Source organism: Achromobacter sp., from assembly GCF_057314935.1.
On record NZ_DBHKZA010000009.1, the window covers coordinates 23,013 to 78,166 of the forward strand.

The window sequence follows — 55,154 nt, forward strand, 5'->3', positions numbered from 1 at the left end:
CTTACCCCGCCCGTTTCGTATCTGCTTTCAGTGGTTTCGATCTGCACGGCGAAAGCGCTGTGGCAAAACACAAGCAGGAACAGCAATAAGGCGGCCTTGGGGATGTCGAGGTGTTTGAGCATGCGCTTCCGTAACCCAATAAATGCCCACAGCGTATTGGGTTTGCTGTCCTCGACATATCGGATGGCGCATCAGGCTTTGTAGGATTTTTCTGAAAATTGCCGCCTGCGAGATGCCGTCAGGCCAGCGCCGGCACGTACGGCGCCAGCAGCGATCTGCCGTAGGGCGAAGCCAGAAACACAAAGGCCGCGATGTTGACCGCCACCGTGATCCAGAACACGGCGCGGAAGGCCGGTTTCACCGACTTGTGCCTCAGCCATTCCTGCGCGATCAACGCACCGGGCCAGCCTCCGGCCAGCGCCAGCAGATGCAATGTCTTCTCGGAAACCCGCCACCGGTTGGCGCGGGCGGCCGCCTTGTCGACGGCGTAGACCGTGAACGTGAGCGCGCTCAGCACGAGATAGCCAAGTCCTACCGCGATCGGCACCCGCCACAGCAAGGCCGCCAGTCCATAGGCGAATACGAACGCCGCCGCGAATAGCAATCGCGGGGCGTTTTTTCGCCCTTTGGGACGCCCTGATGCGCGCCGGGCTGGCGCCTGATTCAACTGCCTGGGATGCGCGTTTGTCATGCACGGACGCGTCGTTCAACACGGCGCGCATTGGCGGCTTCGCGTTCAAGGGGCTTCAAGAGACTGGCAGGCAGCGAGCGTTCCATGGTTTCCCGGATTTCCATATCTGGCGACCGGGCCAATGTTAACCGTCAGCCTCAGGCTGCAAGGCGGCGTGGCCCCGCGCGCGTTGAAATTGCAGTCTGACACGGCAATCTGCCTTGGCCGGCGCTACGCGTCGGAATGGATTTCCACCACCGCTTTGCCGATCTGCACGCGTTGCTCGATGCGCTCGTGCGCTTGCGCGACCGTCTCCAGCGTGTAGCGTCCGGCGATCTCCACGGTCAACGCGCCGGAGGCCAGGGCGGCCCACACCGCGTCGGCCCGGCGCTGCACCGTTTGCGCATCCTGCATGTGATCGGCCAGCCTGGGCCGGGTGAGGAACAGCGATCCGCTTTCGCCGAGTTCGATGGGGTCCAGGTCCTGCAATGATCCCGACACGGATCCGTAATTGACGACCAGTCCGCGCGTGCGCGTCGCGCGGAAGCTGTCGCGCAGCGTCTTGCGGCCCACGGAATCGAACACCACGTCCACGCCCCGGCCCGCCGTCGCTTGCCGGACATCGTCGGCGAACTGACCGTCGCCATAGAGGAAGGCGGCGTCCGCGCCGCGCGCCATGGCGACGCCGCATTTTTCCGCAGTGCTGGCGGTGGCATAGACGGTCGCGCCCAGATGCCTGGCCCATTGGACCAGGAGCTGCCCGATGCTGCCGGACGCCGCGTGGACCAGGCACGTCGCGCCGGCCTGCAGTTGCGCGACGTCCTGGACCAGATAGTGGGCGGTGCTTCCCTGGAAGATCGCCGCCGCCGCGACATCGTACGCAACGGTGTCGGGCAGGCGCGCGCATCGGGCCGCCGGGATGCACGCATAGTCCGCGTAGCTGCCCCAGGCGATGCACCAGGCCACGCGATCCCCGGCCTTCACCGTCGTCACGTTGGCGCCGACGGCGATGACGCGGCCCGCGCCCTCCATGCCCAGCGTGCAAGGCAAGCGCACGGGGTAGGTGCGCGATGCCGCGTACTTGCCTTGACGCGTGTGGATGTCCATGAAGTTGATGCCGGCATACGCGACGCGCACCAGGACGTCGTCGGGCCCGGGGTGGGGGACGGGGGCGTCCTGCCGCCATTGAAGGACGTCGGGGCCGCCGTATTGTTCGATTGAAATGGCTTTCATGAGGGTTTCTGCTGCTGGGTGTCGAGTCTTGCTGGGTTCGGAGGTGGAGCGCTGTCTGCGTTGCATGGATGTCTCCGGGTCTTGGGCTCTGCGTTCAGCGTCAGCCAAACCTTGCAAAACCCGTGCCAGGGTTCCGGCGCGGCAAGGGGCCTTGATAAGAAAGGCTTTTTCAAGCGCCGGGCGTTTGCGGGGCGGCGGCTTGCTCTATATTTGAAACGCAAGCGTTCAAAAATGAGACATTGCCATGCCCATCGACCCGCCTTACCCGGCGCCTGCCCCTAGTCCGATTTCGATTTGGGCCGTCAGCGCGTATGAGCTGCTGCCCCTGGTGCAGCGCTGCGCGCCGGAGTACGCGGACCGCGCGCGCCTGCAGGTCCTGCAGGCGCATTTCGACGATGCCGTGGACAGGATCCGTGCCAAGCTGCGCGTGGAATCTTGCGATGTGATCCTGACGGCAGGCGCGAACGCCGACTATCTGCGGTCGCAGCTGGACGTTCCGGTTGTCGCCGTGCGCGTGGGCGGTTACGACGTCATGGCGGCCTTGGCGCGTGCGCGCCAGGTTTCAGACCGCATTGCATTGATGTTGTACCGGCGCGTGCCCGAGGAGATACGGCAGTTCATCCGGGAATTCGGCCTGCAGCTGGACGTGCGCGCCTACGACACCGAGAACGACGCGCGCAATACGGTGGCGGCGTTGCAGGCCGAGGGCGTGCAGGTGGTGATCGGCGCAGGCCTGGCGGTGCACCTTGCGCAGCAGCAAGGCATGACGGGCGTGTTCCTGTATTCGCGCAATTCCGTCAACGCGGCGCTGGAAGACGCGATCCACCTCGGGGTGGCGCAGCAGGCCGAGAAGTCGCGCCGCATTACCTTGGCGAACGTGCTGGAGCACTTGCACGAAGGGGTCGTCGCGGTCGATGCCCGTGGCCGTGTCGTGGCGGCCAATCCGGCTGCGCAGAGGCTGACGGGCAGTTCGCCGTCATTGGCGGTCGGCGCGCCGTTGAATGCCGGCGTGCCTGAACTGGATCCCGGCCCCGTGTTGCGCAACGCGTCGCAAGGCGGTTCGGGCGTGTTCACCTTCCAGGGGCGGCAGGTCGTGGTGGACAGCACGGCGCTGCACGAAGGCGGCGTCGTGGCTGGCGCGCTCTACACCTTGCGGGAGTCCAACGACGTGCGGCAGGCGTTCCACAAACTGCGCCGCCACGAACGCCGCAAGGGCGCCGGCACAAGCTATACGCTGGACCAGATCGTGCAGGCGTCGCCGCCGATGCAGGCCGTGATCCGGCGCTGCCGCATCTATGCCACGCGCGGCGAGGCGACGGTGCTGATCTCCGGGCCAAGCGGGGTCGGCAAGGCGTTGCTGGCGCAGGGCATGCACCACGCCAGTCCGCGCCGTCACCATGCGTTCGTAGCGGTCAATTGCGGCGCATTGACGGAAAGCCTGCTGGAAAGCGAGCTGTTCGGCTATGAGGAAGGGGCCTTTACCGGCGCGCGCCGGTCCGGCAAAGCGGGCCTGGTTGAAGCCGCGCATCAGGGCACCTTGTTCCTGGACGAGATCGCGGAGTTGCCGTTCGCGCTGCAGACCCGCTTGCTGCGCGTGCTGCAGGAACGTGAAATCACGCGCGTGGGCGCCGTCACCGCCACGCCCGTGGATGTGCGTGTCATCGTGGCGACGCACCGCGATCTGAGGGCGATGGTCCGCGCCGGCACGTTTCGCGAAGACCTGTACTACCGCATTGCGGTGTTGTGCGTGGCCGTGCCTGCCCTGAAGTCGCGGCCGGCCGATGTGGACGCGTTGTCGCGGCGATTCGTGTCGCAGGCGATGCGCGACGCGGGCCTGGACCCGTTCGAACAGGCGGTGTTGGACGCTTTACCGGCGGGCCTGGCCGACCATGACTGGCCAGGCAACGGGCGCGAGCTGGAAAACGTGGCGCAGCGGATTGCGATGGCGTGTGCGGAGCAGGATGCGCCGCTGGACGCGGCCGGAATCCGGGCGTTGCTGGACAGGCCGGACGTGCGGGACGCGGAAGATGCCGCCACGTTGACGTCCGTACGGCGATCGGGGGAACGGGAGTACGCGCAAGCGGTGCTTGCCGAGTGCGGGGGCAATCACGCCGCCGCGGCGCTGAAATTGGGCGTCAGCCGCAGCACGCTATGGCGCAAGTTGCGCGGCTCGGGCGGCTAGCCGCCGTAACGTCTTGGCGCGGCCCGCCCGGCGGTGGGCGGGCCGCGCCAAGACGTCAATCATCCAGCGACGGCACCGTGCCGATCTGCATCAGGATGCGCGGCGATTCCATGTCGCCGGTTTCTTTGTCGATCAACACTTCATAGGCGGCGACCCCCGCGAATTTGGAGGCCATGGAATTGGCGATTCGGATGGCTCCGAATTCGCTGCTGGCCGGACGGATTTCCCCGGGCGCGACACCGTTGGCGGCGGCGCGGTAGGGAACGACGATGTACTGAACAAGATGAGCGGCTTCGGACACAGGATTCTCCTGGACGACAGTTTTTCGGGCGAGCGAAATGTATCACGTCGCACTGTGTTTTTGTACAGTATTTATTGACGCGGCACCAACTAAATCTGGCGCAGCGGGAAAACCCCTAGCGCGCAAAGATTGCCCGATTTCAGCCTCGCCTCTATTATTTTCGAAAATCTTCTGATTTTTATAAAAAGAGGGCAAGGGATGGAATCCAACCGGTACGACGCCTACCGCGAAGACACCGCAGGCCGCGCCAACGTGGCCGACTCGCCGGAGCGCATCGCCTATTACAAGGAATTGGCGCGCCTGGAGACGGGCGCGTTGTGGACGGTGGCGAACAAGATCGAGCCCTGGGCGCCGCGGTCCGCTTCGGTGCCGGTGGTGTGGCGCTATCAGGACTTGCGTGGCCATGTGCTGCGGTCGGCAGAGCTGGTGTCGCCCGAAGAGGCGGGCCGGCGCGTCATCTATCTGAATAATCCGGGCCGGCGCGACGTGGCCGCCGCCGTGGGCTGGCTGTATTCGGGCCTGCAGGTGATGCAGCCCGGGGAACTGGCGTCCGCGCACAAGCATTCGCATTCGGCGCTGCGCTTCATCATGGAAGGCCAGGGCGCCTACACCGTGGTCGACGGCCACAAGATGACACTCGGCGCGAACGATTTCGTGCTGACGCCCAACGGCACCTGGCACGAGCACGGCGTGTCCGAAGACGGCACCACCTGCATCTGGCAGGACGGCCTGGACATTCCGCTGGTCAACGCGCTGGAGGCCGGCTTCTACGCGGTGCACCCCGACCTGAACCAGACGGTGACGTACCCGGTGGACGACACCAGCGCGGCCTGGGGCCACGCGGCGTTGCGCCCGCAGGTGTCGGGCTGGACCAAACCCTATTCGCCCTTGTTCAAGTACGAATGGGAACCCACTTACGAGGCCCTGCGCCGCTACGCGCGCACCACCGCCGGCAGCCCCTATGACGGCATCCTGCTGGAATACGTGAACCCGGCGACCGGCGGCCCCGTCATGCCCACCATCGGCGCCAGCATGCAACTGCTGCGCCCGGGCGAGCACACCAAGGCGCACCGCCATACCGGCAGCTTCATCTATCAGGTGGCCAAGGGCAGCGGCTTTTCCATCATCGACGGCAAACGCTACGACTGGACCGAGCGCGACATCTTCTGCGTGCCCTCCTGGGCGATCCACGAACACGCCAACCTGTCGGCCAACGACGACGCCTGCCTGTTCTGCTTCAACGACCTGCCCGTGATGCGTTCGCTGGCGCTCTACCGCGAAGAAGCGGTCAAGGAAAACGACGGCCATCAAGTGCTGATCTAGCGCCGCCCGACCCCTTCTTGAATTTTTCATCCGCCGCGCGGGCCCGAGTCCGCGCGCCTGACTCAACTCGTCCTGAATCTATGGAGTTCCTATGCGCTTGGTGACTTTTCGCGCTCATCCCACCGCCGCCGCACGCCTTGGCGCGCTGGCCGAAGGCTACGTGGTGGACCTGGCCCTCTTGGGCCGCGCCGGCGGCGTGGACTTGCCCGACGACATGCTGGCGTTCATCGACCTGGGCCCCGTGGCCGTCGCGCAGGCCAGCCGGCTGATGGAGTCCTACCGGGGCAACTGGCCGGTGGGCACGGCGTTGCCGCAGGAAAACGTGAAGTTGCTGGCGCCCATTCCCCGGCCCCGCAAGAACATCTTCGGCATCGGCCTGAACTACGTCGAGCACGTGGCGGAATCCAGCCGCACGCTGGACACCTCGGCCGACTTGCCGAAGCAGCCGGTGATCTTTTCCAAGCCGCCCACCACCGTCATCGGACCGGGCGACGCCATCGAACACAACGCCAAGATCACGCAGCAGCTGGACTGGGAAGTGGAGCTGGCCGTGATCATGGGCCGGCGCGCACAGCGCGTGGCCGAGGCCGACGCCCTGTCCTACGTGTTCGGCTACAGCGTGATGCTGGACATGAGCGCGCGCGACTGCCGCCGCGCGGGCCAGTGGATCTATTCGAAAGGCCAGGACACCTACGCGCCGTTCGGCCCGTGCATCGTGACCGCCGACGAGATCCCTGATCCGCAGGTGCTGGACCTGTGGCTGACGGTCAACGGCGAAAAGAAGCAGGGTTCCAACACGCGGCACATGCTGTTCAAGGTGCCGTTCCTGATCTCGGACATCAGCGCGGGCATCACGCTGGAGCCGGGCGACATCATCGCCACGGGCACGCCGGAAGGCGTGGGCGCGGGCCGCAAGCCGCAGGAATGGCTGTGGCCGGGCGACGTGGTGGTGGCGTGCGTGGAAGGCATTGGCACGCTGCGCCATCCGGTGGTGGCGGTTTAAGGCAAGCAGGCACTCGGCGCGCCCGCAAGGCGGGCGACGCCGTCTTCAAGGGGAAAAACATGATCATGAAACAAAAGACAGGCCGCCTGGCCGCCACGCTTTGCGCCGTGCTGGGCACGGTTGCCGCCATGGACGCGGCGCATGCCGCGGACCCCGTCAAGATCGGCTTCATTGCCACCTTGTCCACGCCGGCGGGTTATATCGGCGAAGACGAGCGCGACGCCTTCAATCTGGCCATCAAACAGGGCGACGGCAAGCTGGGCGGCGTGCCGGTGCAGCTGGTCATCGAAGACGACGGCCTGAAGCCCGCCAACGCGAAGCAGGCCGCCGACCGCCTGCTGCAGTCGGGCGTGAAGCTCTTTACCGGCGTGAATTTCTCGAACGTGCTGGCCGCCGTCGTGCCCAGCGTGGTGAAGTCGGGCGCCTTCTACGTGAGCCTGAACCCCGGCCCGTCGAACTTCGCCGGCGAAAAGTGCGATCCCAACTATTTCGTGGCGTCCTATCAGAACGACGCCTTCCACACGGCGGGCGGCGTGGCCGCCAACGAACTGGGATACAAGCGCGTGGTGCTGCTGGCCCCCAACTATCAGGCGGGCCGCGACGCGATCGAAGGCTTCAAGCGCACCTACAAGGGCGAGGTGGTGGCCGAGATCTACACCAAGCTGGACCAGTCGGACTTTTCGGTTGAGCTGGCGCGCCTGCGTTCGCTGGCGCCCGAGGCCATCTACCAGTTTCATCCGGGCGGCACCGGCATCAACTTCGTCAAGCAATATGCGGCGGCAGGGTTGAACAAGACCATTCCGATGCTGATGCCCAGCTTCTCGATGGATGCGCGCATGATCCAGGCAACGGGCGACGCGTCGGCGGGGTCCTACACCACCGGCATCTGGTCGCAGGACTTCGACAACCCGCAATCCAAGGCATTCGTGAAGGCCTTCAAGGAAGCTTACGGCCGCGTGCCGACGGACTATGCGATGCAGGCGTACGACACCGCCAACCTGATCGGCGCGGGCCTGAAGGCCACGGGCGGCGACTTGTCCAAGGCGGCGGAATTCCGCGCGGCGTTGCGCAAGCCGGAATTCACGTCGCTGCGCGGCAAGTTCAGCATGAATACCAACCAGCATCCCATCCAGGACCTCTATCTGATGCGCATCGGCAAAGACAGCGACGGCACGTTGTCGCCGCACCTGGTCCGCAAGCTGGTGTCCGACGATAAGGACGCCTACGCCCAATTCTGCAAGATGCCATCATGACGCTTCTGTTCGAACAGCTGCTCAACGGCCTGCAGTTCGGCGCCATGCTTTTCATGCTGGCGGCCGGACTGACGCTGATCTTCGGGATCATGGGCGTGGTGAACCTGACGCACGGGTCCTTCTACATGGTGGGCGCGTATTGCGCCGCCTACGCTATCGGCACCACGGGGTCGTTCCTGGCGGGCGTGCTGGCGGCTTTGCTGGGCGCCGGCCTGTACGGCGTGTCGGTCGAGGTGCTGGTGATCCGCAAGCTGTACAAGCGCGACCACCTGTACCAGGTGCTGGCCACGTTCGGCCTGCTGCTGTTTTCGAACGAAGCGGTCAGCCTGATCTTCGGGCGGCGCCCGCCGCTGGTGGGCATCCCGTCGTTCCTGGAAGGCGCGGTGACGCTGGCGCCGGGATTCCAGTATCCGGTGATCCGCCTGTCGTTCATCGCGATCGGCGCGGCGGTGGCGGTGGGCCTGTGGTGGCTCGTCAACCGCACGCGCATCGGCATGCTGATCCGCGCCGGCGCCGACGACCGCGAAATGGTGGATGCGCTGGGCGTCGACATCCGCAAGCTCTACACGCTGGTGTTCGGCCTGGGCGCCTTGCTGTGCGGGCTGGCCGGCGTGATGGCCGCGCCGCTGCTGGCCGTTGAGATCGGCATGGGCGAACGCATCCTCATCACCACCTTCGTGGTCATCGTGATCGGCGGGGTCGGCTCGGTGCGCGGCGCCCTGGCCGGCGCCTTGCTGGTCGGCATGGTGGACAGCCTGGGGCGGGCCTTCCTGCCGCAGATGCTGTCCACGGTGTTCTCGCCCGCCACGGCGGACCCGCTGGCGGCTGGCCTGGCGTCGGCCAGTATCTATGTGCTGATGGCGATCGTACTGATCGCCAAGCCGGGCGGCTTGTTCCCGGCGCGAGGATGATGGTGGCAAAGACACTTTCCAATCGCGCCCGCTGGGGCCTGGGCGGCCTGGCGGTGCTGATCCTGCTGCCGGCTGCGGCGCTGGCGTCGGGCTCGCCGTTCCTGATCGGCGTGGTGACGCGCTTTCTGATCTACGGACTGGCGGCGGTCAGCCTGGACCTGGTGATCGGTTACGGCGCCATGGTCAGCTTCGGCCATGCCATGTTCTTCGGGCTGGGCGGCTACGCGGTGGGCATCATCGCCTTTCATACTGCCGAAGCGGGGCCGATCTTCGGCTGGGCCGGCAGCAACGCGGCGCTGGTGGTGTGGCCGATCGCGCTGGCCGTGTGCGCGCTGGCAGGCTGGATCTTCGGCTACCTGGCGCTGCGCACGCGCGGCGTGCAGTTCATCATGATCACGCTGGCGTTCGGCCAGATGGTGTATTTCGTGCTGGTGTCGCTGCAGTTCTATGGCGGCGACGACGGGCTGATGATTCCGCAGCGCAACGTGCTGCCGGGCGTCAACCTGGAAAGCCCGACGGTGTTCTATTACGTGTGCCTGGCGCTGCTGACCGCCTGGACGCTGTTCTGCATCCGCGTCACCAACTCGCGTTTCGGCATGGTGCTGCAAGCGCTGCGCCAAAGCGAACGGCGCGCGGTGAACCTGGGCGTGGCGCCCACGCCTTACCGGCTGAGCGCCTTTGTGCTGTCCGCCGTGGGCACGGGCCTGGCCGGCGTGCTGTGGGCCAACTACGCGGGGCTGGTGACGCCCGACATGGCGGCGTGGACCAAGTCGGGCGAACTGATGGCCATCGTGATCCTGGGCGGCGTGGGCACGCTGCTGGGGCCGATCGCGGGCGCCGCGGTGTTCCTGGGGCTGGAGCAGATGCTGTCGTCCCTGACCGAACACTGGCTCTTGTACATGGGGCCGATCCTGGTGTTGGTGGTGCTGTGGGGGCAGAAGGGTCTGTTCGGAAAACTGCTGGAGACGCGCCATGCCGACTGACGCAAGCACAAGCCTGTTGCGTCTCACGCAACTGCGCAAGGCCTTTGACGCGGTGGTGACCACCAACGGCGTGGACCTGGATGTGCGGGGGGGCGAGATCCACGCGATCATCGGCCCCAACGGCGCCGGCAAGTCCACGCTGATCGCGCAGATCTGCGGCGAGATCCGGCCGGACTCCGGCAGCATCCATCTGGACGGCCAGGACGTGACGGCCCTGCGCGCTTTCGAGCGCGCGCGGCTGGGGCTGGGCCGGTCGTTCCAGATCACCGAGCTGTGCCACGAATACACCGCGCTGGAGAACGTGATCCTGTCGCGCATGCTCAAGGACGGCCCGGCCTTCGGCGCCTGGTCCAACCCGCGCCACGACGCGGCGTTGAAGGCCGAGGCCATGCAATGGCTGACGCACGTGGGCCTGGCGGACCGCCGCCACGTGCGCTCGGCGGACCTGGCGCACGGGGAAAAGCGGCAGCTTGAGCTGGCCGTGGCGCTGGCGCGATCGCCGCGCCTGTTGCTGTTGGACGAGCCGATGGCCGGCATGGGGCCCGAGGAATCGGCGCGCATGACGCGGCTGTTGCAAGGCATGAAAGGCGACTACGGCATCTTGCTGGTCGAACACGACATGGACGCCGTCTTCGCCCTGGCCGACCGCATCAGCGTGCTGGTCTATGGCCGCGTGGTGTTCAGCGGCACGCCCGACGAGGTGCGCCGCCATCCGGAGGTGCGCGCGGCCTATCTGGGAGAAGAACATGTTGAAGGTTGATGGGCTGACCGGCGGTTACGGGTCCAGCAAAGTGCTGTTCGGCATGTCGTTCGAGGCCAGCGAAGGCGAGGTGATTTCGCTGATCGGCCGCAATGGCATGGGCAAGACCACCACCATCAAGACGCTGATGGGGATGCTGCCCGCCACCGGCGGCGCGGTGCAGTTCCGGGGGCAGACCCTGGGCCGGTCCGCGCCCAGCACCGTGGCGCGGCTGGGCGTGGGGCTGGTGCCCGAAGGGCGGCGCGTGTTCGGATCGCTGTCCGTGCAGGAGAATCTGGTCGCCACCGCGCGGGCCGCGCCGGGCGGGTGGGACCTGGAACGCGTCTACGCGCTCTTTCCGCGCTTGAAGGAACGCCGCACGCAGTCGTCGCGCACCTTGTCCGGCGGCGAACAGCAGATGCTGGTGGTGGGCCGCGCGTTGATGACCAACCCCAAGCTGCTGATCCTGGACGAGGCCACCGAAGGGCTAGCGCCGCTGATCCGGCAAGAGATCTGGCGCTGCCTGCGGGCCTTGAAGGGCGAAGGGCAGACCATCCTGGTCATCGACAAGAATCTTCCCGAGATGGCCCTGCTGGTCGACCGCCACTACATCGTGGACAAGGGCCGCGTGGCCTGGTCGGGCAAGCCGGCGGAACTGTCCGCGCAGCCAGAGCTGGCGCAGCGGTATCTGGGGATATGAGGCGGGTAGAATGACCCGCCCGGACGCGGGCCGGCGGGCAAGCCGCTGACATCTGGAGAGCATCTTGAAGCCAAGAATCAAAGCTTCCCGCCAGGACGATGCTGGATCGGACGGGAACGCTGAAGTAGAGGAAATCACGCTGTCCGAGCAGGTCTACCGCCTGCTCCGGCGCGACATCATGAGCGGCGCCTTCGCGCCGGGCCAGTCCCTGCGGCTGGAACTGCTCAAGCAACGCTATGGCAGCAGCTTTTCCCCCATCCGCGAGGCGCTCAACCGCTTGCGCAGCGAGCGCATGGTCATCAACACCACGTCGCGCGGCTTCAGCATCGCGCCCTTGTCGGTCGAGGAAATGTGGGATGCCTGTGAAACCCGCATCCTGATCGACTGCGATGCGCTTCGCCGTTCGCTGGCCAACGCCGACGATGCCTGGGAAGCGCGGCTGGTCGGCGCCTATCACGCCTTGACGCTGGCCGCGCAGCGCGCAGGCGACGCGCAGCCGCCGTCGGAAGAGCTGGAAGAACTGCTCGAGGCGCGCCACCTGGATTTCCACCATGCGCTGATCGGCGCGTGCCGGTCGCACTGGCTGCTGGACCTGTCCACGCAGCTGTACGCCCAAACCGAGCGCTACCGCCGTCCGGCGCGCGCCGGCGCCACGGCCTACGGGCCGGAGCGCAATGTCGACGACGAGCACCGCCAGCTGCTGGACGCCGCGATCTCGCGCGACATCGAAGGCTCGGTCGCCATGCTGGCGGCCCATTACCGCAAGACCGCACAGTTCATCGAACGGATCATTTCTCAGCCCGACACGCAGGCCCGCCATGCATGACACGGATATCGACCTTTTCTTCTCCTCCATCCCCGAACGCGACATCCAATACAACGCGCGCGAATCGGTGCCGGATTTCGACGCCTGCGTGCGCCGCTACGCGGAGTCGTCGGCCCGGGTGCGCACGCGCCGCCCCGGCGTGCTGGACCTGCGCTACGGCATGGGCCAGGACGAACGGCTGGATCTGTTCCTGCCCGCCGCCTCGCAGGCGCCGGCGCCGTTGTTCGTATTCATCCACGGCGGCTACTGGCGCGCGCAGCGCAAGGAAGACGCGCCGGTGATGGCCGAAGCGTTCAACGCCGCCGGCGCCGCCGTCGCGACGCTGGAATACACGCTGGTGCCCGAAGCCACCCTGGGTGAAGTGGTGCGCGAAGTGCGCTCTGCCGTGGCCTGGCTGTACCGCAATGCGGCCGCCTACGGGATCGACCCGGACCGCCTGTATGTGGGCGGCAGCTCGGCGGGCGGGCATCTGGCCGGCATGCTGGCCGCGCCCGGCTGGCCCGCCCGGTATGGCGTGCCGGACGACGTGATCAAGGGGACGCTGGCGCTAAGCGGCCTGTTCGACCTGCGGCCGCTGTGCGACATCCTGCCGAACACCTGGCTGCGGCTGACGCCCGAACAGGCGGCGCACCAGAGCCCCATCTTCAACCTGCCGGAACGCGCCGGTCCGATGCTGCTGGCCGTGGGCGGCCTGGAGACGCAGGGTTTCAAGAACCAGACCGCGGCGTTTGAAGCGGCCTGGAATGGGGCGGGCCTGTCGTCCACGCGCATCCCCACGCCGCACTGCAACCACTTCGACCTGGTCAACGAACTGGAAGACCCGGACAGCGACCTGACCCGTGCCACGCTGGCCATGATGGGGCTGGCGGCGCGTTGATCTTGGCGGCCGGAGCGCCGGCAGCCGGCGTTCCGGCGGTCGGCCGATGGCGTAAGCTTGCGCCTCATGGCTGACCTGAAACTCCTTGAAGACCTGATCGCGCTGGCGCGCACCGGCAGCTTCGTGCGCGCGGCCGAACTGCGCCACGTGACGCATCCCGCGTTTGGGCGGCGGATCCGCGCGCTGGAAGCCTGGGCGGGCGCGCCGCTGGTCGAACGGCAGCATCTGCCGGTCACGCTGACCCAGGAGGGCGAGGCGCTGCTGAAGACCGCCACCCAGGTAGTCGAGCAGATGGGACTGGTGCGCCACCGCATCCGCAGTTCCGGCGCAGGCGGCGAGGCGGTGCTGCGCATCGCCACCGGCCGCAGCCTGGCCCGCACGCTGGTGGCGGACTGGATCGCGCGCCTGCGGCACCGCACGCCCAAGGTGCTGACCGAAGGCACGCAGGTGGAGTTGTCCACCGGCAAGGCGCAGGACCTGGTGGTGCGGCTGGAGCAGGGCAAGGTGGACCTGCTGTGCTGCTACGAGCACCCGGCGCTGTCGGTGCCGCTCAGCCCGGCGCGCTACCGCTACATGACCTTGGCGACGGACAAGCTGGTGCCCGTGAGCCAAGTGGACGCGCGCGGCCGCGCCCGCTACACGCTGCAAGACGGCGGCGCGCCGGTGCCGTTGATCACCTATACGGGCGGCCTGGCGATGGAGCGCATCGTCGGAGACCGGCTGGAAACCACGCCCTATGCGCTGACGCCGTTCGTGCGCAGCGATTCCCTGGATGCCGCGCACGGCGCGGTGGCCAAGGGCGTCGGCGTGGCCTGGCTGCCCTGGTCCATGGTGGCGGCCGATTGCCGCCGGGGCGCGCTGGCGGCGCTGGGCGGACGCAGCGAAGAGATCGCCTTCGAGGTGCGGCTGTACCGTCCACGCGCCCGGCTGACGGATCTGGCCGAAGCCGCCTGGGAAGCCACCGCCAACCGCAAGGCCTGAGCCCCAGGCGGGCCAAACCGGATATGCACGAAGATGTGCCGTTTTGGCACGGATGGCGCATGCGCCGCCCGTGAAAATGTGGCGCTAAACCTCAAACGAGACGGCAACGCCGTCCACCCCCAGCACCCCAAGGAAGAAAACATGAAGTCCATTCTGCATCCGCTGCGTGCAGCGCTTGTTGCGCTCTGTGCCGTCTCGGCCGTTGCCGCCGCACCCGCCGCCTTGGCGGCCGACTACCCCGCCCGCAGTGTGTCGCTGATCGTCGGCTACCCGGCCGGCGGCAGCCTGGACCTGACCGCCCGCCTGCTGGGCGAAGAACTGGGCAAGCGCCTGGGCCAGACCGTGATCGTGGAAAACGTGGGCGGCGCCGGCGGCACGATCGGCGCGCAACGCGTGGCGCGCGCCGCGCCCGACGGCTACACGATCTTCCTGGGCTCCACCAACGAAATGGTGATCGCCCGCATGATCAACACCGCGGTCAAGTACGACAGCGCGAAGGATTTCACCGCCCTTGGGTTGGTGGCCTCGCAGCCGATGCTGCTGGCGGCCAGCAAGAACTCCGGCGTGAAGACCGCCGCCGACTATCTGAAGAAGCTGCGCGGCGCCGAGCCCGGCACGTTCAACTACGGGTCGTCGGGCGTGGGCACCACGCTGCACCTGGCGGGCGAAATGATCAACCAGGCCACCGGCACCCGCGCCGAGCACGTGCCGTACCGCGGCGTGTCGCCGCTGGTGACGGACCTGATGAGCGGCCAGCTGGATTACGGCATGCTGGTGCTGTCCTCGGGCCTGCCGCAAGTGCGCAGCGGCAACATCGTGGCGCTGGGCCTGACCGAGAACAAGCGTTCGCCGGCCGCGCCCGAGATCGCGCCGCTGGCCGCGACGCCGGGCTTCGAGTCCGTCGACATCAACCTGTGGTTCGCGCTGTACGGCCCCGCCGGCTTGCCCGAGCCGGTCGTTGCCAAGCTGCGCGGCGTGCTCGATGAAACGCTGAAGTCCGAGGCGTTCCGCGCCAAGATGCAGGAGGCCGGCGGCGAAGTGGCCAAGCCGGGCGTCGACCTGGCCGCGTATCAGGCCGAAGAAACGAAGAAGTACGGCGCGCTGGTCAAGGCAGCGAAGATCGAAGCGCAGTAAATCGCACCCGGACATTTCAGGCTTTCATCAATCGCAAGACCAGGCAGACAAGCGGACATCATCATGGAATTCAAGCTCCCCGTTCCCGACCTGAGCGCCGAGCGCGCCGGCAACACCGATACGCCGGGCGTCTGGCATTTTGATTCGGGCGTGCCGGGCCGGGCGCTGATGGTGTCCGCACTGGTGCACGGCAACGAACTGTGCGGCGCCTGGGCGCTGAAGGACCTGCTGGCCGCCGGCGTGAAGCCGCGCCGCGGCAGCCTGACCCTGGCCTTCTGCAACCTGGAGGCGTTCGACCGCTTCGACCACGCCCGTCACGACGCTTCGCGTTTCGTGGTCGAAGACATGAACCGCGTCTGGAGCGCCGAGCGCCTGGACAACCCCACGACGCCGGACCGCCAGCGCGGCGCGGCGCTGCGCCCCTGGGTGCAGCGCGCGGACTGGCTGCTGGACCTGCATTCGATGCACGAGCCTGGTGCGCCCTTGCTGTTGACCGGCGTACTGCCGCGCAACATCGCGCTGGCGCGCCGCCTGAAGGCCCCGCAACACGTGATCGTGGATGCGGGCCACAAGGATGGCGTGCGCATGCGTGACTTCGGCCAGTTCGGCGACCCCGCACGCGAAGACGCCTGCGCCTTGCTGATCGAATGCGGATTCCATGGCGAGCTGGCCTCGCGCGATGTGGCGCGCGACATGGTGGCGCGCATGCTGGTGGAGTCCGGGGTGATCGATGCCGCCGACGTGCCGGCCGGCTGGCTGCTGCCGGATCCTGCCGCGCAACGCGTGCTGGAAGTAACGAATGCGGTCGTCGCGCCATCGATGGACCTGCGCTTCTCAGAGGCCTGGACAGGCCTGGAAACGCTGGCAAAGGCGGGGTCCGTGATCGGCTGGGCGGACGGCCAGCCGATCGTGACGCCCTACGACAACTGCACGCTGATCATGCCGTCGCTGCGCCAGCTGAAGCCCGGCGTGACGGTGGTGCGCCTGGCGCGCGATTACGCGGGCTGACCCGCAGGCGCGCTGCTTGCTTGGCGGCGCGGCTCGATGGGTCGCGCGCTATTTCTGCGGCGTGTAGCGCAGTTCGTCCAGCTGATAGCCTTGCGCCGTTGCGGCGGCCAGCGCCTTGTCCAGTTCTTCCTTGGGCAGCTGCGGCGAACGCGACAGGATCCACAGGTACTTGCGGTCGGGCGTGCCGACGACGGCCCAGCGGTATTCCGGGTCCAGGCCAATCACCCAGTAATCGCCTTTGAAGGGCTTGACGAACGTCACTTCAAGCTTGGCATTGTTGCTGCCTTCCACGACGGTCGCGGTGCCCGAGGCCGAATCGACATCCCCATCCTTGGTGCGGCAGCGGTTGTTCACGCCCACGGTGCCGTCGGCATGCGCGGTGTATTCGGCGGTCGTGTCCCCCACGCAGTTGCGCTGGAAGAACATGGGGAAATTCGCGATTTCGTACCACATGCCGGCGTAACGTTTCAGGTCCACCGATTCCACGGTCTGCATGGCTGGCGGCGCGGCATGGGCGATTCCCGCCATGCCGGCTGCCAGGGCCAGCAAGAATGTTGCAGTGCGGCGCATGGAAAAAACCTCCTGAGTGACGGACGCGGTCCGCGGCGCCGGTCATGCGGGCGCCGCAAACCAAAACCCTAACGATACGCCTTATTTGCGGGGGGCCTTCAGCGCCTCGTGGTAGCGCGCGACGTAGGTGGCGAAATCCACCGTGTCCGATTGCTCCAGGCGTTGCTGCTCCATCGCGGATTGCGCCGCCGCTTGTTCATAGGCGGCCGCCAGGTCCGAAGGCAGGGCTTGCGCGCGCAGGGCCTCGGCGTGCTTGCGGCTTTGCTGCAGCGAATAGTCATGGAACGACAGGCCGCTGCGCTTGAGCGAATCCAGCAGGCGGGCCGACGGCGTGGCCTCCGGCGCGTCCAGCTTGGCGCGTTGCGCGGCCAGGGCGTCGGCATAGGCGCTGCCGCCCAATGCGGAATCGAACAGCGCGGCGTACGGCGCGATCTGGTCCAGCAGTTCGTGGCCCCACTGGGCCAGCGCCACGGGCTGGCCTTCGCGGTCCAGCATCAGGCCCGGCTTGCGGCCTTCCTTGACGACGGTCGAGAAGTTGTCGGCGCTGCGTTGGCAGTAGCCGTTGGCGGGGAAGAAGGGGCTGTCGGACGCCGTGCAGTACAGCAGGAAGGCATCCACGAAGCGGCTGGTGCTGGCGTCGATGCCCACGGGCGAGTCCGGGTCGATGTCCAGGCAGCGCACTTCCACGTACTGCACGCCGCGTTCGGCCAGGGCCGTGATGGGCCGTTCGCAGCGGCCCGTGGCGCGCTTGGGGCGGATGCTGGAGTAGTACTCGTTTTCGATCTGCAGCACGTTGGTGTTCAGCTGGATCCATTCGCCGTTGCGATGCGTGCCAAGCTTCTGGTAGTCGGGCCAGGGCTGGGTCACGGCGTCGTACAGGCGGCCCAGGAAGGTGTCCAGGTCGTTGTAGCAAAGCTTCAACTGCGACTGCGCCTTGTTCTGGTACCCCAGGTCGCTCATGCGCAGGCTGGTGGCGTAGGGCAGGTACAGCGTGTGGTCGCCCAGGCGCTCGAGCGGATGCTCGCGGCCGCGCAGGAAGTCGCTGGCCAGCGCGGGCGCCGCGCCGAACAGGTACATCAGCAGCCAGGAGTAGCGCGTGAAGTTTCGGATCAGCCCGATATAGCCGCGCGAACGGCGGTCTTGCACCGAGCCCGGCTGCGTGTCCAGCACGGACCAGAGGTCTTCGGCCAGCGAGAAGTTGTAGTGCACGCCTGCGATGCATTGCATCGTCTTGCCGTAACGTTCCGCCAGGCCGCGGCGGTACACGTGCTTGAGCATGCCGGTGTTGGACTTGCCGTACCAGGCGATGGGGATGTCGGCTTCAGCCGGCAGGGTGGCGGGCATGGACTGGTTCCAGATCAGTTCATGGTCCAGCACGCTGTAGACGTGGCGGTGAGTATTGGTCAGTTCGGCCAGGAGCGCGTCCACATCGGTGTGCGTGCCCGTGATCAGTTCAAGCAGCGATTCGGAGTAGTCGGTCGTGACGTGTTCGTTGGTCAGCGCCGAGCCCAGGCCGGCCGGGTGCGGGGTGCGGGCCAGGATGCCCTGCTCGTCCACGCGCAGGCCTTCTTTTTCGATGCCTCGCAGCGTCTGGGTCAGCAGCGAGCGGTTGGCCTCTAGGCGGGAGAGGCGGTTGGCGGCGGTATCAGTCACGGATTCTTCTCGTTTGGGTCTGTCGCGGGATTTTACGGGGTGCCGGCCTCCTGTGCCGAGGGAGCCAGTACTGGGCGCAGGGACAATGCCTGGGCCGTGCGCGCCAGCCATTCGTCCAGATCAGCATAAACCGGATCGGAAATGGGGGCCGTTTCATTGAAAATCTCGTGCCAGGCGGTGTCGTACCAGCGCAGCGTCAGCAATTCGGCCGGGGCGCGCTGGGCGAACTGGCGGCTGCCTTCGGCGGCGACGATGGAATCGTCGCCCGCCACCATCAGCAGGGTGCGACAGGGCAGCAGCCCGGCTTCCCGCAGCGATTCCTGGCCGGCGTCGTCCACGAAGCGCGCCAGCCTGCCCGTCATGCGGCGCCGCACCAGCGGGTCGGACCGGTAGGCTTTCACCACCGCGCGGTCGTGCGAGATCCGGGCGGGCGCCAAGCCGTGGGGCACCCGCAGGTCGGGGGCATGCAACGACATCCAGGTGAGGGTGCGGCGCACCCACTGTGGCACGTGAACCACGAACGGCGGCGAACTCAGCACCAGGGCATCCAGTTCCGCCATGCGGCGCAGCGCAATCCGCACCGCCACCAGCGCGCCCAGGCTGTGGGCCAGCAGGATCGGCGGACGGCCCTGGACCTGGGTCCAGGCGCGCAGCCGGTCGACGGCGTCGGTGACGAGGTCTTCCTGGTGGCTCAGCGTGGCCGGCGGGCCGCCCGACCGGCCGTGGCCGCGGTGGTCGTGCGCACCCACGGCCCAGCCGCGGGCGGCCAGCCAGCGGGCCAGCCGGTCATAGCGCCCGGCGTGCTCGCTCAACCCGTGCATCAGATAGATGCTGGGCGTGCCTGGACCCGAGATCGGCAGGGGCACATTCGGGGCGGCAGGCCAGACATAATTCGCCAATGGGGTGCCGTCGGGCGCTGGGGTCATGGAAATCGGCGACAATTTCTGCATTCCTTGAAATGGATAGACCGTCCAGGTCCTCGGGTAATGACGATTTCATCGCTGTTTCGTTTCATGTTCAAGAAAGCCGGCCTCTTTGTGGGGTTGGCGCTGGTGCTGGCTGCCTGTTCGCCCCGTTACAACTGGCGTGAAGTCGACGTGGCCGATGGCCACGTGCGGGCGGCATTCCCGGACCGGGTCATGACGGACACCCGCGACCTGCGCCTGGATACCCATACCTTGCGTTTTACCCTGGCGACCGCCACCGTGGGGGAAGCCGTGTTCGCGATCGGGTCGGCCCCGTTGCCGCCGGAGATCGCGGCGGACCCCTCCGCCAAACAGGCGCTGGGCCGGGCGCTCATCGTTTCACTGCACGCCAACATGCAGGCGCCGCCGCCTACGGAGTGGCCGGCCTATGGGCAGGATATCGAGGTGCATGGCAAGGCCATGGGCAAGCCGGGGTGGCTGCAGGCCAAGGTCTGGGTGACCGATACCATGCTGATCGAGGCGGTGGCCGCAGGCACGCAGGAAAGCCTGCCGGCTGAACGGGCGCGCGAGTTCCTGCGGTCAGTGGTGATCAATCCCGCCAAGCCCATCAAGCCGTGACGGCGTCCAGCAGGCCCTGGCGCAACGCCGCGGCCACCGCGGCCCGCCGGCCGCGCACGCCCAGCTTGGCGCAGGCGTTGCGCAAGTGGAAGTTCACCGTGCTTTCGCTGACGCCCAAGATGCGGGCGGTCTCCCAGCTGGTCTTGCCCGCGGCTGACCAGTACAGGCAGGCGGCCTGGCGGTCGGACAGCATTTTTTCAGGCGGTGGCGCGGACAGCGAAGTCAGCGGCGAAACCGGCGGATTCAGGGCGGACAGGGGCGGGGACGGCACTTCCAGAGACGCCTCCAACAAAGGGCGGTACGCGGACAAGCGGCGGATGGCGGTCATGGCGGCTGGGGGCGAGGCGCCCGGTAGTTAACATGTCGTCCGCATGCTGCGGCTCGCGCCGCCGGCAGGCAAGCATTGATGCCGCAGCGCATCAAACTCTTTATCTCTGACGGAATAGTCGTATGTTGGCCATCACCCAGTTCTACCTCTCAGCCATCGTGCTGATGCTGCCCTTGCTGTTCTGCGTGGGCATCGGGGTGTTCTGGGGCAAGCGCGACATTCCGTTCGGCGGCGCGTTCATCACGACGCTGGTGACGTCGGTGACCACGCCGGCGCTGGTGTTCCATACCTTCGTCACCACCCACCTGGACGACCGCGCGCTGGCCGATGTGGCCGCGGCCACGTTGCTGGCGCTGCTGCTGTGCGCGCTGGTCGCCGCGCTGCTGCTGAAGGTGTGCAAGCTGCCCGTGCGCACGTTGCTGCCCACGGCTTTCCTGCCCAACGCCGGCAATCTGGGCCTGCCGATTTCGCAATTGGCCTTTGGCGACGCCGGCCTGTCGGTGGCGGTGGCGTTCTTTGCGGTGAACTCGTTCGTCATGCACACGATCGCCGTGCGGCTGCTGCCCGGCGTGAACACCAAGGGCAGCTGGAAAAGCCCCATCCTGTTGGCGTCCGTGGTGGCGGTGGGGCTGCGCATGCTGCACATCCCCGTGCCGGAATGGCTGATCGAGACGGCCCGGATGCTGGGCGCGGTGACGGTGCCGCTGATGCTGCTGAGCCTGGGCCACGCCCTGGCGCTGATTCCATCCAACGGCCTGCGCGACGGCGCCAAGGTGGGCGCGATCCGCTTGGGCGTCGGCCTGGCGGCCGGGCTGGCCGTGGTGTGGGCGCTGGACCTGGAACCCGTCCTGGCGGGCGCGCTGACCCTGCAGATGGCGATGCCCTGCGCGGTGGTCAGCTACATGTACGCCAAGCGCTACACCCCGTTGGGCGACACCGCGGCGGGCGCGGTGCTGGTGTCCACGGTGGTGTTCCTGCTGCTGGCGCCGCTGATGCTGTGGTTCACGCGCGCCGGGACGTAGCGCCTGGCGGTTGCCGCGAGGGGCGCGTCAGGCCACGCCCGCCATCGTCCGCAGTTGCGCCATGAGCGCATCCGGGATGTCCACGCCGTGCTTCACGGCTTCGTCGCGCAGCTTGCGGCGGCGTTCGCCGGGCAGGCGCACGCCGTCGTCCTCCAGCATGGCGTCGACCAGCGTCTCGACGCGTTCCAGATAGGTATCGCGTCCGGCCAGCGCGCCCGGGTCGATCGCCATGAAAGCCTGGCCCAGCCGGGCCGGGCCGCCCGCGTCGACGAAGAACGATTCCGTCTCGAAGCCGAAGTGCGCGCCGGTCAGCGCGCAGGCCAGCAGTTCGACGATCAGCGCCAGCATCGCGCCCTTGACGCCGCCGGCGGGCAGCATGCTGCCCGCCAAGCCCGCCTTGGGGTCGGTCGTGGGCTGGCCGTCCGCATCCAGCGCCCAACCTAGCGGAATGGGCTGGTTGTCGCGTGCGGCGATCATCAGTTTGCCGCGCGCCACTTGCGACAGCGACAGGTCGATGACCAGGCGCGCTCCGTTGCGGCGGGGGAAGGCCGCCGCGATGGGGTTGGTGCCGAAAAGCGGCCGCTTGCCGCCCCAGGCGGGCATGGCGGCCGGCGAATTGCTGAGCGCCAGCGCCACCAGTCCGGCATCGGCCAAGGCTTCCAGGTGGTAGCCGGCTTCGCCGAAATGGTGGCTGTTGGCTACCCCGATGAAGGCGATGCCGTGTTCGCGGGCGCGCGTGGCGGCCTGCTCCACGGCCAGGGCGCAGGCCGGGAACGCCAAGCCCGAGCCCGCGTCGATCAGCGCGGCGCCGCCGCGCTCGTGCACGATGCGCGGCACTGCTGAACCGATGGCGCGGCCCGCGCGCAGGTGGCCGGCGTAAAACGGCACGCGCGACAGGCCATGGGAGCTGAGACCCTGGCTTTCCGCGAAGACCAGCGCGCGGGCGGTGCTGTCGGCCATCGCCGGGTTGGCGCCGGCGGCGGCCAGGCCGGCCGCCGCCAGGTGTTGAAGTTCGTCCAGATAGATGTGAGCCATATCTTTCCTGTCAGGGGGGCGCGCCGCGTCCATTGGGCGCCGCCGCCGGTCAAGCTATTGTCCCACCGGCGGGCAGGCTGCGGCCGCGTCCGCAAGCAGTGCTAGAATTCTTTTCGCAGTACAGATTGCATCACCCATATTTCGGCGCCGATTTGCCTGATCCGCTTGCGGGCGCCTTCCAATAAATCCAGCTAAAGAGGTCCGTATGACCACTCCTGCCCAACATTTGGCCGGTGATTCGGCCAGCGGGTTCGTTCCCGCCACCGTCACGACTTCCGACTCCGTTGATCCCGGTTCCGTCGGTCTTGTCGCACCCACTTTCATCCGTTTCGATGAGCCGCTGCCGTTGTTGAGCGGCCAGTCGCTGGCCGCCTACGAACTTGCCGTGGAGACCTATGGCACGTTGAACGCCCAGCGCACCAACGCGGTCCTGATCTGCCATGCGCTCAATGCCTCGCACCACGTGGCGGGGCTGGCGGCGGACAATCCCAGCGACGTGGGGTGGTGGGACAACATGGTCGGCCCCGGCAAGCCGGTGGACACCAATATCTTCTTCGTGATCGGCGTCAACAACCTGGGCTCATGCTTCGGGTCGACGGGCCCGGCCAGCATCAATCCCGCCACCGGCAATCCCTGGGGCGCCGCGTTCCCGGTATTGACGGTGGAAGACTGGGTGCGCGCGCAGGCCCGCGTGGCCGACCACTTCGGCATTGAGCGCTTCGCGGCGGTGATGGGCGGATCCCTGGGCGGCATGCAGGCCCTCAGCTGGGCCATCACCTTGCCCGACCGCGTGGCCAATTGCGTGGTGATCGCCAGCACGCCGCGCCTGTCGGCGCAGAACATCGGCTTCAATGAAGTCGCGCGCCGCGCCATCATCACCGATCCGGACTTCCACGGCGGCGACTACTACGCGCAAGACACCGTGCCGCGGCGCGGCCTGTCGGTGGCGCGCATGATCGGCCACATCACCTACCTGTCGGACGACGACATGGCCGAGAAATTCGGCCGCGCGCAACGCGCGCCCGCCGAGAACGGCGCCTACCACTACGGCTACGATGTCGAGTTCGAGGTGGAGTCGTACCTGCGCTACCAGGGCGAAAAGTTCACCCGCTACTTCGATGCCAACACCTATCTGCTGATCACGCGCGCGCTGGATTATTTCGATCCGGCCCGCACGACCGGCGGCGATCTGGCGCGCGCGCTGGCACCGGCCAAGTCCGATTTCCTGCTGGTGTCGTTCTCGACCGATTGGCGCTTTCCGCCCGAGCGTTCGCGCGAGATCGTGCGCGCGCTGCTGAAGAACGCCAGCCCCGTGACCTACGCCGAAATCGACGCGCCGCATGGCCACGACGCCTTCCTGCTGGAAGATGCGCGCTACCATGCCGTGGTTCGCGGCTATTACGAACGCATCGCGCGCGAGCTTGGGCTTGGCGGCGCTGCCGCCCCGACCGAAGGACGCTCCGAATGACCCCTGTGACCCCCCGCTATGCCCACAGCGCGCTGCGGCCCGACCTGGCGCGCATCGCCGGCTGGATCGAGCCCGGCAGCCGCGTCCTGGACTTGGGCTGTGGCGACGGCGCGCTGCTGGCGCACCTGCGCGACCACCGCCAGGTGCGCGGCGCGGGCGTCGAACTGGACGATACCTGCGTGATCGCCTGCGTGCGCCGCGGGGTCGAGGTGATCCAGCAAAACCTGGAAGACGGCCTGGCGCTGTTCGACGACAAGCAGTTCGACACCGTGGTGTTGTCGCAGACCTTGCAGTCCATGCACCGCACCGAGCACATCCTGCGCGAGATGGCCCGCGTGGCGCGCTACGGCATCGTGTCCTTCCCCAACTTCGGTTATTGGCCGCACGGCTGGGCCATCCTGCGCGGCCGCATGCCGGTGACGGGCCAGATGCCCTACCAGTGGTACAACACGCCGAACATCCACCTGTGCACGCTGCGCGACTTTGAACAGCTGGCCGGCGTCGTGGACCTGCGCATCCTGGAACGCGCGACCTTCAACGAAGGCCGCGAGGTGAAGCTGTTCCCCAGCTGGCGCAGCACGCTGGCGGTGTACCGCTTCGCGTCCCCCTGACATTCCGACACCGATCGTCCTGACGGCGCGGGCCAACAGGCCCTAAAATGCCGGGAGCCCGCGGCGCGACGTCTGTTGCGCCACGCCGGCTGTGTTTCAGGAGACCGTCATTACCGCTGTATCCAACGTCTACACCAGCCCCCGCGTGGCCCCCTTGCTGGTCCTGGGCTTTGCCAGCGGACTGCCGTTGGCCCTGACCAGCGGAACCTTGCAGGCCTGGGCCACCGTTGAAGGCGTGCCGCTGCAGGAAATCGGTTTCCTCACCCTGGTAGGCACGGCCTACACCATCAAATTCCTTTGGGCCCCGCTCGTCGACCGGTTCGTGCCGCCCTTGCTGGGCCGGCGCCGCGGCTGGATGCTGGTGACGCAGTTGCTGCTGGCCGTGACCATCATGGCGATGGGCATGCTGTCGCCGTCGTCGGCGCTCATGCCGCTGGCCATGCTGGCGGTGCTGGTGGCCTTTCTTTCCGCCACGCAGGACATCGCGTTCGACGCCTATTGCACGGACGTGCTGCGCAAGGAGGAACGCGGCGCTGGGGCCGCCATCAAGGTGATGGGCTACCGGCTGGCCATGATCGCCTCCGGCGGGCTGGCGCTGATCCTGGCGGATCAGTGGATCGGCTGGGGCTACACCTATGTGCTGATGGGCGGCCTGATGCTGCTGTGCTCGGTCGCGACCTTGCTGGCGCCCGAACCCGAACACGTCGCCCGTGCGCCGCGCAGCCTGCGCGAGGCGGTCGGCGAACCGCTGCACGAATTTTTCACGCGGCGCGGCGCGCTGGCGGTGTTGCTGCTGATTGTGCTGTACAAGCTGGGCGACGCCTTCGCGGGCGCGTTGTCCACCACCTTCCTGATCCGCGGCGCGGGCTTCACGCCTACCGAAGTCGGGACGGTGAACAAGGTGCTGGGGCTGGCCGCCACTATCGTGGGCGCGTTGGCCGGCGGATCGCTGATGTCGCGCTGGGGGCTGTATCGGTCGCTGATGGTCTTCGGCCTGCTGCAGGCCGTGTCGAACCTGGCGTACTGGCTGATCGCCATCAGCCCGAAGAACCTGTGGCTGATGGCGACGGGCGTCGGCATCGAGAACCTGTGCGGCGGGCTGGGCACCGCGTCTTTCGTCGGCTTGCTGATGGCGCTGTGCCGCCAGCGGTTCTCCGCCACGCAGTTCGCGCTGCTGTCGGCGCTGTCGGCGGTGGGCCGCACCTATCTGGCCGGGCCGCTGACGCCGCCGCTCGTCGGGTACATGGGCTGGCCGGGCTTTTTCCTGCTGACCGTGTTGATCGCATTGCCCGGCCTGGTGTTGCTGAAGGTCCTGCGCGGCACCATCGAAACCATGGAACGGCAGGGCGACCAGGCATAAAGCAGAGAGGCGATGGGTTGCGCGCGCTGGGCGGCAATATTCTTGCTTAAGGACCCTCGCGCTCCACCCATCCTGCTCGGTCAAGCTTCTTGCCTAAGGACCCGCGCGGCTTCACCCATCCTGCGTCAACCGGACGATCAGCACGTCGCTGGGCAGGGATTCCAGCAGCCGTTCGGCCACGCTGCCGATGGCGGTGCGCAGGATGCCGGTGCGGCCGTGGGTGCCTGTCACGACCAGATCGGACCGGTGGTTGAACGAGTATTCCGACAGCACCGTTTCGGGCTGGCCGGGTTCCAGCACGACGTTCGGGGTCAGGCCGGCCAGCTCGGGCGTTTCGGCCGTGAATTCCCGCGCGCTTTGCTCGGCGCCCTTGTAGAAGCTGCGCGTGATGGCGTCGTCGGGCACCGTCTTGCCCTGGAACGGCACGTCATAGGCGTGGAACAGCGTCAGGTTGGCGTCGGGCACCAGTTGCAGCGCCGCGCGCAAGGCCTGGCGCGAACCGGGCGAGAAGTCGGTGGCGACCAGCACGTCGTGGTAGGGCTTGCGCGGGCGCGTCTTGACCACCAGCACCGGCTGGCGCGCCTGCCGGGCCAGCTTTTCGACGGTCGTGCCCAGCAGCAGCCGGCCCAGCGTTTCGTCGCGGGCGGTGCCGGTGACGATCAGCGAGCAGCCGAAGCTGTCCGCCGTTTCCATGATGTGCGACAGCGGATCGCCCGACACCACGACGACTTCAAACGGCACGTCGGCGGCGGCCAGGTCTTCGGCCAGCTCGCGTTCGGCCAGGGCCTTGTGGTCGGAGGACAGGCGCCGCCAGACCGGCGTGGTCAGGCGGGCCGACGTGGAATGGCTTTCCATGACGTGCAGGACGATCAGCTTGGTATTGAGCGCTTTGGTGAGCTGCAGCGCGCGATCCAGGGCGCGGTCGCCCCGCGCGCTCAGGTCCGTGGCCAACAGGATGGGACCAGTTTGCTGTGTCATACGTTATCTCCCGGTTGACGCCAGGGTGTCGGCTCCCGCGTCCGCGTCGCCTGGCTGTTACCGCCCGTCAGGGCATGTCCCCATTGTCCCGCCGCGACGCGGGCCGGGGATTGATTGATATCAACGCACGGTCCAGCGTACGGGATGGGGCGCCCGCAGGCAATGGCGGCTTGCGCAAGATCAGGATCAATACAATGGGGCCTGCCGTACCCTGAGCCCGGCCCCGTTCCGGCCCGATCACCGTCTTCTCCCGCCTTCCCCCATGTTCTCCGATATTTCACCCGCCTTGCTGCACACGCTGTACCTCGTCGCCATCGTGGCCGAAGCCATGACCGCGGCGCTGTCGGCGGGCCGGCGCGACATGGACTGGATGGGCGTGTGCATCATCGCCTGCGTGACGGCGCTGGGCGGCGGGTCGCTGCGCGACGTGCTGCTGGGGCACTACCCGCTGACCTGGGTCGTCCACCCGGAATACCTGTGGATGACGGGGGGCGCCGCGATCCTGACCGCGCTGATCGCACCCGTGATGCGGCGGCTGCGCAGCGTGTTCCTGCTGGCCGACGCGCTGGGACTGGTGGCGTTCACCGTCATCGGCTGCCAGGTGGCGCAGCTGATGCAGTTGCCGATCACGGTGGTGCTGATCAGCGGCATGATCACCGGTTGCGCAGGCGGGGTGCTGCGCGACGTGCTGTGCAACGAAGTGCCACTGCTGTTCCGCAAGGAGCTGTACGCCAGCGTGTCGGTCGTGACCGGCGCGCTGTACCTGGGCGGCCAGTCGCTGGGATTGTCGGCCAATGCCGCCGTGCCCCTGGCGCTGGCGGTCGGCCTCGCCTTGCGCCTCTTGGCCCTGCGCTTCAATTGGCAGATGCCGAAGTTCGTCTACCGCGACGATTGGCACTGAGCTGCCGGCTGGGGCGCCGTGGACGGGGTTTTCGCCTCTGCAACAATATTCTTATTTGTGTTTCAATAGATTTCTAGTATCTTCTCCCTGTCTCATACATGCATCACGCAGTACAAGGGGAGCCGATTGGACGTCAAAGCGCCCGCCACGATTCCGTATTTCCTTCAGGAACAGATTCGTGAGTTGATAGTGGATGGCACTATCCGGCCCGGGCAGCCCTTGCGGGAGCAAGAACTAGAGCAGCGTTTCGGCACCAGCCGCAGCCCGATCCGGGAAGCGCTGCGCCTGCTGGAACTGAGCGGCCTGGTCACGCATATCCAACGCAAGGGCTTCAGGGTCACCCTCTATACCGAAACGCAGATCCGCCACCTTTACATGTTGCGCGCGGAGCTGGAGGCGTATTGCATCCGCCAGTTGGCGGACATGCGCGACCTGGCGCCGCTGGTGGCTGAATTGCGCAGCTATGACGACGCTATCGCGGCGGCGGTGGCCAAGCGCGACATCCGCGCCTGCATCGCGGCCTCGCGCGAGTTCTATCTGGCCGGTGCCCGCTACACGGGCAACACGCCGCTCACCAGCATGCTGAGCAAGCTCTACGAACAGGTGGAGCCGCTGCGTTACCTGCTGGCCAGGCGCTCGATGGAAACCAACACGCTGCAGGTGTACACGCAGGGCATCACGCAAGCCCTGGCCGGCCGCGATTTCGAGCGCGCGGCGGACCTGACGCGCAGCTACGTGGTGGAAGTGCTGCCGGGCATCCTGCAGTCGTACCGCGACGCGGCCGACCAGGCTGCCGAAGACCTGGCGCCGCGCTATGGCCGGGCCTGATCCGGGCCTGATCCGGCCCGAGCCCGCGCGCCCGGCCGGCAGGATTCAAACCCGGGCCGGCGTGCGGACCTCGATGCCCGCTTGTTCCAGCGCCCGGCGGATGCCGTTGGCAAACAGCAGCGCGTTGGGCTGGTCGCCATGGATGCAGAGCGTGTCGGCCTGGACCGGCACGTCGCGCCCGTCGATCGAACGCACCTTGCCCTCGCGCACCATGCCCAGCACCTGCTCCACGGCGAGGTCCAGGTCTTCGATCATGGCGCCGGCGCGCGTGCGCGGCGTCAGCGAACCATCGTCCTGGTAGGAGCGGTCGGCGAACACCTCGCTGGCGGCCGCAAGGCCGATGGCGCGCGCCGCGTCGATGAGCTTGCTGCCCGCCAGGCCGTACAGGATCAGCGAGGCGTCCACATCCTTGACCGCTTGGCAGATCGCGCGCGACAGGCCCTCGTCGCGGGCGGCCATGTTGTACAGCGCGCCGTGCGCCTTCACATGATGCAGCCGCGCGCCTTGGGAAGCCGCCACGCCGGCCAGCGCGCCGATCTGGTAGACCACGATGTCATAGGCTTCGTCCGGCGTGATCTGGATGACGCGGCGGCCAAAGCCCGCCAGGTCCTGCAGACTGGGATGCGCGCCCAGCGCCACGCCTTGCTTCACCGCCGCCGCCACCGTTTTGCGCATGGTGGCGGGATCGCCGCCGTGAAAGCCACAGGCGATGTTTGCGGAGCTGACGTATTGCAGCACCGCGGCGTCGTTGCCCATGGTCCAGGCGCCATAGCTTTCGCCCATGTCGCAGTTCATATCGATGCGGGAGGTCATTGCGGTTTCCTTGTTGCCGGGGCAAGCAGCGCGCGCAGGGGTTCCAGCGCCGCTTGCAGTTGGAGGAATGCGTATTCGCGCTCGCCGTCCAGGCGTTGCGCCTCGTCCAGTCCGATCGGCTGGAAGCGCAGGGTCTGGCCGGGCGCGCATTGCGCCAGGGCGGGCAGGTCCACCGTGGCGATCTGCGCGATCTTGGGATAGCCGCCCGTGGTTTGCCGGTCGGCCATGAGGATGATGGCTTCGCCGCCCGCGGGCACCTGCACGGTGCCGAAACTGGCGGCTTCCGACAGCATCTGGCGGGGCGTGTCCATCGGCAGCGCCGGACCCAGCAGGCGGTAGCCCATGCGGTCGGATTGCGGGCTCACGCGGAATTCCGCGTCCGTGAAGGCTTGGCGCGCAGCAGCCGAAAAGGCGTCCCAGTGCCGGCCGGGCAGGAAGCGGATGGCGCCGCGGCGCTGGCCGCGCAGCGTACCGGGCAGATAGGCCCCGATGTCCCACAGGGCCGACTGCAGCGCGTCCAAGTCCTGGTCGGCCAGCGGCGCGCGCAACGGAATCTGGTCGCCCTTGGCCAGCGCGCGGCCCTGGAATCCGCCGAAACCGCTGCGCAGGTAGGTGGTTTCGCTGCCCATGACCGCAGGCAGCGCAAAGCCGCCGTGCACCGCCAGGTAGCCGCGCACGCCCGCGGCCGGCCGAGCGCCGAAGGCAAGGGTATCGCCCGCGCGCGCCACCAGCGGGCGGTGCATCGGGATGTCCTGGCCATTGAGGGTTGCGCCCAGGTCCGCGCCGGCCAGCGCGAAGCAGGTGGGCGCGTCAAAGCGTAGCGTGGGGCCGAGCAGGGTCATTTCCAGCGTGGCCGGGTCGCCGGCGTTGCCCGCCAGGGCGTTGGCCAGGCGGTGCGCGCGTTCGTCCATGGCGCCTGCGGCCGGAATGCCTTCATGCTGGTAGCCGTCGCGGCCGCGGTCCTGGAAGCTGGACAGCATGCCGGGCTTGATCACGGTCACGCTCATGGCCGGGCTTCCCGGATGCGGTCGAACTCCTGCGGGCTGATCGGCACAAATCGGACCGAATCACCGGGTTGAAGCAGGGAGGCGGGCTCGCGGGCGGGATCGAACAGCGTCAACGGCGTGGCGCCGATGATGTTCCAGCCGCCGGGCAGCCGGTTGGGGTAGATCACGGTCTGCCGGTTGGCCACCGCCACGGCGCCCGCGGGCACCGCGGTGCGCGGCGAGGGCCGGCGCGGGATATTCAGCTTTTCATCGTGCACGCCCAGGTAGGCGTGGCCCGGCGCGAAGCCCAGCATGAAGACCATGCTGCGGGGCTGGCTGTGCAGGGCGATGATCTCGTCTTCCGTCACGCCGGCCGCCCGCGCCACGTCGGGCAGGTCGGGGCCGTGCGCGCCGCCATAGCAGACGGGGACGTCGATCTGGCGGCCGTCCAGGGCGTCGGCCGTGATGCCCTCGCCCAGCAAGGCGCCGATGCGGGCCGTCAGGCTGGTACAGGTGGGGCCGTTGCCCTGGCCGTCGGGCCGGTAATGCACCGCCACCGCCACGAACGACGGCACCACGTCGGTGACGCCGGGCAATCGCGCGTCGCGCAGCTTGCGCGCCGCGGCCAGACAGGTCCGGCCGATCGCGGCGTCGATCCGGTCACCAAAGGAAATGATCAGGCAGCGGTCGCCCTGGGGCTGGATGCGCCAGGGGGTTTCGGCCGGAGAAGGGGGTTCTGAAAGCGCGTTCAACGGCACGAAACCTCTGGCGGAGGATTACTTGGCGAACAAGGAATCCATGTTCTTGAAGGCCTTGAATTCCAGCGCATTGCCCGACGGGTCCAGGAAGAACATCGTGGCCTGTTCGCCCACTTCGCCCTTGAAGCGGATGTAGGGCTCGATGACGAATTCGGTGCCTGCGTCGATCAGGCGCTTGGACATGGCTTCCCATTGTTCCATGGAAAGCACGGCGCCGAAATGGCGGACCGGCACGTTGTGGGAATCCACGGCGCTGGTGGCCTTGTGGCCGCATTCGCTGGGCGCCAGATGGGCGACGATCTGGTGGCCGTAGAAGTTGAAGTCGATCCATTCGGGCGAGCTGCGGCCCTCCGGACAGCCCAGCTTTTCGCCGTAGAAGGCGCGGGCTTCGGCCAGGTCGCGGACCGGGAAGGCCAGGTGGAACGGCGGCAGGTTGGTTTGGGCGGTCATGAAAAACTCCGGGGTGTTCAAAAAAGATGATGGCTTACCGGCTGCCGCGCTTGCGGGCGGCCTTTAGCACCAGGGCATAGTTTAGGTATTGTTTTTTTGATTGAAAAACGATATTTTTTGTGTCTTAGCATCAAAATTATTGATCGTGATCAAAGAGTTCAAAACCTTCATCGCCGTGGCGCGCGACGGGACGTTCACGGGCGCGGGCGCCCACCTGGGCCTGACGCAGTCGGCCGTCAGCGCCCAGATCAAGCGCCTGGAGGAATACCTCGGCATCGAGCTTTTCGACCGCGGGGCGCGGGCCGCCGTGCTGAACGCCCACGGCCGCGAGATGCTGCCGCAGGCCGAAGAACTGGTCGCCATGGCCGAACGCATGGTCACGACGGCGGGGGCGGGCCAGGTCAGCGGATCCTTGCGTATCGGGGCGATCGCCTCGGTGCAGCAGGACCTGCTGGTGGACGCGCTGGGGCGTTTCCGGGCGGTCTACCCGGATGTGCGGGTGCGCATCGTGCCCGGCGTGTCGCTATCGCTGTTGGGGCAAGTCGATGCCGGCGAGGTGGATATGGCGGTGCTGATCCGTCCGCCGTTCACGCTGCCGCCCGAGCTGGGCTGGCATCGCCTGCTGAGCGAGCCGGTGATGCTGGCCGTGCCGGCCTCCTTGCCGGACGCGCCCTGGCGCGAACTGCTGGCCGCGCAACCCTTCATCCGCTACGACCGGGCGTCCTTCGGCGGGCGGGTGGTGGACATCTTCTTGAAGAAGCACCGCCTGAACGTGCACGAGGCGGTGGAACTGGATGAGATCGAGGCCATCGCCAACATGGTGCGCCACGGCCTGGGCGTGGCCCTGCTGCCGAAATTGCGGCGCCTGGACATGACGGGCCTGCGGCTCGTGCCGCTGGGCGAACAGGCCTTCCACCGCGAGATCGGCATCATCGGCCGCCTTCCGTTCGATGCCGGCAGCGTGCGCGAAAAAATGGCGGAATGCCTGATGGCGGCGGCGGCCGACTAGCGGCGGGTGAAGCGCGAGATCATCCGGCCAAGAACCCGAATGCCTAGCGCGCGCAACCCATCAAGCAACGCCGCATTTCTTATCTGATTCAGCCACAACACAACCGCCGCTTGATGGGTAGCGCGCGTTCGAAAGCGGAGTCCTTGCATCAGGACCCCCGCGCTTGACCCATCCTACAGCCGGTCGCAGCGGACCGTGATCGGGTGATTGCGCAGCGTGGTCATCACCAGGTCGTCGACCTGGCCTTCCACGTCGGTGATCACGTAGCCGATCTGGCCCTTGGTCTGCAGCGTTTGGCTGACGATGTTCAGGCCGTGCTGCGCCATCAGGTTGTCCAGCGTGCCGAGCGCGCCCGGGGCGTTGCGGTGCACGTGCAGGATGCGCGTGGCGCCGGCCGGCTCCAGGTAGGGCAGTTCGGGGAAGTTGACCGCGCCCTTGGTCGTGCCGGCCTGCATGAAGCGCACCAGCTTCTCGGCCACTTCGCGGCCGATGTTCTCCTGCGATTCCTGCGTGCTGCCGCCGATGTGCGGGGTCAGGATGACGTTGGGCAGGCCGATCAGCGGGCTGGCCAGCGGTTCGTCCGCGCCCTTGGGTTCGGTGGGGAACACGTCCAGCGCGGCGCCGGCCAGGTGGCCGGACTTCAGCGCGGCGTGCAGGGCGTCGATGTCCACCACCGTGCCGCGCGAGGCGTTGATCAGGATCGCGCCGCGCCGCATGCGGCCGATCGTCTCCGCGTTCATGATGTTTTCGGTGGACTTGCCGCCCGGCACGTGCAGCGTCACCACGTCCGCCTGTTCCAGCAGGTCGTTGAGCGTCCCGGCGGGGCGGGCGTTGCCCAGCGGCAGCTTGGCTTCCACGTCGTGGTAGATGACGCGCATGCCCAGGCTCTCGGCCAGGGTGCTGATCTGCGAACCGATATTGCCGTAGCCTACGATGCCCAGCGTCTTGCCGCGGGTTTCAAAGGCGCCCGAGGCGCTCTTGTCCCAATGGCCCAGATGCACGCGCGCATTCTTTTCCGGAATCCGGCGCAGCAGCAGGATGGCTTCGCCCAGCACCAGCTCGGCGACCGAGCGGGTGTTGGAGAAGGGCGCGTTGAACACCGGGACGCCGCGCTGCATGGCGGCATCCAGGTCGACCTGGTTGGTGCCGATGCAGAAGCAGCCCACGACGCGCAGGTCCGGGCTGGACAGCAAGGCGGCGTCCAGGTGCGTGCGAGAACGGATCCCCGCCACGTGCACGCCACGCAGGGCTTCCTGCATTTGCGCCGGCGGCAGGGCCGCGGCGTGCGTGACGATGTCGGTGTAGCCGGCGGCTTCGAAGACCGCGCGCGCGCTCGGATGGATGTTCTCGAACAGGACGATTTTTGCCATGACTGCCAAGGGGTGGGTGAAGAATGCGTTTTATTTATTGTGGCGCATTTTTGCTGCAGTGCAAGGAGTAGCCATTGGGGCGGTGTGGATGAATTGTTTCAGCGGTACGCCTGGAAAACCTTGGCCCCGCCGCGCTTGTCCACCAGCAACACGTCGTGCGGCGTCTTGCGGCCGCCGTATTCGGGGCCGTCCATGCCGGGCGAACCCAGCGGCATGCCGGGGGCGGCCAGGCCTGCGGCGTCGGGCTTTTCCAAGAGCAGGCGGCGCACGTCGCTGGCGGGCACGTGGCCTTCCAGCGCATAGCCGTCCACCACCGCGGTATGGCACGACCCGTAATCGGCCATGCCCGCGTTGCGGCGGATAGGGCCGGTGTCCTGCACATCGTGCGTGGTGACGGCAAAGCCGTTGTCGCGCATGTGCTTGACCCAATCTTCGCAGCAGCCGCAGGTGGGCGTCTTCCAGACTTCGACCTTGGCGGGCGTTTGCGCGGTGGCGAAGGCGGGGGCGCAAAGGGCCGCGGCCAGGGCCACGCGGCGCGTGATACGGGAAATGTTCATGAGGCTCCTTATTGATATGAGGGGCGTGGCGCCGGGTCAGAACCAGAACCGGACGCCCGCCATGACGGCCGTCTGGGACCGGCTGGCTCCGGCGTCCGACGCATAGCTGGCGGTCTGGCCGAACTTCCGTTCAAAGGAGACGCCAAGGTAAGGGGCGAACTCCCGCGTGACCTCATAGCGTAGCCGCAAAGAGAGCGACCCTGTGGACAGGCCTGATCCGATCCCGCGTTCGGGGTCGCGCTTGCCGTACAGGCTGGCTTCGAGTTCCGGCGTGAAGATCAGGCGCTGCGTCAGCATCAGGTCGTACTCGGCCTTGATCGCCAGTGCCGTGCGGCCGGACGATCCCGCATAGGCGGTCGTCTCCAGTTCGATGTTGTAGGGCAGCAGGCCTTCGATGCCGAACGCGGCCCAGTTGCGCTTGGGGCCGGTGCCGATGTCCCGGCGGGCGCCCAGCTGCAGGTTCCAGAAGGGCGACACGGCGTGGCTCCAGAAGCCTTCGACCTTTCCTTCCGAGCCGCCGCCGCTTTCGCGTTCGCCTTCGCTCTTGATAAGCAGGCGGTCGGTGGCCGAGCCAAACCAGAAGCGGCCGTCCCAGTCCAGCGCGTTTTCGCCGTCGCGGTTGCGCGTGACGCCGAACTTGTCGAACAGCACTTGCCAGGTGGACGCGTTGTCCATCATGTGGGGGTGGATGCCGTAGCTGTCGTAGCCGCGTTCGCCCGCGCCGTCGCTGCTCGGCAGGCTGCCGACCGGCGGCGCGTCCGAGTCGGGGGCGGCGCCATGCCCCATCGCGGCGTGATCCATGGCGGCGGGAGCCGGGGCAGGACTCATGGCGCCGTGATCCATGCCGGGCATGCTGGAATGGTCCATCGCGGCGTGATCCATCGCGGCGGGTTGCGCGTGGGCGCCCGCGGCGCCCAGCGTCAGGGCAAGAGCGCAGGCGCCCAGCAGGTTGTGTTGCGTCGTCATCGCTTACTCCACCACGACCGCTCTGAACATGCCGGCCTCCATGTGATACAGCAGGTGGCAGTGGTAGGCCCAGTGCCCGCGCGCATCGGCGCTGACGCGGTAGCTCAGCCGCTGCGCCGGATTGAGGGTGATCGTGTGCTTGCGCACCTGGAAGGCGCCGTCGGGCGACTCCAGGTCGCTCCACAGCCCGTGCAGATGGATCGGGTGGGTCATCATGGTGTCGTTGACCAGCACGAAGCGCACGCGCTCGCCATAGCGCAGCACGATGGGCTTGGCGTCCGAGAACTTCACGCCGTTGAACGACCACATGTAGCGTTCCATGTTGCCCGTCAGGTGCAGTTCGATTTCGCGGGACGGCGCGCGGTTGTCCTCGGGTTCTCGGATGGAATGCAGGTCCGCATAGGTCAGCACGCGCCGGCCGTTGTCGCGCAGGCCCACGCCCGGGTCGTCCAGCCGCGTCGACACCACGTCGGGCAGCATGGAATTGCTGACGCCGCGTTCGGTCGGGTAAGGGTGCTTGACCTCGACCATGCCGCCTTGCCCGGCCGCCGAGGCACCGTGCCCGCCGTGGTCCATGCCGGACATGCCGCCTGATCCTCCCATGTCGTGCGCCATGCCCATGTCCATCATGCCCAGCAACTGCACGCGGTCCAGCGCGGGCACGTCGGCCTGCATGCCGGCGCGCGGCGCCAGCGTGGCGCGGGCAAAGCCTGAACGGTCCATCGCCTGCGAGAAGATCGTATAGGCGCGCTCGTCCTGCGGCTCGACGATCACGTCGTAGGTCTCGGCCACGCCGATGCGGAATTCCTCGACGTCCACGGGCCGCACGTCCTGCCCGTCGGCGGCCACCACCGTCATCTTCAGGCCGGGGATGCGCACGTCGAAGTACGTCATTGCCGAGCCGTTGATGAAGCGCAGCCGGATGCGTTCGCCCGGCTTGAACAGCCCGGTCCAGTTGCCCGAGGGCGTGGCGCCGTTGGTCAGATAGGTGTAGGTGGCGCCGGACACGTCCGCCAGGTCGGTCGGCGTCATGCGCATCTGTTCCCACATCAGGCGTTCGGACAGCGCGGCGCGCCAGCCGCGTTCCTGCGCGTCGGCGGCGAGGCTCTGGACGCTGGGCTGGATGCGGTTGTAGTACTCGGGCATCACCTTGAGCTTGTTGAAGAGCCGCATCGGGTCTTCGTCCGTCCAGTCCGACAGCAGCACGGTGTAGTCGCGGTCGGACGCGATGGGGTCGCGGCGGCGCGGGTCGATCACGATGGCGCCGTACAGGCCGGTCTGTTCCTGGAAGCCCGAATGGCTGTGATACCAGTACGTGCCGCTTTGGCGCAGCGCGAAGCGGTAGGTGAAGGTCTGGCCCGGGTCGATGCCGGGAAAGCTCAAGCCCGGCACGCCGTCCATCTCGGTCGGCAGCAGGATGCCGTGCCAGTGGATGGAGGTCTGCTCGCGCAGCCGGTTGGTGACATGCAGGGTTACCGTGTCGCCTTCGCGCCAGCGCAGGAGGGGGGCGGGCACCTGGCCGTTGACCGTGGTGCCGATGCGCGCGGCGCCGGTGAAGTTCACGGGCGTCTCGCCGATTTCCAGATGGAATTCCGTGCCGCGCAGTTCGTTGGCGGGCGCGGGCGAGGCCAACGCGGCGCGCCAGCCGCCAAGCGCGGCCAGCGCGCCGCCGGCGGCCAGGCCCTGGACGAAGCGGCGGCGGGCAAGAGGGGGGGATGTGCTCATGGAAGGAAGGCGCCGGGCGTCAAAGGACCGACACCGCGCCCTTCATGCCGGCGCTGTAGTGGCCGGGTTCCAGGCAGCCGAAGGACACGGTGCCCGCCTTGTCGAAGCGCCAGACGATCTGGCCCGTCTTGCCGGCGTCCAGCGACACCGCATTCGCCTCTTCGTGGCGCATGCCGGGGTCTTTCATCATCATGGCGTAGTGCGCCTTCAGGTCGGCCTCGGTGCCCAGCACGAGTTCATGGCGGATCTTTCCCGAATTGCGCACGTTGATGCGCACGGTTTCGCCCGCCTTGACCTCGATGCGGTCGGGCGTGAAACGCATGGCGTCGGTCATGTCGACATCGATGGTGCGCGTGGCGCGGGCGGCGTCGCCCGGCTTGCCGATGGGCGTGGACGCGGCCGGCATGGACATGCCGTGGCCGGCGTGTTCGCCCGCGGCTTGCGCGGCGCCGGCGACCAGCAGGGCCAGCGCGGCGGCTTGGGTGAAACGGATCAGGGTGTCTTTCACGAGAATCCTTGGGAGGGGTGGTCGTGATGACACTGTAGGAAAGCCGGGGTGACCCGATTCTGTCGTCCGGATTACGGTTTTGTAATGTTCCCGGATGCGGCCGGCGACACGGGCCCGCGCAACGTGATGCCCACCACCGTGCCGCGCCCGTCGGACACGGCGTCCACGTCGCCGCCATGCATGCGGGCGATGGCGCGCACGATGGCCAGGCCCAGGCCGTGGCCCTCGCTGCGCGGCGCGCGCGTCTGGCCCGACCGGAAGAAGCGGTCGAAAATGCGGGGCAGGTCGGCCGCCGGGATGGGCGGGCCGGGGTTCTGCACTTCCACCCGCGCGCCCGACGGCGACGCCGAGCAGCGCAGCACGATGTCGTGCCCCGCGGGCGTGGCCTTGATGGCGTTGGAGATCAGGTTGGCCAGGGCGCGGCGCACCAGGCCGGAATTGGCGGCCACCGTGGCATCGCCCTCGCAGCGCAGGCGCACGCCGTGTTCTTCCAGCGTGGCTTCGTAGTATTCCGCCACGCGCCGGGCTTCGGCGGCGAGCGACACCGGGGCCAGGTCGGCGGCCTGTTCGCCGCGGTCCGCGCGCGCCAGGAACAGCATGTCGTTGACCAGCTTCTTCAGGTCTTCAAGCTCTTCCAGGTTGGATTCCAGGGCGTCGCGCAGTTCGGCGGCATCCCGCGGCGACGACAGCATGACCTGGGCGCCGTTGATCAGCGTGGCAAGCGGCGTGCGCAGCTCGTGCGCGACGTCGGCGTTGAATCCTTCCATCTGCTGGTAGGCCGCCTGCAGGCGATCCAGCGTGCGATTGAACGAACGCACCAGTTCATGCAGCTCGCGGTCGGTGTCTTCCAGCGGCAGGCGCCGCGCCAGGTTGTCGGGCTGGATGCGCGCGGCCTGTTCCGACAGTCGGCGCGTGGGCGCCATGCTGCGGCGCACGGCCCAGGCGGCCAGCACCACCGTCGCGCCCACCCAAAGCGCGCAGATCAGCACCAGCGCCGTGCCGTAGGCATACAGGAACTGCGAACTGGTGCGCGTGCTGACGGCCACGGTCAGTTGCGCGCCCGGCAGGATGCGGTCGTTCATGGCGACCCGCAGGCCGCGCATGCGGCCGCCGTCGGCCGCCTGCAGCACGACCTGGTGTCCGCCCACGGTGTCCAGCGTTTCCGGGGCGGGGCCGCCATAGACCGCCTTGCCCTGGGCGTCCACGATCCAGATGCCCAATTGGCCCTGGCCCGCGCGCATCTCGTCGAACGTGGCGGCCAGGTCCTGCAGGCCGCTGGCGCTGTTCTGCATGTCGATCAGGTGGTCGATCAGTTCAAGCTTGCCGTTGACCTCGGTGATCTCCTGGCGCTCGACTTCGCGCTTGAGCGCCCAGAAGAGAGTGGCGCCGGCCAGGCTGGAAACCAGCAGCGCGATGGCGCCCAGCAGCAAGGTCAGCCGCGCCTGCATCGAACGCACGCGCGGCGGCTTCATTCGGGGCGGGGGCCGGGTTGCGATTCGGGGCGCGACTCCAGCACGTAGCCCATGCCGCGCACGGTGTGCAGCAGCTTGGCGTCGAACGGGTCGTCCAGCTTGCTGCGCAGGCGGCGCACCGCGACGTCGATGACGTTGGTGTCGCTGTCGAAGTTCATGTCCCAGACCTGTTCGGCCAGCGTGGTGCGCGACAGCACCTGGCCCTGGCGGCGCAGCAGCAGCGCCAGCAGGCTGAATTCCTTGGCGGTCAGGTCCAGCCGGCGGCCGCCGCGCTGGGCGCGCCGGCGCGCCAGGTCCAGTTCCAGGTCGGCCAGGCGCAAGAGGGTGGGCTCCTGCGTGCGTCCGCGGCGCAGCAGCGCCTGCACGCGCGCCAGCAATTCCGAAAACGCGAAAGGCTTGACCAGGTAGTCGTCGGCGCCGCCTTCCAGGCCGCGCACGCGGTCTTCCACCGCGTCGCGCGCAGTCAGCATCAGGATGGGGGTGTCTTTCTGCGCGCGGACGGACGCCAGGATGCCGAAGCCATCGACGCCCGGCAGCATCACGTCCAGCACGATCAGGTCGTATTCACCTTCCAGCGCCAGATGCAGGCCGTCCACGCCGTCGCGGGCAAGGTCCACGACATGGCTTTGTTCCGACAGTCCCTTCTTCAGGTAGTCGGCCAGTTTGGGTTCGTCTTCGATGACCAGGATGCGCATGGCCCGGAATTTACCATCCGCGCCGGACGGCGCGGAGGGTTCCAACGTGGCAACGTTTACGCGGGCTCGTCGATGGCGATGCGCTCTGCGGGGAAGCGCAGCGCGAAGACGCTGCCCTTGCCCGGTTCGCTGGTGATGAGCAGTTCGGCGTCGTGGCGCATGGCGATGTGCTTGGTGATCGCCAGGCCCAGGCCCGTGCCGCCTACGGCGCGCGAGCGGCCGCGGTCCACGCGGTAGAAGCGTTCGGTCAGGCGTGGCAGGTGGCGTGCGGGAATGCCGATGCCCGTGTCCTGCACGCTGTAGCGCGCGCCGCCGTCGGCTTCGCGTTCCCAGCGCACGGTGATCGTGCCGCCGTCGGGCGTGTAGCGCACGGCGTTGGTCAGCAGGTTCGACAGCGCGGAGGTCAGCTCGGTTTCGGCGCCCAGCACGTCCAGCGTGTCGTCGATGTGCCACTCCAGAACATGGCGTCCGCCCGACAGCGCTTCGATCTGCTGGCGCGCCTTCTGCAGCAGCGCGCCCATATTGATGGCGCGCGGGTCGCTGCCCGGCGACGATTCCAGCGTGGACAAGGTCAGCAGGTCTTCCACGATGGCCTGCATGCGCTGGGCCTGCTCGTGCATCATGTCGATGTACTGCGCGCGCTGCTCTTCCGGCAGCGCGTCGGCCGGCATGTCGCGCAACGTTTCCAGAAACCCGGCCAGCACGGTCAACGGCGTGCGCAGTTCGTGCGACACGTTGGCTACGAAGTCGCGGCGCGTGGTTTCCAGGCGTTCGATCTGGGTGACGTCGCGGGTGATGAGCAGGCGCTGATTGCTGGCGTAGGCCGTCAGCTGCATCATCATCAGGCGTTCCTGGCCGTGCTGGCCCAGGCGCACCAGGATCGGCTCGGGCCAGGCGGGCCGGTGCGCGTATTCCACGAACTCCGGCGCGCGCAGCAGGTTCAACAGGTTATGGCCGCGGTCGGCCGGCAGGCGCAGGCCCAGGTGCTGGCGCGCCATGCGGTTGCACCAGTCGATCTGGAAGTCCGCGTTCAGGGTGACCGCGCCGTCCGGCAAGGCCTGGGCGGCGGCCAGCATGCCTTGCATGGTGTCGCGGGTTTCGGCCAGTTCGCGGGCACGGGCGCGGGTATAGCGGTAGAGGGGGGCGAGGATGTCGTCCCAGGGCCCGACGGAGGCGGGGGGAGAGGTGTCCGGGTGGTTGGCCCATTGGGAGACCAGCGTCAGCCTCCAGCTGCGCCAAAGCAGCATGGCGGTCAGCGCGGCCGAAAACACTATCCAGCCCAACGGGTCTCCTATGAGCCATTGCGCCAGCAGCGAAATCACCGCCCACAGGGCGACCAGGAAAAGTGTGCGCAGCCAGATCATCGTGCGGGAGTTTTACCGCGTCGGGAGCTGTGCCGTAAACCGGTAGCCGCTGCCGCGCACCGTTTCCACGTGCGCGTCGTGGCCGCTGGGTTCCAGGGCCTTGCGCAGGCGGCGGATATGGACGTCCACGGTGCGTTCTTCGACGAACACGTGGTCGCCCCAGACCTGGTCCAGCAGTTGCGAACGCGAGAAGACGCGCTCGGGGTGGGTCATGAAGAAGTGCAGCAGGCGGAATTCGGTGGGGCCGATCTGCAGCGACTGGCTGTTGCCGGACAGGCGATGCGTCACCGGATCCAGCTTCAGGCCGCCCACGTCGATCACGTCGTCGGTCAGCTGGGGGGCACGGCGGCGCAGCACCGCCTTGATGCGGGCCATCAGCTCTTTGGGCGAGAACGGCTTGGTGATGTAGTCGTCGGCGCCGGCCTCCAGGCCGTCCACCTTGTCCTGCTCGGAACCCTTGGCGGTCAGCATGATGACCGGCACGGCGCGGGTGCGCTCGTCGTTGCGCAGCTTGCGCGCCATGGCCAGGCCAGACGTGCCGGGCAGCATCCAATCCAGCAGGATCAGATCGGGGAGTTCGGCGCGGATCAAGGTCTGGGCCTGGTCGGCGTCGAAGGCGCGCAACACTTTGTGCCCCGCGAAAGACAGGTTGACGGCGATCAGTTCCTGGATTGCGGGTTCGTCTTCGACAACGAGGATAGTGCTGGACATGGCGAATTTGGCACACTTCGGAGCGCCGGCGCGGCGCGAACATTGCGATAGTATGGCCGCAATATTTCAGGTATGTGACCGCAGGGTGCTGCCGGGGCAGGTTCACTGGCCGCCGCCCGGTGCCCGATAGGCTACCATTGAACGATATATCGGGAATTCACCATGCAAAACCCCTCCGAATCGCAACATTCCGCGGATTCCAATTCGCAATCCACGCATTTCGGCTTCCAAACGGTGCCGGAAGGCGAAAAAGCCCGCAAAGTCGCTGAAGTCTTTCACTCGGTGGCCCAGCGCTACGACGTCATGAACGATTTCATGTCGGCCGGCCTGCACCGCGTCTGGAAAGCCTTCACCATCGGCCGCGCGGCCATCCGCCCCGGCATGAAGGTGCTGGACATCGCCGGCGGCACGGGCGACCTGGCAAAGGCTTTTGCCAAGCGAGCCGGCCCCACGGGCGAAGTCTGGCTGACCGACATCAACGATTCCATGCTGCGTGTCGGGCGCGACCGCCTGACCGACGCGGGCCTGCTTGTGCCCACCGCCGTTTGCGACGCCGAGCGCCTGCCGTTCCCCACGGGGTATTTCGACCGCGTGAGCGTGGCCTTCGGCCTGCGCAACATGACCCACAAGGACCGCGCGCTGGCCGAAATGGCCCGCGTGCTCAAGCCGGGCGGCAAGCTGCTGGTGCTGGAGTTCTCGCGCGTGGCCAAGCCCTTGGCGCCGGCCTATGACTGGTATTCGTTCAATGTGCTGCCCTGGCTGGGCAAGAAAGTCGCCAAGGACGAAGCCAGCTACCGTTACCTGGCGGAATCCATCCGCATGCATCCGGACCAGGAAACCCTGGCCGACATGCTGCGCACCGCCGGCCTGGACCGGGTGCAGTACTTCAACCTGACCGCCGGTATCGCCGCGCTGCACGAGGGCGTGCGCCTGGGCTGAATCGGGCCCGTCCATAGGATGTTTCGCCACCCCACGGGGAACTTGTGGGCTGGCGTCTTGTCCGTTATTCTTACGTCATTCAGATTACTGTAAGAAAAGTCGCGACTATGGTCCCGCTGTCCGTGGGACTCCCCGCTGCTCGGGGCAGCGGGGGCGCGAGTACGAGGGAGCAAACTCTATGAACAAATTCTGTTTTTCGCGGTTTGTCGCCGCGGCGCTCATCGCCATCTCCGGCGCGGCGTTGGTGACGGCGTCCTTTGACGCCGAAGCCCGTCGTGCAGGCGGCGGCAGCAGCGTCGGCCGTCAATCCTCCAATGTGACCCAGCAACGCCAGGCCACGACGCCTCCGGCTGCAGCGAACAACACGGCAGGCGCCACCGCGGCGCCGGCAGCCGCGGGTGCGGCCACGGCCGGCGCCGCGGGCGCCGCCGCCAAGAGCGGCGCGTCGCGCTGGCTCGGCCCCATCGCCGGCATCGCCGCCGGCCTGGGTATCGCTGCCCTGCTGTCCAGCATGGGCCTGTCGGGCGCGTTCGCCGAATTCCTCGGCTCTGCGCTGCTGATCGCCGCGGTCGTGTTCGCCGTCATGTTCATCATCCGCCGCCTGCGTGGCGCCGCGCCGCGCACCGCGACGCAAGGTGCCTTCAACGGCGCCAACAACGCGCCGGGCCAGCAACAGCAGCCCATGTGGCGTGAAGCGCTGAAGCCGGCTGCCGCCGCGCCGGCCGCTGCTGCCGCACCCGTGGCCGCTGCGCCCGTGGCTCCGCCGGCCGTGCTGCCCAAGGCCGGTGAAGACAACAACTGGTTCGTGCCGGGCGATTTCGATACGCCGAACTTCCTGAAGCAGGCCAAGGAGCAGTTCGTCCGCATCCAGGCCGTGTGGGACAGCGGCAGCACCGATGGCCTGCGCGACTTCCTGACCGACGACCTGATCACCGAGCTCAAGCCGCAACTGGCCGAGCGCGGCGCCGCGCCCAACAAGACCGAAGTGGTCCTGCTGAACGCCGAGATGCTGGGTATCGAAACCGTGTCCGACGGCCACCTGGCCAGCGTGCGCTTCTCCGGCATGCTGCGCGAAGCCCCGGGCGCCGAGGCCTTCCGCTTCGAAGAAGTCTGGAACCTGTTCAAGCCTGCCAATGGCGGCTGGCTGCTGGCCGGCATCCAGCAGATCCCGGTGGATCTCGCCAGCTAAGGCTGGCCGGCCGGGTCCGATTCCCGCCTCCGTTGCGGATGCCGCAAGGCATCTGCTTGAACCGGCCCTCCAAGGGCCGGTTTTTCCATGTTCTTTCCGCAAAACACGCACCCATCTAACCCGTTACACTCCCGATTTAGCCATTAACTTCGGCAACCCCCGCCACCGGGGCCGTTGCAGACCGTCATGCTGCCTTTTTCGTTCCTGCCGACTCCCTCGCGACTGGCTGTCAGCGCGCTCAACGCTTTGTTGCGGCGCGAGGACTGGGCGCGCGAGCGCCTGGCGCGCCACGCCGGCAAAACCGTGCGTTTCGCGCTGGGAGGCTTCACGCTAGGCCTGACGATCGACAGCGAGGGCCTGGCGGCCCAGGCCGACCCGGCCGTGGTGCCCGACGTGACCCTGACCGTCGCCCCGGAAAAGCTGCCCCTGCCGCGCCTGGGCACAGACCGCGAGGCGCCCGATTTCGCCGAAGCGACGCACATTTCGGGCGACGCGGCGCTGGCGCAAGTGGTGGCGGACCTGTCCAAGCAACTGCGCTGGGACCCGGAAGACGCCCTGGCCCGCGTGGTAGGCGATATCGCCGCGCTGCGCATCGTGGGCGGTGCCCGGGCTGCGACTGATGGCGCGCGGACGGCCGGCCGTCGCCTGGCCGAGAACGTGTCCGAATACCTGGCGGAAGAAAGCGGCGTGCTGGCCGGCCGCCCGGCGCTTGAGCAATGGCGCCTGGACCTGGCCGAACTGAACGCCCGCGCCGATGCGCTGGCGCGTTCGGCCACCGCCCTGCAAACCCGTCTGGCAGCCGCCAGCGCAAAGCGGGGCGCCTGATCCATGTTTCCCCTGCTGCGCCTGTTCCGCATCATCCTGGTTTCGCTGCGCTATGGTCTGGACGAGCTGGTGCTCTCCAGCCTGAACCATCCGCTGGCGACCTGCCTGCTGCGCGTCATCCGCCTGGGCACCCGGCCGCGCCAGCCGCGCGGGCAGCGCCTGCGCCTGGCCCTGGAATCGCTGGGTCCCATTTTCGTGAAGTTCGGGCAGGTGCTGTCCACCCGCCGCGACCTGATCCCCGCCGACATCGCCAACGAACTGGCGCTGCTGCAAGACCGGGTGCCGCCGTTCCCGTCCGCGCAAGCCGCCGCCTGCATCGAAGCCGCGCTGGGCGCGCCGCCCGAGAAGCTGTTCGCGCAGTTCGAGGTGGACCCGGTGGCCTCGGCCTCGATCGCCCAGGTGCACTTCGCCGTGCTGCACGATGGCCGCGAGGTCGCCGTGAAGGTGCTGCGCCCGGGCATGCTGAGCATCATCGAAAAAGACCTGTCGCTGTTGAAGATCGTGGCGCGCATCATCGAGCGCCTGGGCGCCGACGGGCGCCGCCTGAAGCCGCGCGAAGTCGTGGCCGAATTCGACAAGTATCTGCACGACGAGCTGGACCTGGTGCGCGAAGCCTCCAACTGCAGCCAGCTGCGCCGCAATTTCGGCCCGGAGTCGGGCCGCGGCGACATGCTGATCGTGCCCGAGGTCATCTGGGAATACACGGCCTCCACGGTGTTCACCATGCAGCGCATGTACGGCATGCCGGTGGGCCAGGTCGAGCGCATGCGCGAAGCGGGCATCGACATCCCGACGCTGGCGCGCACGGGCGTGGAGATCTTCTTCACGCAGGTGTTCACCGACGGCTTCTTCCACGCCGACATGCATCCGGGCAACATCTACGTGTCGGACCGCCCCGACACGCTGGGCAGCTATATCGCGCTGGACTTCGGCATCGTGGGTTCGCTGTCCGAGTTCGACAAGAACTACCTGGCGCAGAATTTCCTGGCCTTCTTCCACCGCGATTACCGGCGCGTGGCGCAACTGCACATCGAGTCGGGCTGGGTGCCTGCCGACACGCGCGAAGAAGAGCTGGAGGGCGCCGTGCGCGCCGTGTGCGAACCGTACTTTGACCGGCCGTTGTCCGAGATCTCGCTGGGGCAGGTGCTGCTCCGCCTGTTCCAGACGTCGCGCCGTTTCAATGTGGAGATCCAGCCGCAGCTGGTGCTGCTGCAAAAGACGTTGCTGAACGTCGAGGGATTGGGCCGCCAGCTCGATCCCAACCTGGATCTCTGGAAGACCGCCAAGCCCTATCTGGAACGCTGGATGCGTCAGCGCGTCGGATTCAAGGGGTTGCGTCAAAGCCTGGAAAAAGAAGCCGCGCAGTGGTCTCAGATGCTGCCCGCCTTACCCAGGCTGGTCCATGACCACCTGAGCCGCCCGAACGTCTCGCCCGCACTGCTGGCCGAGATGGTTCACCTGCGGCGCGCCCAGGAACAAAACAACCGGCTGGTTGCAGCGCTGGTTGGGGTGCTGGCTCTTGCGATCGGGGTCGCAATATGGGCCTTGACCCGGTAGGCGGCGCGATGATCTAGACGAACCCTGTCATGTTTCATTCATGAAACGGTCATCATAGCTTCGCGGGAGACGGCGAAAAATAGCGCTGCGGTGGATGAATGCAGCGTCACGCCGAAAAGACGCGCGCGCCATTCATTAATTTTTATCGCCCCACAAGCGGGACGAATACAAGGGCAGACCATGCTTTATCCTGAACTCTTCAAGACCATGGAAGCCGTGCGCTGGAACATGGCCCACGACATCCCCTGGGGGGATTTCGATCGCAGCAAGCTTTCCGACGAGCAAGCCCAGACGATCAAGATGAACGCCATCACCGAATGGGCGGCCCTGCCGGCAACGGAAATGTTCCTGCGCGACAACCGCGGCGACAGCGACTTCTGCGCGTTCATGTCGGTGTGGTTCTTCGAAGAGCAGAAGCATTCGCTGGTGCTGATCGAATACCTGCGCCGTTTCTGCCCGGACCTGGTGCCGACCGAAGAAGAGCTGCACAACGTGCGCTTCGAATTCGATGCCGCGCCCGAGCTTGAAACCCTGATGCTGCACTTCTGCGGCGAAATCCGTCTGAACCACTGGTACCGCCGCGCCGCCGAATGGCATACGGAACCGGTCATCAAGGCCATCTACAAGACCGTCGCGCAAGACGAAGCGCGCCATGCCGGCGCCTATCTGCAGTACATGCGCCGCGCGTTGCATGACCGCGGCCAGGACACGAGTGAGCAGGCTCGCCTGGCGTTCTCGAAGATCGGCGTGCTGATGGCCTCGGCCGGCCGCACCCAGCAGGCGCTGCACCCGACCAACCTGCACGTCAACAAGGACCTGTTCCCCAACGATACGGTGCAGTCGCGCCTGCCGGAGCCGGGCTGGCTGGAGCACTGGCTGGACACGCAGATCCGCTTTGACGGCATCTGGGAACAGAAGGTCGCCACGCGCATCCTGCACATCCTGTCCAAGCTGATGGACCGCAGCTTCGAAACGGTGAAGGACCTGAACCGCTACCGCAAGGAAATGACGGCGCTGGTGGTGCCCAAGGAAAAGAAGATCGTCCTGGCCGGCGCCTGATCGCCGGCCTTGCGGGGCGGCCCTGGCGCCGCCCCGAAGCCGCTTTCGGGCGGCGGATGGACGGCAGGAGGGCGGATATAATCGCCGCATGTCCGCCGCCCGTTTCGAATCCAAAGTCCTGTCCCGCGACGAATGCGTCGCCGCCGTCGCTGCTGGCCGCCTGCCGCGGCCGCTGGTGTTCACCAACGGCGTCTTCGACATCCTGCACCGCGGGCATGCGACCTATCTGGACCAGGCCGCCCAACTGGGCGCGACGCTGGTCGTGGCGGTGAACACCGATGAATCGGTGCGCCGCCTGGGCAAAGGGGCGGAGCGCCCGCTGAACCGCATGGAAGACCGCGCCGCGCTGCTGGCCGCGCTGGGCTTCGTGACCGTGGTCACGTCCTTCCACGAAGACACGCCCGAGGCCCTGATCGGCGAGCTCAAGCCTGACCTGATCGTCAAGGGCGGCGATTACGACATGGAAAAGTTGCCCGAAACCGCGCTCGTCAAGACGTGGGGCGGCCGGGCGGTGGCGATCCCCTTCGAATTCGAGCGCTCGACCACGGCGTTGGTGAAGAAAATCCAGGGCGCCTGATCCGGCGTGCGGGAAAAGAGAAAGCGGCCTTGCAGGCCGCTTTTTTTGTTCACGCGGGCGGATCGATCAGCGCGCGTCGCGCAACAGCCGGTTGATGGCTTCCAGGTCGGTCTCGGCCAGGATGCCGCTGACGGCTTTCAGCCGCAGGCCCGAGAGCACCGTGCTGTAGCGCGCCAGCGCCAGGTCGCGCTGGGTGGCATAGAGCTGCTGCTGGGCGTTGAGCACGTCCAGGTTGATGCGCACGCCCACTTCGTAGCCCGTGCGGTTGGCCTCCACCGCGGCGCGGCTGGACTTTTCACCGGCCTCCAGCGCCTGGATGCGGGCCAGGCCGCTGGTGACGCCGGTGTAGTACTGGCGCGCGGCCTGGACGGCCTGGCGGCGAGCGGTCTCGAAGTCGTAGCGGGCCTTCTGCTCCAGCTGCACCTTCTCGGTCACTTGCGACGACACGCCGCCACCCGCGTACAGCGGAATGGACAGGACCACGCCGATCGTGTTGTCGATCGGCTTGCCGGGCGCGGCGTTGCGCATGACCGCGTCGCTGGCGCTGCCGCTGGTGGCGCGCAGGTTCAGGCTGGGATAGTGGCCGCTCTTGGCGATCTGGATCTCGCGGCCGGCGATGCGGGTCAGGAGCTGCGCGCGCAGCACCTCCAGGCTGGACGCTTCGGCCTGCGTGCTCCAGTCGTTCACGCGGGCGGGCTGCGGCGCGGGCAGCTGCACGCCGTAAGGCAGTTCGGCCAGGGCGCCGGGCGGCGTGCCGATGATCTTGGCCAGCTCGTCGCGGCGCACGTCCAGGTCGTTCTGCAAGCGCAGTTCCTGCGCCACCACCAGGTCGTAGCGCGCCTGCGCTTCGTAGGTGTCGGTGACCGTGGCGTTGCCCAGTTCGAAATTGCGCTTGGCGGACTCCAGCTGTCCGGCCACGGCGGCCTTTTCGGCTTCGGTGGCGGTCAGCGTGTCCTGCGCGTACAGCACGTTGAAATAGGCGTCGGCCACGCGCAGCAGCAGGTCTTGATAGGCCTGCTGAAGCTGGACTTCGACGTCGGCCACGATCAGCTTGGATTGTTCGTAGTTCTGCCAGCGGCCCCAGTCGAACAGGGGCTGGGTCAGCGCCAGGTCCCAGACGCCGCGTCCGCCGCTGTAAGACACGCCCAGGCCGCGGGTGCTGCGCGTTTCCTGGTAGGCGCCGCCGGCTTCGGCGGAAATCAGGGGCAGCAGCAGCGAACGGGCCTGCGGCTCTTTTTCGAGGCCGGCGCGGTAGTTGGCGCGCGCGGCGGCGTAGGTCGGGTCATTGCCCAGGGCCGATTGCCAGACCTGGATCAGGTTCTGCGCGAACGCGGGCGACGGGCCGACGCTTGCGGCAGAGGTAAAAACCAGTAAAGCCGTAAGCAATCGGACGCGCATGATTTTCAACGATACGCCGGGACGCCCTGACAGGCGCGCGCCCCGTCAGGGGGCGGGCGCAGGGCGGCAAGGTGGGGGGTTAGAACTTGAACTGGGACACCGTGGCGCCGCGCAGCGGCTTGATGACGGTTTCGAACAGGTTCACCGTTTCGAAGCTGGCGGCCGTGGTGCGGGTGATGCGACAGGCCGTCATGACCGGGGCCTGGCCCACGACCACGACGAGGCGGCCGCCCACGCGCAGCTGGTACTTCAGCGCGTCCGGCACGACCGGCACGGAACCCGTCACCAGGATGGCGTCGTATTCCGTGGAGCCCCAGCCGTTGCGGGCGTCGCCGGTTTCGACCTTGACGTTGGTGACGTTGTTCATCTGCAGGTTCTGCTGCGCGAAGGTCACCAGGCGGCTGTCAATTTCAACGGAGGTGACCTGTTGGGCCAGATAGCCCAGCAGCGCGGCCTGGTAGCCGGAGCCGGTGCCGATTTCCAGCACGCAGTCGGACTTGGTCAGCTGCAGCTCTTGCGCCAGGCGGGCTTCGACCTTGGGGGCGAGCATCGTCTGGCGGGTATTCACCGCGTTGATTTCCAGCGGCAGTTCCAGGTCGGAAAACGCCAGGGCGCGCAGGGCCGGCGGAACGAATTGTTCGCGGCGCACATCGAACAGCGCTTGCAGCACATTGGCGTCCAGGACGTCCCAAGGGCGGATCTGCTGTTCCACCATATTGAAGCGGGCTTGTTCTACGTCGGGCAGGGTCGAAGCGTTCATGACGGTCAGGAAAAAACAGAGGAATCAGCCGGCCATTGTACCGATTCGTAGCGTCCTGTGACGGCGTGCCCCGCCGGCAGATGTTTCAGCCGGGAATCCGGGCCCGCCTCGGGGTCGCTGCAGGGCCGTGGCGATGCGCTCGCCAGGCCATCGCGGCCCCGCCGCCGGGTCACCAAACGGCAGCGGCGCTCCGGAGAGCGCCGCTGGGGCAACCGCAAGGCCGCAGCCGTTAGCGGGCGCTCACCACCAGGCGTGGAAGTGGTGCACCGGGCCGTGGCCCGAGCCGACCGACAGGCGTTCGGCGTGGCGGATGGCTTCGGTCAGGTAGGCCTTGGCGCGCCGCGCGGCCTCAGGTACGTCCCCGGTTTGCGGCAACAGCGCGGCCAGCGCCGCCGACAGCGTGCAGCCGGTGCCGTGGGTGTTGACGGTCTCGATGCGGTGGCCGGGCAGCTCGATCATGCGGTCGCCGTCGTGCAGCAGGTCAATGGTCTCGTTGCCGGGCAGGTGGCCGCCCTTGACCAGCACCCAGCGTTCGCCCGAATGCGCCAGCTTGTTGCGCAGGCGCTCGGCCACGCGGCGCATTTCCTTGACGGTCTCGACAGGCCGCTCTTCCAGCAGCACGCCGGCCTCGGGCAGGTTGGGCGTGAGAAGAGTGGCCTGGGGCAGCATGGCTTCGCGCATGGCGCCCACCGCTTCCTTTTCCAGCAGCAGGTCGCCGCTCTTGGCGACCATGACCGGGTCCAGCACCACGTGGGCAGGCGCCCACTTGGCCAGCTTTTCGGCCACGACTTCGATCACCGGGCGCTGGCCCAGCATGCCGATCTTGACGGCGTCGATGCGCACGTCGGTGAACAGCGTGTCGATCTGCAGGCCCACGAAGGCGGGCGGCACGGGCGAGATGCCGGTGACCCCCTGGGTGTTCTGGGCGGTAAGCGCCGCGATGATGGCGCAGCCGTACGCGCCCAGCGCGCTCATGGCCTTGACGTCGGCCAGGATGCCGGCGCCGCCGGAAGGGTCGACGCCAGCGATGGTCAGTGCGTTGGGGATGGGGCGGCTCTTGCCGTCCGATTGGGGGGAGCTCATTTCGCCGCGCCCGGGCCGCCGGTGATCAGCCCTTCGGTGGGCGAGCTGGGCGCGCCGCTGTACAGCTTCTTGGGCATGCGGCCGGCCAGGAAGGCCTCGCGGCCGGCTTCCACGCCCTTCTTCATGGCGCTGGCCATCAGGATCGGGTCGCGCGCGGCGGCGATGGCGGTGTTCATCAGGACGGCGTCGCAGCCCAGTTCCATGGCGATGGCGGCGTCCGACGCGGTGCCCACGCCGGCGTCCACCACGACCGGCACGCGGGCCTGGTCGATGATCAGGCGCAGGTTCCACGGGTTCAGGATGCCCATGCCCGAGCCGATCAGGGAGGCCAGCGGCATGACGGCCACCGCGCCCATGTCTTCCAGCATGCGGCACTGGATGGGATCGTCGGTGCAATAGACCATGACCTTGAAGCCTTCGTCGACCAGCGTCTTGGTGGCCTTGAGCGTTTCGGGCATGTTGGGGAACAGCGTGTGCGGGTCGCCCAGCACTTCCAGCTTGACGAGGTCATGGCCGTCCAGCAGCTCGCGCGCCAGGCGCAGCGTGCGGACCGCGTCGTCGGCGCTGTAGCAGCCGGCGGTGTTGGGCAGCAGCGTGAATTTCGACGGCGGGACGTAGTCCAGCAGGTTCGGTTCGCCGGCGTTCTGGCCGATGTTGGTGCGGCGGATGGCGACCGTGACGATTTCGGTGCCGCTGGCGTCCAGCGCGGCGCGGGTCTCTTCGAAGTCCTTGTACTTGCCGGTGCCGACGAGCAGGCGCGACGAGTAGGCGCGTCCGGCGATGGTGAGGGTGTCTTGTGTGGTCATGGCGGTGTTCAAAGGGCGGGGGCGCAAGCGCTGCGCCCGCAGGAGGCTGACTGATTCTTGCTAAGCGAATGATAAAGCACGGCGTGGCGCGGCAGGCGTGTCCATTGAAATGCCGCGTTCCACTATTTGCAGATCATGGTGAACGGGGCGGACGGCTCAGCGCAACCGGTCCAGGTCGGCGCAGATGGCCTCGGCGGCGTCGACCAGGCGCGGGCCCGGGCGGTACAGGGCATCGGCGTCGATGCCATAGACATGCCCCGCGCGGGCGGCGGGCAACCCCAGTGCCTGCCAGGCGGCCAGGTTCCTGGCGGTGTCCTCGGGGCGACCGACCCCGGCCAGCACGGCTTCGGGGCGCGCCGCCAGCACGTTTTCCAGCGTGACCTGCGGGGCGACGACGGGCGCCTGCCCGAAGACGTTGACGCCGCCGCACAGGCGCAGCGCGTCACTGACGATGCTGCTGTCGTTGAGCGTGTAGATGGGGTCCAGGCCGGCCTGCACGAAGACGCGCACGGGGCGGCGGCCGGCGTAGCGCGCCGTCAGGGCGGCCAGGCGGGCGCGCAGCTGCTGGGCGGCGGGCCGCGCCTGCGCCTCGGTGCCGAACAGGGCGCCCATGCGTTCCACGGCGTCGGGGATGGCGGCAAGCGTCAGCGGGTCGCTGTAGAAGACGGGCACGCCCAGCTTGTCCATGACCCGCGCCAGCGGTTCGGCCGCGGCAGGTTGCCAGGCGATCAGCAGGTCGGGGCGCACGGCGGCCACGCGTTCGGCATCGGGCTGGGTGCCGTCGCCGATGACGGGCAGTTGCCGGGCGGCGGGGGGATAGTCGCTGCCGCGGATGGTCGCGATGAGGCGGTCTCCCGCGCCGGCGGCATAGACGAGTTCGGTGGCGTGCGGCGCCAGGGTGACGGCGCGGCGCGCGGGCTCGGCCAGCAAGACCGTGCGGCCTTTGTCGTCCTGGACCTGGATAGGAGGGGCGGAGTCGCCGGCAGCCGCCGGCGGATGGGCCAGCATCGCGCCCAGGGCCAGGAACAGCCCGGGAGCGATGCGTGGGAAGGCGCGTGCGAAGGTCATGCAGGGGCCGATAAGGTCAGCGGAGTACGCCGACTATATCGGATGTCCGCCATCAGTAGCGCAGCGTGAGCGACGCGTAGAAATTGCGGCCCGGCGCCGGGTACAGGTTGTAGTTGGCGACGGGGCCCAGCATTTCGAACGAGGCATTGCCGCCGCGGATGCCGTAGGTGGCGTACTGGCGGTCGAAGATATTGTTCACGCCGATGGCGCCTTCGATGTTGCGCGTGAACTTGTAGGCCAGCTTCGTGTTGAACAGCACGTAGGCGTCCAATTCCTTGTCGAACTGGTTGGCCTGGTCGTTGTCCATGCGCGACTTGCCGACATATTGCGCCGACACGTTCCACAGGAAGGCGTCGGTGGGGCGCCAGGTCACGCCGGCGTTGGCCAGCCACTTCGGAGCCAGCGGCACGGTCTTGCCGGCCAGGTCCACGCCGGCGTAGGTGCCGGAGCGGAATTGCGCTTCCATCCAGGTCAGGTTGGCATCCAGCGTCACGCTGCTGGAAACGGCGGTGCGGCCTTCCAGTTCGATGCCTTGGCGGCGGGTCGGGTCCAGGTTGGTGTTGGCGCCGGTGCCCGGGCCCCACATGCCGTCGGCCAGCGGGTTGTACTGGATTTCGTTGGTCAGGTCATAGCGGAAGTACGACAGGCGGGCGCTGCTCGAGGCGCCTTGCCACGTCACGCCGATTTCCTTGTCGGTGGACGTCTGCGGGGCCAGCGGGTTCTGCACCGACAGCAGTTCGTCGGCGTTGGGCAGGCGGAAGCTGCGGCCGACCTTGCCGTACACGCCAAAGCCCGAAGGCAGATCCTGGCGCACGCCCAGCTGCCAGGCGGTCAGGTGGTTGCTGCGGTCGGAAGCCGTGCCCGAACCGCTCAGCACGTCCAGATCGTCGGAGGCGTACTGGCGGCGCACGCCGGCCGTCACGTAGGTGGTGTCGGTGGCGCGGATCTGGCCTTCGGCGAAGAGACCGTACTGGTGCTGGCGCGACTGCCACTTCGACGGCTCGAAGTCGTAGTACGCGTTCTGGTCGGCAGTGGTCTTGGATTCTTGCGCGTCGGCGCCGAAGACCAGGCTGTGGCCGCCCTCGATGGGCAGGCGATAGCGCACGCTGGCGATGTTCTCTTCCAGCTTCTGATCGCGCAGGGTGTCGCCGAAGCCGTCGTACGACAGGCCGTTGAGCTTCTTCTCGCGGGTAGACAGGTCGGCGTACAGCATGCCGACGCCGATCGCCTGTTCGACTTGCAGGCCGAAGGTGGTGGTCGTGGTCTTGACGAAGTCGACGTCGTTCTTCGCGCCGCGCGGGTCGTCCTGGAACTCGTTCACGCCGGTCGACGGGCTGATCAGGCGCGGGCCGGGCAGTTCCAGCTTTTGCGTGGTGGTGCGGCCGTACAGGCGGATCGAGCCGTTGTCATGGCGCAGGGTGATGCCGCCGCCGCCGCCTTCGCGGCGTTCGCCGCTGTGGTCGCGGTAGCCGTCGGTGTGCAGCGACTGCAGATAGGCGTCGACGCCGACCTTCTCGTTGTTCATCGCCACGGCGGCGTCGTACTGGCGCAGGCCGTAGCTGCCGAAGGTGGCGGTGGCGCGGGCGGTCACAGGTTCCTTCGAGAAATCGGACTTGGTGATGATGTTGACCACGCCGCCCGTCGTGCCGCCGCCGTATTGCACCGAGCCGCTGCCGCGCACGATTTCCACGCGTTCGACCTGGTCCAGCGGCACCACGCCCAGGCCCGGGGCCGACAGGTCGTTGGTGTTCTGCTTGACGCCGTCGATCATGATCAGCGTGTTGCTGGCGCCGGTGATGCCGAAGCCGCGCAGGTCGACGATGGCGTTGTCGCTGGAGCTGCTGGTGTTGATCAGGTGGATGCCGGCCTGGGTCGACAGCAGGTCCTGCATGGTGCGGGCGCTGCTGGCGGCGATGTCTTCGGCGGTGATGACCGAAATGGACACCGGCAGCGTGCGGCCGTCCGTCGGCACGCGCTGGGCGGTGACGGTGATCGTGTCGAGTTCGGGGGTGGCGGAGGTGGTTTGCTGGGCGGCGGCGATGGCCGGAGCGGAGCAGAGCAGGGCGCCGGCGTAACGCCGGATGGAG

Annotated in this window: 55 protein-coding genes and 1 riboswitch (1 of these 56 only partly in view); of the genes, 27 read left to right on the forward strand and 28 right to left on the reverse strand. The window is 67.5% G+C overall.

Annotation, left to right across the window (positions count from 1 at the left end; all coding sequences use genetic code 11):
• Positions 1-238: 238 nt before the first annotated feature.
• On the reverse strand, positions 239-559 hold the full coding sequence (locus ACO6D5_RS05060; RefSeq protein WP_485824765.1) for a DUF1294 domain-containing protein: 321 nt from the start codon (positions 557-559) through the stop codon (positions 239-241).
• 342 nt (positions 560-901) lie between these two features.
• Positions 902-1,903, reverse strand: a complete 1,002-nt coding sequence (locus ACO6D5_RS05065) for a quinone oxidoreductase family protein (protein ID WP_485824766.1) — start codon at positions 1,901-1,903, stop codon at positions 902-904.
• A 244-nt stretch (positions 1,904-2,147) separates the two neighbouring features.
• On the opposite strand from ACO6D5_RS05065, the gene prpR reads away from it, so the two are divergent.
• On the forward strand, positions 2,148-4,085 hold the full coding sequence (prpR, locus tag ACO6D5_RS05070) for a propionate catabolism operon regulatory protein PrpR (protein ID WP_485824767.1): 1,938 nt from the start codon (positions 2,148-2,150) through the stop codon (positions 4,083-4,085).
• Positions 4,086-4,140: 55 nt separating this feature from the next.
• Here the strand turns inward: prpR and ACO6D5_RS05075 are convergent, their stop codons facing one another.
• Positions 4,141-4,386: a hypothetical protein gene (locus ACO6D5_RS05075; protein ID WP_006227235.1), complete on the reverse strand. Its 246-nt coding sequence runs from the start codon at positions 4,384-4,386 to the stop codon at positions 4,141-4,143.
• A 198-nt stretch (positions 4,387-4,584) separates the two neighbouring features.
• Here ACO6D5_RS05075 and ACO6D5_RS05080 point away from each other — a divergent pair, with 198 nt between their 5' ends.
• From ACO6D5_RS05080 to ACO6D5_RS05135, 12 genes are all read left to right on the forward strand, one after another.
• On the forward strand, positions 4,585-5,709 hold the full coding sequence (locus tag ACO6D5_RS05080; RefSeq protein WP_485824768.1) for a cupin domain-containing protein: 1,125 nt from the start codon (positions 4,585-4,587) through the stop codon (positions 5,707-5,709).
• Between the two features lie 91 nt (positions 5,710-5,800).
• The gene (locus ACO6D5_RS05085) at positions 5,801-6,712 is read left to right on the forward strand and encodes a fumarylacetoacetate hydrolase family protein (protein ID WP_315846371.1); all 912 of its coding nucleotides are present in this window, start codon (positions 5,801-5,803) and stop codon (positions 6,710-6,712) included.
• A gap of 59 nt (positions 6,713-6,771) precedes the next feature.
• The gene (locus ACO6D5_RS05090; protein WP_485824769.1) at positions 6,772-7,965 is read left to right on the forward strand and encodes an ABC transporter substrate-binding protein; all 1,194 of its coding nucleotides are present in this window, start codon (positions 6,772-6,774) and stop codon (positions 7,963-7,965) included.
• The gene (locus ACO6D5_RS05095; RefSeq protein WP_315846370.1) at positions 7,962-8,876 is read left to right on the forward strand and encodes a branched-chain amino acid ABC transporter permease; all 915 of its coding nucleotides are present in this window, start codon (positions 7,962-7,964) and stop codon (positions 8,874-8,876) included. The genes ACO6D5_RS05090 and ACO6D5_RS05095 overlap by 4 nt, the downstream gene beginning before the upstream one ends.
• Positions 8,873-9,859 (forward strand): branched-chain amino acid ABC transporter permease, encoded by a 987-nt coding sequence (locus ACO6D5_RS05100; RefSeq protein ID WP_485824770.1) that lies wholly within the window; start codon positions 8,873-8,875, stop codon positions 9,857-9,859. The genes ACO6D5_RS05095 and ACO6D5_RS05100 overlap by 4 nt, the downstream gene beginning before the upstream one ends.
• Positions 9,849-10,619, forward strand: a complete 771-nt coding sequence (locus ACO6D5_RS05105) for an ABC transporter ATP-binding protein (protein WP_485824771.1) — start codon at positions 9,849-9,851, stop codon at positions 10,617-10,619. Before ACO6D5_RS05100 ends, ACO6D5_RS05105 begins: the two co-directional genes overlap by 11 nt.
• The gene (locus tag ACO6D5_RS05110; protein WP_315846367.1) at positions 10,606-11,298 is read left to right on the forward strand and encodes an ATP-binding cassette domain-containing protein; all 693 of its coding nucleotides are present in this window, start codon (positions 10,606-10,608) and stop codon (positions 11,296-11,298) included. The genes ACO6D5_RS05105 and ACO6D5_RS05110 overlap by 14 nt, the downstream gene beginning before the upstream one ends.
• 64 nt (positions 11,299-11,362) lie before the next feature.
• Positions 11,363-12,124 carry a GntR family transcriptional regulator gene (locus ACO6D5_RS05115; protein ID WP_035214064.1) on the forward strand — a complete coding sequence of 254 codons (762 nt, stop codon included), beginning with the start codon at positions 11,363-11,365 and terminating at the stop codon, positions 12,122-12,124.
• Positions 12,117-13,001: an alpha/beta hydrolase fold domain-containing protein gene (locus tag ACO6D5_RS05120; RefSeq protein ID WP_315846366.1), complete on the forward strand. Its 885-nt coding sequence runs from the start codon at positions 12,117-12,119 to the stop codon at positions 12,999-13,001. The genes ACO6D5_RS05115 and ACO6D5_RS05120 overlap by 8 nt, the downstream gene beginning before the upstream one ends.
• 66 nt (positions 13,002-13,067) lie before the next feature.
• Positions 13,068-13,982: a LysR family transcriptional regulator gene (locus ACO6D5_RS05125; RefSeq protein ID WP_485824772.1), complete on the forward strand. Its 915-nt coding sequence runs from the start codon at positions 13,068-13,070 to the stop codon at positions 13,980-13,982.
• A gap of 141 nt (positions 13,983-14,123) precedes the next feature.
• A complete protein-coding gene (locus ACO6D5_RS05130; RefSeq protein WP_315846364.1) occupies positions 14,124-15,116 on the forward strand; it encodes a tripartite tricarboxylate transporter substrate binding protein in 993 nt (330 codons plus the stop codon).
• Positions 15,117-15,179: 63 nt separating this feature from the next.
• Positions 15,180-16,124 (forward strand): M14 family metallopeptidase, encoded by a 945-nt coding sequence (locus tag ACO6D5_RS05135; RefSeq protein WP_485824773.1) that lies wholly within the window; start codon positions 15,180-15,182, stop codon positions 16,122-16,124.
• A 48-nt stretch (positions 16,125-16,172) separates the two neighbouring features.
• On the opposite strand, the gene ACO6D5_RS05140 is transcribed toward ACO6D5_RS05135, so the two are convergent.
• The 3 genes from ACO6D5_RS05140 to ACO6D5_RS05150 form a co-directional block, all read right to left on the reverse strand.
• Positions 16,173-16,694 (reverse strand): lipocalin family protein, encoded by a 522-nt coding sequence (locus ACO6D5_RS05140; RefSeq protein ID WP_315846362.1) that lies wholly within the window; start codon positions 16,692-16,694, stop codon positions 16,173-16,175.
• Positions 16,695-16,775: 81 nt separating this feature from the next.
• Positions 16,776-18,347 carry a glutamate--cysteine ligase gene (gshA, locus tag ACO6D5_RS05145; protein ID WP_315846361.1) on the reverse strand — a complete coding sequence of 524 codons (1,572 nt, stop codon included), beginning with the start codon at positions 18,345-18,347 and terminating at the stop codon, positions 16,776-16,778.
• Positions 18,348-18,379: 32 nt separating this feature from the next.
• Positions 18,380-19,273 carry a lysophospholipase gene (locus tag ACO6D5_RS05150; RefSeq protein WP_485824774.1) on the reverse strand — a complete coding sequence of 298 codons (894 nt, stop codon included), beginning with the start codon at positions 19,271-19,273 and terminating at the stop codon, positions 18,380-18,382.
• 60 nt (positions 19,274-19,333) lie between these two features.
• On the opposite strand from ACO6D5_RS05150, the gene ACO6D5_RS05155 reads away from it, so the two are divergent.
• Positions 19,334-19,891, forward strand: a complete 558-nt coding sequence (locus ACO6D5_RS05155) for a hypothetical protein (protein ID WP_315846359.1) — start codon at positions 19,334-19,336, stop codon at positions 19,889-19,891.
• Here ACO6D5_RS05155 and ACO6D5_RS05160 read toward each other — a convergent pair.
• Positions 19,881-20,084, reverse strand: a complete 204-nt coding sequence (locus ACO6D5_RS05160; protein WP_035214062.1) for a helix-turn-helix domain-containing protein — start codon at positions 20,082-20,084, stop codon at positions 19,881-19,883. The genes ACO6D5_RS05155 and ACO6D5_RS05160 overlap by 11 nt on opposite strands.
• 257 nt (positions 20,085-20,341) lie before the next feature.
• Between ACO6D5_RS05160 and ACO6D5_RS05165 the strand changes: the two genes are divergently transcribed.
• The gene (locus tag ACO6D5_RS05165) at positions 20,342-21,241 is read left to right on the forward strand and encodes an AEC family transporter (RefSeq protein ID WP_315846358.1); all 900 of its coding nucleotides are present in this window, start codon (positions 20,342-20,344) and stop codon (positions 21,239-21,241) included.
• Between the two features lie 27 nt (positions 21,242-21,268).
• Here ACO6D5_RS05165 and ACO6D5_RS05170 read toward each other — a convergent pair whose 3' ends face one another.
• On the reverse strand, positions 21,269-22,276 hold the full coding sequence (locus tag ACO6D5_RS05170; RefSeq protein WP_315846357.1) for an Ldh family oxidoreductase: 1,008 nt from the start codon (positions 22,274-22,276) through the stop codon (positions 21,269-21,271).
• A gap of 134 nt (positions 22,277-22,410) precedes the next feature.
• Positions 22,411-22,492, forward strand: a riboswitch (SAM riboswitch).
• On the opposite strand from ACO6D5_RS05170, the gene metX reads away from it, so the two are divergent.
• The 3 genes from metX (at position 22,482) to ACO6D5_RS05185 (ending at position 25,715) form a co-directional block, all read left to right on the forward strand.
• Positions 22,482-23,744: a homoserine O-succinyltransferase MetX gene (metX, locus tag ACO6D5_RS05175; RefSeq protein WP_315846356.1), complete on the forward strand. Its 1,263-nt coding sequence runs from the start codon at positions 22,482-22,484 to the stop codon at positions 23,742-23,744. (Overlaps the previous riboswitch by 11 nt.)
• Positions 23,741-24,355, forward strand: a complete 615-nt coding sequence (metW, locus tag ACO6D5_RS05180; protein WP_315846355.1) for a methionine biosynthesis protein MetW — start codon at positions 23,741-23,743, stop codon at positions 24,353-24,355. Before metX ends, metW begins: the two co-directional genes overlap by 4 nt.
• 109 nt (positions 24,356-24,464) lie before the next feature.
• Positions 24,465-25,715 carry a muropeptide transporter gene (locus ACO6D5_RS05185; RefSeq protein ID WP_485824801.1) on the forward strand — a complete coding sequence of 417 codons (1,251 nt, stop codon included), beginning with the start codon at positions 24,465-24,467 and terminating at the stop codon, positions 25,713-25,715.
• Positions 25,716-25,826: 111 nt separating this feature from the next.
• On the opposite strand, the gene ACO6D5_RS05190 is transcribed toward ACO6D5_RS05185, so the two are convergent.
• A complete protein-coding gene (locus tag ACO6D5_RS05190; RefSeq protein WP_315846354.1) occupies positions 25,827-26,693 on the reverse strand; it encodes a universal stress protein in 867 nt (288 codons plus the stop codon).
• Between the two features lie 262 nt (positions 26,694-26,955).
• Here ACO6D5_RS05190 and ACO6D5_RS05195 point away from each other — a divergent pair, with 262 nt between their 5' ends.
• Positions 26,956-27,594, forward strand: a complete 639-nt coding sequence (locus ACO6D5_RS05195) for a trimeric intracellular cation channel family protein (protein ID WP_035214041.1) — start codon at positions 26,956-26,958, stop codon at positions 27,592-27,594.
• A 126-nt stretch (positions 27,595-27,720) separates the two neighbouring features.
• Entirely contained in the window at positions 27,721-28,422 is a 702-nt protein-coding gene (locus ACO6D5_RS05200; RefSeq protein ID WP_315846353.1) for a GntR family transcriptional regulator, read from the forward strand.
• A gap of 45 nt (positions 28,423-28,467) precedes the next feature.
• Here ACO6D5_RS05200 and ACO6D5_RS05205 read toward each other — a convergent pair whose 3' ends face one another.
• The 4 genes from ACO6D5_RS05205 to ACO6D5_RS05220 are packed head-to-tail and all read right to left on the reverse strand — an operon-like array spanning position 28,468 to position 31,429.
• Positions 28,468-29,235 (reverse strand): LamB/YcsF family protein, encoded by a 768-nt coding sequence (locus ACO6D5_RS05205; RefSeq protein ID WP_485824775.1) that lies wholly within the window; start codon positions 29,233-29,235, stop codon positions 28,468-28,470.
• Positions 29,232-30,242 carry a 5-oxoprolinase subunit C family protein gene (locus tag ACO6D5_RS05210; RefSeq protein WP_485824776.1) on the reverse strand — a complete coding sequence of 337 codons (1,011 nt, stop codon included), beginning with the start codon at positions 30,240-30,242 and terminating at the stop codon, positions 29,232-29,234. The genes ACO6D5_RS05205 and ACO6D5_RS05210 overlap by 4 nt, the downstream gene beginning before the upstream one ends.
• Complete coding sequence (gene pxpB, locus ACO6D5_RS05215) at positions 30,239-30,973, reverse strand: 5-oxoprolinase subunit PxpB (protein WP_485824777.1); 735 nt, start codon at positions 30,971-30,973, stop codon at positions 30,239-30,241. Before pxpB ends, ACO6D5_RS05210 begins: the two co-directional genes overlap by 4 nt.
• A 24-nt stretch (positions 30,974-30,997) precedes the next feature.
• Positions 30,998-31,429, reverse strand: coding sequence for a VOC family protein (locus ACO6D5_RS05220; RefSeq protein WP_088590995.1), 432 nt, complete (start codon positions 31,427-31,429; stop codon positions 30,998-31,000).
• Between the two features lie 145 nt (positions 31,430-31,574).
• Here ACO6D5_RS05220 and ACO6D5_RS05225 point away from each other — a divergent pair, with 145 nt between their 5' ends.
• Entirely contained in the window at positions 31,575-32,438 is an 864-nt protein-coding gene (locus tag ACO6D5_RS05225) for a LysR family transcriptional regulator (RefSeq protein ID WP_315846373.1), read from the forward strand.
• A gap of 173 nt (positions 32,439-32,611) precedes the next feature.
• On the opposite strand, the gene serA is transcribed toward ACO6D5_RS05225, so the two are convergent.
• The 9 genes from serA to phoB all read right to left on the reverse strand — a co-directional run bounded on the left by serA (position 32,612) and on the right by phoB (position 41,806).
• A complete protein-coding gene (serA, locus tag ACO6D5_RS05230; protein ID WP_315846349.1) occupies positions 32,612-33,808 on the reverse strand; it encodes a phosphoglycerate dehydrogenase in 1,197 nt (398 codons plus the stop codon).
• Between the two features lie 98 nt (positions 33,809-33,906).
• Positions 33,907-34,365: a DUF411 domain-containing protein gene (locus tag ACO6D5_RS05235; RefSeq protein ID WP_006227203.1), complete on the reverse strand. Its 459-nt coding sequence runs from the start codon at positions 34,363-34,365 to the stop codon at positions 33,907-33,909.
• A 36-nt stretch (positions 34,366-34,401) separates the two neighbouring features.
• Entirely contained in the window at positions 34,402-35,331 is a 930-nt protein-coding gene (locus ACO6D5_RS05240) for a copper resistance protein B (protein ID WP_485824778.1), read from the reverse strand.
• A 3-nt stretch (positions 35,332-35,334) separates the two neighbouring features.
• Positions 35,335-37,056: a copper resistance system multicopper oxidase gene (locus ACO6D5_RS05245; protein ID WP_315846346.1), complete on the reverse strand. Its 1,722-nt coding sequence runs from the start codon at positions 37,054-37,056 to the stop codon at positions 35,335-35,337.
• 19 nt (positions 37,057-37,075) lie between these two features.
• Entirely contained in the window at positions 37,076-37,564 is a 489-nt protein-coding gene (locus ACO6D5_RS05250) for a plastocyanin/azurin family copper-binding protein (protein ID WP_315846345.1), read from the reverse strand.
• A 71-nt stretch (positions 37,565-37,635) separates the two neighbouring features.
• On the reverse strand, positions 37,636-39,036 hold the full coding sequence (locus ACO6D5_RS05255) for a heavy metal sensor histidine kinase (RefSeq protein WP_315846344.1): 1,401 nt from the start codon (positions 39,034-39,036) through the stop codon (positions 37,636-37,638).
• The gene (locus ACO6D5_RS05260) at positions 39,033-39,731 is read right to left on the reverse strand and encodes a heavy metal response regulator transcription factor (protein ID WP_485824779.1); all 699 of its coding nucleotides are present in this window, start codon (positions 39,729-39,731) and stop codon (positions 39,033-39,035) included. The genes ACO6D5_RS05255 and ACO6D5_RS05260 overlap by 4 nt, the downstream gene beginning before the upstream one ends.
• Before the next feature lie 56 nt (positions 39,732-39,787).
• On the reverse strand, positions 39,788-41,095 hold the full coding sequence (gene phoR, locus ACO6D5_RS05265; protein WP_485824780.1) for a phosphate regulon sensor histidine kinase PhoR: 1,308 nt from the start codon (positions 41,093-41,095) through the stop codon (positions 39,788-39,790).
• Positions 41,096-41,107: 12 nt separating this feature from the next.
• A complete protein-coding gene (phoB, locus tag ACO6D5_RS05270; protein ID WP_006227196.1) occupies positions 41,108-41,806 on the reverse strand; it encodes a phosphate regulon transcriptional regulator PhoB in 699 nt (232 codons plus the stop codon).
• A 162-nt stretch (positions 41,807-41,968) separates the two neighbouring features.
• Between phoB and ubiE the strand changes: the two genes are divergently transcribed.
• The 6 genes from ubiE (at position 41,969) to ACO6D5_RS05300 (ending at position 47,952) form a co-directional block, all read left to right on the forward strand.
• Positions 41,969-42,745: a bifunctional demethylmenaquinone methyltransferase/2-methoxy-6-polyprenyl-1,4-benzoquinol methylase UbiE gene (gene ubiE, locus ACO6D5_RS05275; protein WP_315846341.1), complete on the forward strand. Its 777-nt coding sequence runs from the start codon at positions 41,969-41,971 to the stop codon at positions 42,743-42,745.
• A gap of 178 nt (positions 42,746-42,923) precedes the next feature.
• A complete protein-coding gene (locus ACO6D5_RS05280) occupies positions 42,924-43,934 on the forward strand; it encodes a Tim44 domain-containing protein (RefSeq protein WP_485824781.1) in 1,011 nt (336 codons plus the stop codon).
• Between the two features lie 186 nt (positions 43,935-44,120).
• Positions 44,121-44,759 carry a ubiquinone biosynthesis accessory factor UbiJ gene (locus tag ACO6D5_RS05285; RefSeq protein WP_485824782.1) on the forward strand — a complete coding sequence of 213 codons (639 nt, stop codon included), beginning with the start codon at positions 44,121-44,123 and terminating at the stop codon, positions 44,757-44,759.
• Between the two features lie 3 nt (positions 44,760-44,762).
• Entirely contained in the window at positions 44,763-46,316 is a 1,554-nt protein-coding gene (ubiB, locus tag ACO6D5_RS05290) for a ubiquinone biosynthesis regulatory protein kinase UbiB (RefSeq protein ID WP_315846427.1), read from the forward strand.
• A gap of 180 nt (positions 46,317-46,496) precedes the next feature.
• The gene (locus ACO6D5_RS05295; protein WP_315846426.1) at positions 46,497-47,375 is read left to right on the forward strand and encodes a ferritin-like domain-containing protein; all 879 of its coding nucleotides are present in this window, start codon (positions 46,497-46,499) and stop codon (positions 47,373-47,375) included.
• A gap of 88 nt (positions 47,376-47,463) precedes the next feature.
• Entirely contained in the window at positions 47,464-47,952 is a 489-nt protein-coding gene (locus tag ACO6D5_RS05300) for an adenylyltransferase/cytidyltransferase family protein (protein WP_315139681.1), read from the forward strand.
• A gap of 66 nt (positions 47,953-48,018) precedes the next feature.
• On the opposite strand, the gene ACO6D5_RS05305 is transcribed toward ACO6D5_RS05300, so the two are convergent.
• From ACO6D5_RS05305 to ACO6D5_RS05330, 6 genes are all read right to left on the reverse strand, one after another.
• On the reverse strand, positions 48,019-49,350 hold the full coding sequence (locus tag ACO6D5_RS05305; protein ID WP_485824783.1) for a TolC family outer membrane protein: 1,332 nt from the start codon (positions 49,348-49,350) through the stop codon (positions 48,019-48,021).
• Positions 49,351-49,429: 79 nt separating this feature from the next.
• On the reverse strand, positions 49,430-50,110 hold the full coding sequence (locus tag ACO6D5_RS05310) for a protein-L-isoaspartate O-methyltransferase family protein (RefSeq protein WP_006227981.1): 681 nt from the start codon (positions 50,108-50,110) through the stop codon (positions 49,430-49,432).
• Between the two features lie 240 nt (positions 50,111-50,350).
• Positions 50,351-51,193, reverse strand: coding sequence for a bifunctional hydroxymethylpyrimidine kinase/phosphomethylpyrimidine kinase (gene thiD, locus ACO6D5_RS05315; protein WP_315846424.1), 843 nt, complete (start codon positions 51,191-51,193; stop codon positions 50,351-50,353).
• Positions 51,190-51,999 (reverse strand): thiazole synthase, encoded by an 810-nt coding sequence (locus ACO6D5_RS05320; protein WP_315846423.1) that lies wholly within the window; start codon positions 51,997-51,999, stop codon positions 51,190-51,192. The genes thiD and ACO6D5_RS05320 overlap by 4 nt, the downstream gene beginning before the upstream one ends.
• 156 nt (positions 52,000-52,155) lie before the next feature.
• Complete coding sequence (locus tag ACO6D5_RS05325; protein WP_485824784.1) at positions 52,156-53,067, reverse strand: cobalamin-binding protein; 912 nt, start codon at positions 53,065-53,067, stop codon at positions 52,156-52,158.
• 52 nt (positions 53,068-53,119) lie between these two features.
• Positions 53,120-55,154: the 3' portion of a TonB-dependent receptor gene (locus tag ACO6D5_RS05330; RefSeq protein WP_485824785.1), read on the reverse strand. The gene runs 11 nt beyond the window's last position; only the last 2,035 of its 2,046 coding nucleotides appear in the window; its start codon lies off the right edge, out of view; the stop codon is at positions 53,120-53,122.

Excerpts from the sequence above, each read along its gene's own strand:
- ACO6D5_RS05095 (WP_315846370.1), top strand. The coding sequence starts at position 7,962 with ATGACGCTTCTGTTCGAACAGCTGCTCAACGGCCTGCAGTTCGGCGCC.
- metW (WP_315846355.1), top strand. The coding sequence starts at position 23,741 with ATGACCCCTGTGACCCCCCGCTATGCCCACAGCGCGCTGCGGCCCGAC.
- ACO6D5_RS05065 (WP_485824766.1), bottom strand. The coding sequence starts at position 1,903 with ATGAAAGCCATTTCAATCGAACAATACGGCGGCCCCGACGTCCTTCAA.
- serA (WP_315846349.1), bottom strand. The coding sequence starts at position 33,808 with ATGGCAAAAATCGTCCTGTTCGAGAACATCCATCCGAGCGCGCGCGCG.
- ACO6D5_RS05220 (WP_088590995.1), bottom strand. The coding sequence starts at position 31,429 with ATGACCGCCCAAACCAACCTGCCGCCGTTCCACCTGGCCTTCCCGGTC.
- ACO6D5_RS05325 (WP_485824784.1), bottom strand. The coding sequence starts at position 53,067 with ATGACCTTCGCACGCGCCTTCCCACGCATCGCTCCCGGGCTGTTCCTG.
- ACO6D5_RS05255 (WP_315846344.1), bottom strand. The coding sequence starts at position 39,036 with ATGAAGCCGCCGCGCGTGCGTTCGATGCAGGCGCGGCTGACCTTGCTG.
- ACO6D5_RS05280 (WP_485824781.1), top strand. The coding sequence starts at position 42,924 with ATGAACAAATTCTGTTTTTCGCGGTTTGTCGCCGCGGCGCTCATCGCC.
- ACO6D5_RS05235 (WP_006227203.1), bottom strand. The coding sequence starts at position 34,365 with ATGAACATTTCCCGTATCACGCGCCGCGTGGCCCTGGCCGCGGCCCTT.
- ACO6D5_RS05195 (WP_035214041.1), top strand. The coding sequence starts at position 26,956 with ATGTTCTCCGATATTTCACCCGCCTTGCTGCACACGCTGTACCTCGTC.
- ACO6D5_RS05320 (WP_315846423.1), bottom strand. The coding sequence starts at position 51,999 with ATGACCACACAAGACACCCTCACCATCGCCGGACGCGCCTACTCGTCG.
- ACO6D5_RS05135 (WP_485824773.1), top strand. The coding sequence starts at position 15,180 with ATGGAATTCAAGCTCCCCGTTCCCGACCTGAGCGCCGAGCGCGCCGGC.
- ACO6D5_RS05310 (WP_006227981.1), bottom strand. The coding sequence starts at position 50,110 with ATGAACGCTTCGACCCTGCCCGACGTAGAACAAGCCCGCTTCAATATG.
- thiD (WP_315846424.1), bottom strand. The coding sequence starts at position 51,193 with ATGAGCTCCCCCCAATCGGACGGCAAGAGCCGCCCCATCCCCAACGCA.
- ACO6D5_RS05190 (WP_315846354.1), bottom strand. The coding sequence starts at position 26,693 with ATGACACAGCAAACTGGTCCCATCCTGTTGGCCACGGACCTGAGCGCG.
- ACO6D5_RS05125 (WP_485824772.1), top strand. The coding sequence starts at position 13,068 with ATGGCTGACCTGAAACTCCTTGAAGACCTGATCGCGCTGGCGCGCACC.
- ACO6D5_RS05120 (WP_315846366.1), top strand. The coding sequence starts at position 12,117 with ATGCATGACACGGATATCGACCTTTTCTTCTCCTCCATCCCCGAACGC.
- ACO6D5_RS05260 (WP_485824779.1), bottom strand. The coding sequence starts at position 39,731 with ATGCGCATCCTGGTCATCGAAGACGAACCCAAACTGGCCGACTACCTG.
- ACO6D5_RS05160 (WP_035214062.1), bottom strand. The coding sequence starts at position 20,084 with ATGCTGTCCGACCGCCAGGCCGCCTGCCTGTACTGGTCAGCCGCGGGC.
- ACO6D5_RS05100 (WP_485824770.1), top strand. The coding sequence starts at position 8,873 with ATGATGGTGGCAAAGACACTTTCCAATCGCGCCCGCTGGGGCCTGGGC.
- ACO6D5_RS05240 (WP_485824778.1), bottom strand. The coding sequence starts at position 35,331 with ATGACGACGCAACACAACCTGCTGGGCGCCTGCGCTCTTGCCCTGACG.
- prpR (WP_485824767.1), top strand. The coding sequence starts at position 2,148 with ATGCCCATCGACCCGCCTTACCCGGCGCCTGCCCCTAGTCCGATTTCG.
- ubiE (WP_315846341.1), top strand. The coding sequence starts at position 41,969 with ATGCAAAACCCCTCCGAATCGCAACATTCCGCGGATTCCAATTCGCAA.
- ACO6D5_RS05245 (WP_315846346.1), bottom strand. The coding sequence starts at position 37,056 with ATGAGCACATCCCCCCCTCTTGCCCGCCGCCGCTTCGTCCAGGGCCTG.
- metX (WP_315846356.1), top strand. The coding sequence starts at position 22,482 with ATGACCACTCCTGCCCAACATTTGGCCGGTGATTCGGCCAGCGGGTTC.
- ACO6D5_RS05205 (WP_485824775.1), bottom strand. The coding sequence starts at position 29,235 with ATGACCTCCCGCATCGATATGAACTGCGACATGGGCGAAAGCTATGGC.
- ACO6D5_RS05080 (WP_485824768.1), top strand. The coding sequence starts at position 4,585 with ATGGAATCCAACCGGTACGACGCCTACCGCGAAGACACCGCAGGCCGC.
- ACO6D5_RS05085 (WP_315846371.1), top strand. The coding sequence starts at position 5,801 with ATGCGCTTGGTGACTTTTCGCGCTCATCCCACCGCCGCCGCACGCCTT.
- ubiB (WP_315846427.1), top strand. The coding sequence starts at position 44,763 with ATGTTTCCCCTGCTGCGCCTGTTCCGCATCATCCTGGTTTCGCTGCGC.
- ACO6D5_RS05210 (WP_485824776.1), bottom strand. The coding sequence starts at position 30,242 with ATGAGCGTGACCGTGATCAAGCCCGGCATGCTGTCCAGCTTCCAGGAC.
- ACO6D5_RS05140 (WP_315846362.1), bottom strand. The coding sequence starts at position 16,694 with ATGCGCCGCACTGCAACATTCTTGCTGGCCCTGGCAGCCGGCATGGCG.
- ACO6D5_RS05305 (WP_485824783.1), bottom strand. The coding sequence starts at position 49,350 with ATGCGCGTCCGATTGCTTACGGCTTTACTGGTTTTTACCTCTGCCGCA.
- ACO6D5_RS05155 (WP_315846359.1), top strand. The coding sequence starts at position 19,334 with ATGACGATTTCATCGCTGTTTCGTTTCATGTTCAAGAAAGCCGGCCTC.
- ACO6D5_RS05170 (WP_315846357.1), bottom strand. The coding sequence starts at position 22,276 with ATGGCTCACATCTATCTGGACGAACTTCAACACCTGGCGGCGGCCGGC.
- ACO6D5_RS05165 (WP_315846358.1), top strand. The coding sequence starts at position 20,342 with ATGTTGGCCATCACCCAGTTCTACCTCTCAGCCATCGTGCTGATGCTG.
- ACO6D5_RS05285 (WP_485824782.1), top strand. The coding sequence starts at position 44,121 with ATGCTGCCTTTTTCGTTCCTGCCGACTCCCTCGCGACTGGCTGTCAGC.
- phoR (WP_485824780.1), bottom strand. The coding sequence starts at position 41,095 with ATGATCTGGCTGCGCACACTTTTCCTGGTCGCCCTGTGGGCGGTGATT.
- phoB (WP_006227196.1), bottom strand. The coding sequence starts at position 41,806 with ATGTCCAGCACTATCCTCGTTGTCGAAGACGAACCCGCAATCCAGGAA.
- ACO6D5_RS05090 (WP_485824769.1), top strand. The coding sequence starts at position 6,772 with ATGATCATGAAACAAAAGACAGGCCGCCTGGCCGCCACGCTTTGCGCC.
- ACO6D5_RS05150 (WP_485824774.1), bottom strand. The coding sequence starts at position 19,273 with ATGACCCCAGCGCCCGACGGCACCCCATTGGCGAATTATGTCTGGCCT.
- ACO6D5_RS05300 (WP_315139681.1), top strand. The coding sequence starts at position 47,464 with ATGTCCGCCGCCCGTTTCGAATCCAAAGTCCTGTCCCGCGACGAATGC.
- ACO6D5_RS05295 (WP_315846426.1), top strand. The coding sequence starts at position 46,497 with ATGCTTTATCCTGAACTCTTCAAGACCATGGAAGCCGTGCGCTGGAAC.
- ACO6D5_RS05130 (WP_315846364.1), top strand. The coding sequence starts at position 14,124 with ATGAAGTCCATTCTGCATCCGCTGCGTGCAGCGCTTGTTGCGCTCTGT.
- ACO6D5_RS05110 (WP_315846367.1), top strand. The coding sequence starts at position 10,606 with ATGTTGAAGGTTGATGGGCTGACCGGCGGTTACGGGTCCAGCAAAGTG.
- ACO6D5_RS05105 (WP_485824771.1), top strand. The coding sequence starts at position 9,849 with ATGCCGACTGACGCAAGCACAAGCCTGTTGCGTCTCACGCAACTGCGC.